This window comes from Paenibacillus ferrarius (assembly GCF_002027705.1).
Taxonomy (GTDB): domain Bacteria; phylum Bacillota; class Bacilli; order Paenibacillales; family NBRC-103111; genus Paenibacillus_E; species Paenibacillus_E ferrarius.
In genome coordinates this window covers 115,344-156,175 of sequence record NZ_MBTG01000018.1, presented here as the reverse complement: position 1 = coordinate 156,175, position 40,832 = coordinate 115,344, and the positions used below count along the sequence as shown (strand labels likewise).

General features: G+C 45.5%; 36 protein-coding genes (1 of these 36 only partly in view). 31 read left to right on the top strand and 5 right to left on the bottom strand.

Annotation, left to right across the window (positions count from 1 at the left end; all coding sequences use genetic code 11):
• On the top strand, nucleotides 1-199 hold a 199-nt coding region (locus BC351_RS42935; RefSeq protein ID WP_208629714.1), incomplete at its 5' end, for a hypothetical protein.
• Here BC351_RS42935 and BC351_RS20420 read toward each other — a convergent pair.
• Nucleotides 167-1,489 carry an IS4 family transposase gene (locus tag BC351_RS20420; RefSeq protein WP_079412048.1) on the bottom strand — a complete coding sequence of 441 codons (1,323 nt, stop codon included), beginning with the start codon at nucleotides 1,487-1,489 and terminating at the stop codon, nucleotides 167-169. The genes BC351_RS42935 and BC351_RS20420 overlap by 33 nt on opposite strands.
• A gap of 712 nt (nucleotides 1,490-2,201) precedes the next feature.
• On the opposite strand from BC351_RS20420, the gene BC351_RS43515 reads away from it, so the two are divergent.
• The 25 genes from BC351_RS43515 (at nucleotide 2,202) to BC351_RS20305 (ending at nucleotide 29,418) form a co-directional block, all read left to right on the top strand.
• Nucleotides 2,202-2,522 (top strand): hypothetical protein, encoded by a 321-nt coding sequence (locus BC351_RS43515; RefSeq protein WP_079414569.1) that lies wholly within the window; start codon nucleotides 2,202-2,204, stop codon nucleotides 2,520-2,522.
• A gap of 136 nt (nucleotides 2,523-2,658) precedes the next feature.
• Nucleotides 2,659-4,461, top strand: a complete 1,803-nt coding sequence (locus BC351_RS20410) for a sensor histidine kinase (RefSeq protein WP_158082164.1) — start codon at nucleotides 2,659-2,661, stop codon at nucleotides 4,459-4,461.
• A 100-nt stretch (nucleotides 4,462-4,561) separates the two neighbouring features.
• A complete protein-coding gene (locus BC351_RS20405; RefSeq protein WP_079414567.1) occupies nucleotides 4,562-5,881 on the top strand; it encodes an ABC transporter substrate-binding protein in 1,320 nt (439 codons plus the stop codon).
• A gap of 74 nt (nucleotides 5,882-5,955) precedes the next feature.
• On the top strand, nucleotides 5,956-6,834 hold the full coding sequence (locus tag BC351_RS20400; protein WP_079414566.1) for a carbohydrate ABC transporter permease: 879 nt from the start codon (nucleotides 5,956-5,958) through the stop codon (nucleotides 6,832-6,834).
• Nucleotides 6,835-6,837: 3 nt separating this feature from the next.
• On the top strand, nucleotides 6,838-7,686 hold the full coding sequence (locus BC351_RS20395; RefSeq protein ID WP_244209107.1) for a carbohydrate ABC transporter permease: 849 nt from the start codon (nucleotides 6,838-6,840) through the stop codon (nucleotides 7,684-7,686).
• Between the two features lie 37 nt (nucleotides 7,687-7,723).
• Nucleotides 7,724-9,409 (top strand): response regulator transcription factor, encoded by a 1,686-nt coding sequence (locus BC351_RS20390; protein ID WP_079414565.1) that lies wholly within the window; start codon nucleotides 7,724-7,726, stop codon nucleotides 9,407-9,409.
• A 721-nt stretch (nucleotides 9,410-10,130) separates the two neighbouring features.
• Nucleotides 10,131-10,853, top strand: coding sequence for a YheC/YheD family protein (locus BC351_RS20385; protein ID WP_079414564.1), 723 nt, complete (start codon nucleotides 10,131-10,133; stop codon nucleotides 10,851-10,853).
• 141 nt (nucleotides 10,854-10,994) lie between these two features.
• The gene (locus BC351_RS20380) at nucleotides 10,995-12,158 is read left to right on the top strand and encodes a YhgE/Pip domain-containing protein (RefSeq protein WP_079414563.1); all 1,164 of its coding nucleotides are present in this window, start codon (nucleotides 10,995-10,997) and stop codon (nucleotides 12,156-12,158) included.
• A 24-nt stretch (nucleotides 12,159-12,182) separates the two neighbouring features.
• A complete protein-coding gene (locus tag BC351_RS20375; protein WP_079414562.1) occupies nucleotides 12,183-12,794 on the top strand; it encodes a TetR family transcriptional regulator in 612 nt (203 codons plus the stop codon).
• Entirely contained in the window at nucleotides 12,787-13,746 is a 960-nt protein-coding gene (locus tag BC351_RS20370) for a PfkB family carbohydrate kinase (RefSeq protein WP_079414561.1), read from the top strand. The genes BC351_RS20375 and BC351_RS20370 overlap by 8 nt, the downstream gene beginning before the upstream one ends.
• 1,348 nt (nucleotides 13,747-15,094) lie before the next feature.
• Nucleotides 15,095-15,802 carry a CpaB family protein gene (locus BC351_RS20365; RefSeq protein WP_079414560.1) on the top strand — a complete coding sequence of 236 codons (708 nt, stop codon included), beginning with the start codon at nucleotides 15,095-15,097 and terminating at the stop codon, nucleotides 15,800-15,802.
• A 14-nt stretch (nucleotides 15,803-15,816) separates the two neighbouring features.
• Entirely contained in the window at nucleotides 15,817-17,052 is a 1,236-nt protein-coding gene (locus tag BC351_RS20360) for a CpaE/TadZ family protein (protein ID WP_079414559.1), read from the top strand.
• Nucleotides 17,053-17,078: 26 nt separating this feature from the next.
• Nucleotides 17,079-18,527, top strand: a complete 1,449-nt coding sequence (locus tag BC351_RS20355; protein WP_244209106.1) for an ATPase, T2SS/T4P/T4SS family — start codon at nucleotides 17,079-17,081, stop codon at nucleotides 18,525-18,527.
• Nucleotides 18,528-18,531: 4 nt separating this feature from the next.
• On the top strand, nucleotides 18,532-19,464 hold the full coding sequence (locus BC351_RS20350) for a hypothetical protein (protein WP_079414558.1): 933 nt from the start codon (nucleotides 18,532-18,534) through the stop codon (nucleotides 19,462-19,464).
• Between the two features lie 12 nt (nucleotides 19,465-19,476).
• Nucleotides 19,477-20,376 (top strand): hypothetical protein, encoded by a 900-nt coding sequence (locus BC351_RS20345; protein WP_079414557.1) that lies wholly within the window; start codon nucleotides 19,477-19,479, stop codon nucleotides 20,374-20,376.
• A gap of 11 nt (nucleotides 20,377-20,387) precedes the next feature.
• Nucleotides 20,388-20,537, top strand: coding sequence for a hypothetical protein (locus BC351_RS42760; RefSeq protein WP_167388032.1), 150 nt, complete (start codon nucleotides 20,388-20,390; stop codon nucleotides 20,535-20,537).
• A gap of 16 nt (nucleotides 20,538-20,553) precedes the next feature.
• The gene (locus BC351_RS42325) at nucleotides 20,554-20,700 is read left to right on the top strand and encodes a hypothetical protein (RefSeq protein ID WP_158082163.1); all 147 of its coding nucleotides are present in this window, start codon (nucleotides 20,554-20,556) and stop codon (nucleotides 20,698-20,700) included.
• On the top strand, nucleotides 20,697-21,122 hold the full coding sequence (locus tag BC351_RS20340; protein ID WP_079414556.1) for a hypothetical protein: 426 nt from the start codon (nucleotides 20,697-20,699) through the stop codon (nucleotides 21,120-21,122). The genes BC351_RS42325 and BC351_RS20340 overlap by 4 nt, the downstream gene beginning before the upstream one ends.
• A 16-nt stretch (nucleotides 21,123-21,138) precedes the next feature.
• Nucleotides 21,139-21,621, top strand: a complete 483-nt coding sequence (locus BC351_RS20335) for a hypothetical protein (protein ID WP_079414555.1) — start codon at nucleotides 21,139-21,141, stop codon at nucleotides 21,619-21,621.
• 52 nt (nucleotides 21,622-21,673) lie between these two features.
• Nucleotides 21,674-22,858 (top strand): M24 family metallopeptidase, encoded by a 1,185-nt coding sequence (locus tag BC351_RS20330; protein WP_079414554.1) that lies wholly within the window; start codon nucleotides 21,674-21,676, stop codon nucleotides 22,856-22,858.
• Nucleotides 22,859-22,965: 107 nt separating this feature from the next.
• Complete coding sequence (locus BC351_RS20325; RefSeq protein WP_079414553.1) at nucleotides 22,966-24,741, top strand: cache domain-containing sensor histidine kinase; 1,776 nt, start codon at nucleotides 22,966-22,968, stop codon at nucleotides 24,739-24,741.
• A complete protein-coding gene (locus tag BC351_RS20320; protein ID WP_079414552.1) occupies nucleotides 24,719-26,179 on the top strand; it encodes a response regulator in 1,461 nt (486 codons plus the stop codon). Before BC351_RS20325 ends, BC351_RS20320 begins: the two co-directional genes overlap by 23 nt.
• Before the next feature lie 108 nt (nucleotides 26,180-26,287).
• The gene (locus tag BC351_RS20315) at nucleotides 26,288-27,622 is read left to right on the top strand and encodes an ABC transporter substrate-binding protein (RefSeq protein ID WP_341866010.1); all 1,335 of its coding nucleotides are present in this window, start codon (nucleotides 26,288-26,290) and stop codon (nucleotides 27,620-27,622) included.
• 72 nt (nucleotides 27,623-27,694) lie between these two features.
• Nucleotides 27,695-28,570, top strand: coding sequence for a carbohydrate ABC transporter permease (locus tag BC351_RS20310; protein ID WP_079414550.1), 876 nt, complete (start codon nucleotides 27,695-27,697; stop codon nucleotides 28,568-28,570).
• A gap of 23 nt (nucleotides 28,571-28,593) precedes the next feature.
• Nucleotides 28,594-29,418 (top strand): carbohydrate ABC transporter permease, encoded by an 825-nt coding sequence (locus BC351_RS20305; protein ID WP_079414549.1) that lies wholly within the window; start codon nucleotides 28,594-28,596, stop codon nucleotides 29,416-29,418.
• 64 nt (nucleotides 29,419-29,482) lie between these two features.
• Here the strand turns inward: BC351_RS20305 and clpP are convergent, their stop codons facing one another.
• Genes clpP through BC351_RS20290 form a run of 3 tightly spaced genes read right to left on the bottom strand, consistent with a single transcriptional unit; the run spans nucleotide 29,483 to nucleotide 30,992 of the window.
• Nucleotides 29,483-30,064: an ATP-dependent Clp endopeptidase proteolytic subunit ClpP gene (gene clpP / locus BC351_RS20300; protein WP_079414548.1), complete on the bottom strand. Its 582-nt coding sequence runs from the start codon at nucleotides 30,062-30,064 to the stop codon at nucleotides 29,483-29,485.
• A gap of 33 nt (nucleotides 30,065-30,097) precedes the next feature.
• Nucleotides 30,098-30,397, bottom strand: coding sequence for a hypothetical protein (locus BC351_RS20295; protein ID WP_079414547.1), 300 nt, complete (start codon nucleotides 30,395-30,397; stop codon nucleotides 30,098-30,100).
• A gap of 13 nt (nucleotides 30,398-30,410) precedes the next feature.
• Nucleotides 30,411-30,992 carry an ArsR/SmtB family transcription factor gene (locus tag BC351_RS20290; protein WP_079414546.1) on the bottom strand — a complete coding sequence of 194 codons (582 nt, stop codon included), beginning with the start codon at nucleotides 30,990-30,992 and terminating at the stop codon, nucleotides 30,411-30,413.
• 553 nt (nucleotides 30,993-31,545) lie between these two features.
• Between BC351_RS20290 and BC351_RS20280 the strand changes: the two genes are divergently transcribed.
• Nucleotides 31,546-32,052, top strand: coding sequence for an RHS repeat domain-containing protein (locus BC351_RS20280; RefSeq protein ID WP_079414544.1), 507 nt, complete (start codon nucleotides 31,546-31,548; stop codon nucleotides 32,050-32,052).
• A 149-nt stretch (nucleotides 32,053-32,201) separates the two neighbouring features.
• Here BC351_RS20280 and BC351_RS44130 read toward each other — a convergent pair whose 3' ends face one another.
• The gene (locus BC351_RS44130) at nucleotides 32,202-32,372 is read right to left on the bottom strand and encodes an ATP-binding protein (protein ID WP_341866011.1); all 171 of its coding nucleotides are present in this window, start codon (nucleotides 32,370-32,372) and stop codon (nucleotides 32,202-32,204) included.
• Between the two features lie 332 nt (nucleotides 32,373-32,704).
• Between BC351_RS44130 and BC351_RS20275 the strand changes: the two genes are divergently transcribed.
• The 4 genes from BC351_RS20275 to BC351_RS20260 form a co-directional block, all read left to right on the top strand.
• Complete coding sequence (locus tag BC351_RS20275) at nucleotides 32,705-37,093, top strand: AAA family ATPase (protein WP_158082162.1); 4,389 nt, start codon at nucleotides 32,705-32,707, stop codon at nucleotides 37,091-37,093.
• A gap of 215 nt (nucleotides 37,094-37,308) precedes the next feature.
• Nucleotides 37,309-38,574 carry a TULIP family P47-like protein gene (locus tag BC351_RS20270; RefSeq protein WP_079414542.1) on the top strand — a complete coding sequence of 422 codons (1,266 nt, stop codon included), beginning with the start codon at nucleotides 37,309-37,311 and terminating at the stop codon, nucleotides 38,572-38,574.
• Between the two features lie 34 nt (nucleotides 38,575-38,608).
• Nucleotides 38,609-40,162, top strand: coding sequence for a TULIP family P47-like protein (locus tag BC351_RS20265; RefSeq protein WP_079414541.1), 1,554 nt, complete (start codon nucleotides 38,609-38,611; stop codon nucleotides 40,160-40,162).
• A gap of 38 nt (nucleotides 40,163-40,200) precedes the next feature.
• A protein-coding gene (locus BC351_RS20260; RefSeq protein WP_079414540.1) for a TULIP family P47-like protein crosses the window boundary here: on the top strand, nucleotides 40,201-40,832 show its 5' portion. Its footprint extends 541 nt past the window's final position; the window shows 632 of its 1,173 coding nt (coding positions 1-632); it begins with the start codon at nucleotides 40,201-40,203; its stop codon lies beyond the right edge, outside the window.

The window sequence follows — 40,832 nt, the reverse complement described above, 5'->3', positions numbered from 1 at the left end:
CAATGTCATTAAGATAAGTTCAAAGACAAAATACGGAATAAAGATGAATCCGAAAACGGCATGGGAAAAATCCCTGTGCCGTTTGTTTTTTATGCAAACAAGGAAAAAAGCGCACAGCAAACAAACGGATGGAATATCCGCTAAAAAAATGGTCTTGTTAAACGATTTATGCTACTCTGTAGACGAAGCTAACAGCTGATTTATAGCGGATTTTGCGCGTATTCTGCTGTCCTGGGCGGATGGGTCGAATCGGCAAAATGTTTTTGTGAATCAACGCTTCAACATCGGGCGGGGGTTCATCATCTTTTGAACGCAGGAAATATCTACAAACGTGAACGGCAACCGTGAAGTTGACTTGGTAGTGGTGCCGTTTATCCATTTGGGAAATGACGACGTGTGAGGTCATCATTTCAGCGAAATTGTACATGATCATTCTTGCGAAAATCTCTTGGATGATGGACTCTTGTTTCTTTGCGTGAAAACTCGTCAATCCGACGGTGTATTTCAACGCTCTGAAAGAGGTTTCAATGCCCCATCGCATGTTATAAATGGACTCCAGTTCATCGGGTGGGAAATCTGCGGCAGAAAGATTCGTGATGACAGTTTCATAGGCGCCACTTGGCAGGACGAAACGAACAACCCGAAAGGAAATCGGGTAATACAAGTTTTCATGCAAATCCAAAAAATCAAATGTTGACTTGGAAGGGATGAACTTGTAAATCTCGGGATGAGCCTTGACCTCTTTGGTTTGTTTTTTTGTGAGTGTCAGATGAACTTCAATATCAAACGAACCGCTAGAGGGCAAACGCAAGCCCGAAAGAATACCATTGGAATCCAAATCCTTTACCCGTATGACGTAGTTCCATCCTTTGCGCTCAATATGCGCGAAATTGTTGTAACTTTCATAGCCTCGATCGGAAATAACAATGATTTTACCTTTGATGGGGGAACGATCAACCATAGCTGCAAGTGCTCTTCCCTCGCTACTCAATCTTCGCGGCTGAACAATGGCATCCACGTAAAGTCTGTTGCAGAGGTCATAGGCTGCGTTCAAATGCAAAAGGTTGTAGCCTTTCGTGTTCGGTTGACTTTGAAAATAGGTGTCCGTGTTGGCAGGGTCCGTTGCGATATGTAAATCCGAACCGTCAATCGCAAGTAATCGATACCCGTGGTAGTCTTTGATATCCGTATGCGATTGAGTAAATTCGTGAAACAGGAATTCCACAGCAGACGGCAGGATTTTATTCCTCTGCTGAACAAAAGCAGAAGTGGTTGCGGTGTTTACATCATAGCCCTGCGACTCCAAGAGTTCCTTATAGATGCTGTTACCGCCCATCGAGATCAGGAGTTGCATAACCGTTTCAAAGGGCAGCTTTTTCTTTCGGGTAAAATCTCTTTCGGGGTTTTTGACATATGGTGCGGGTAGCGCTGACATTTCTCGTATGAGAGATGTCAGCGTTTCTTTTAGCGAATTCGCGTACTCATTCATTGGCGTAACCTCCTCGTTTTTCAAGGGGCTTCGCCACACACTTTCAACTGCTTGTCAAGTTCTTTTTTTCTTTTTCATGCAAAAAAAGAGCGGGCTATCTTTTCAGATAACCTGCTCTTTTTTTGATTTTAACCCTGCGCCTTAACTTAATGACATTGCCCTGTGAGGGGGCGGTCTTTTTTTGTGTGTTGGGTGGGGTGGTCAAACCGAATCCGACTGACATTGAACAGAAGGAGGGAACTATTTTAAGGGAGGGAACTATGTTCCCTTATTCTTCATCCAAACAACCTTTTGGCTAATCAGACGGAACTACGGTACGCTAATTTGTCTATCTTGGTGGAATTTTACCCAAGAGAGGTGGAATAAGGGATCCTACTTCCCTTTCAGCTTCAAATATCCGATTCTGAGTCAAATAGAGGATCACAGTTCCTTTTCGTAAGGATGTTTGCACGCAGAAGCGAATCCACGTTGGAAGTCTCCGCCTTCAACCTGTTTTCCCGACTGACTGAAGAGTGTAAGCTCGTTCGCCCATGGCATCTAACCATTTTTGGATGAACTGGGTGTTTACCGTGTTCAAGGTAGGTGCTCCCCCATAGACTGATGTTGTAAGCTATTCACCCAACAAAAACAATAAATGACTGAAAGCAAAGCAAATGAAAACAGATGCTCGGTCCAAAAAAATCTTCCGAAAACCCCCAGGAGGTGCTCTTTCATGGAATATGTGAAATCCCCAACATATCCAATGCAACCAATGCCAATGCCAATGCCGATGCCGATGCCGGCTCCAGCGCCAATGCCAATACAGGTGGCTCCAGCGCCTGCGCCTATTATGCACAAACCGTACCACCACAATGATATCCATCTGCATGCGTCCTACCAACAAACACAGTTTGTTTTCCCAAAACCTGTTGTGCAGCCTGTAGCTGTAGCTAAAGTTTGTTCCCACCACCACCACCACAACAACTCGGTAGGCAGCATTCTTGTTCTCTTCATTCTACTCGTCATTATCACACGCGGCTTTATTAAATGTTAGTTCGTTAACTATTCGCTAAAGTAATCCGCTTCGGGTTGTATGACCGGGGTGGGTTACTTTTTTGTTTACTATTTCTACATATTTGCTAGAGTAGTCGTATACCTACCGTGTTATCGGACAAGTGAGGATGGGGCGAATGAAGCTTTGGAATAGATTGAGAAGTCCATGGAAAATATCGACTGTGCTGTATGTACTGCTTTTTGTTATGGTTGTGATGCCTGTTGCTTCATTAAGTGTGCTCATCCTTCAAATCTATAAGCAGGATTTGCTTCAACAGACGACGGATCAGACGCTTCAAACGCTGCGCGCGCTTACCTATTCAGCTGAGCAGGAGATTGGCAGGGCCGTTTACATCTCTGCGGCTATTGGGGTGGATCCTGAAGTGCTTCGCAGCGCGAGCATGCTGAAACAGGCGACTGCTGCGGATCGTCAAACTTATATAACCAGCCTCAACAAAACCCTCGCACGCTATAGCTCTTCCATTCCCAGCTATTTATTGTCGATTCATTTCTTTTTTAAAGATAGCGGCATGTACTCGTATAATCGTAATTTGATACCTGATGAGCAGTCTATGCGCCATTCGATTTGGTATCACAAAACGCTTGAAAAACAAGATGAAGTGCAAATTCAAGGTTTGCAAAAAAATGTGCTCTACGATACGACTGACAAATATGTGATCTCGACCGCATTTTCACCCAGCTTCATGCAAGGACTGCAAGACGTGGAAATGATCTATTTCACTTTCAGCCGGGACAGGCTCGAAAATATTTTGCGCCAATATCCGTACAGTCCGTCTTCCTTCATGATTTTATCCGATCAAACGGAAATCGTGGCTACCAGCTTCGGCTTATCATCGGAAGATGCGGCGAAGATGGCAGCCCTGTCCAACATTAGTGCTTCCAAAGAAGGGCAATTCATCACGACGATTGATGGGCAGAAAATGCTGATCACGTTCACTTCAGCCGAAATGGTGGATTGGAAAATATGCCAAATTGTTCCTTATAAAGAATTGACGAAAAATTATAACAACATTTATAAATTTGTGATGATCGCCACCTTTCTGGGGACAATTCTATTTCTGATTATTTCGTTCTATCTGGTGCGCAGCTTAACCAAACCGCTGCTTCAGCTCGTGAGGAAGATGTCCCGTGTGATGGAAGGAAACCTGAATGCCAAGATCGAAGCCTCGGGCAGCGCGGAGACGGTAATTCTGGGACATACGTTCAACTATATGCTGGATCAAATTCAACTGCTTATTATTGAGCGGGAAAAGGAAGAGCGGGAGAAGCGCAAAGCGGAATTCACGGCCTTGCAGTCCCAGATTAATCCGCATTTTCTGATGAATACACTGAATGCCATTAAGTTAATGGCATTAATTAATAAAGTAGACAATATCCGTAATATGACGGTGGCTTTGATGCGTCTGTTAACGTCTTCTTTCAATCGTGGCGGCAATCTGACGCAGGTAAGCGAGGAAATCGAGAATCTTAAAAGCTATTTTTATATCATGGAAATTCGTTATGGCAAGAAGTTTGAGGTCATTTGGGAGATTGAGGAGCAGGTTTCGACTGCCTATATGTTAAAGCTGCTGCTGCAGCCGATTCTGGAGAATTGCATCATTCATGGTCTAAGCGGAACTGAAACGAACAGCAGAATTCACATCATCGGACGTGCATCGGAGAGAAATGTATCTATTGTGATCGCAGATAACGGTTCCGGTGTGTCGGAGGAGCAAATCCTGCAATTCAATGCGAGCAAAACAGGTCAAGAGCATACGTTCACAGGCATGGGAATTGCGAATGTCCATCACCGCATTAATCTGCACTATGGACAGGAGTATGGGGTTACGATTGAGCCCAATCTGCCGACGGGGACTAAAGTGACGCTGTTGATTCCGTTAATTCGCCAAGATGAGGAAAACATAAAAGATCATGTTTAGTACGTAAATCATCATTTGTTTGCGTTTTCATTGTACGTATAATGAGAGCAGGTTGTTGGCCAACCCACAAAAACGGACACTTTTACGGAGGGGTTTTGAGATGAACAGAAAGAAATGGGCAAGCTCGTTATTGGTTCTTTCGATGATGTCGGTCACGGCATTAACGGGATGTGGAAAGACAGCAGAAACAACATCCGCCACGATTCAACCAGGTGCATCAGCAGCGGCTTCCACGGCCGCGACATCCACGCCCGCAAAGCCGGTGAAGCTGAAATTGGCGATATGGGAAGCTCAGACGGATATTGAATTCTGGACGGAGAAAGTGAAGGAATATACGAAGCAAGTACCCAATGTGACGGTTGAGATTGAGAAAGTACCGGATAACAATGGTCAATATTTGAAAGTGCGATTGGCTGCCAATGACTTGCCGGATGTCTTCTTCGTGAAGCCTGCGCAAATGCAGGTGTATAAGCAGGCGCTATTGCCGCTTGACGACTTGGATGCTACGAAAAACAATACGTTTCCGGCCAAAATCGATGGCCAAGTTTTAGGTGATCCGCTCGTTTCATTCTCGGAATACGTGTATTATCACCCAAGTATTTTCAAGGAGCTTTCGTTAGAGGTGCCGAAGACGCTGCCGGAATTCGAAGCGCTTTTGGATAAAATCAAGGCAAGCGGCAAATACATTCCGCTCTCCATCGGTTTGAAAGACGGCTGGACGTCTTATCCATATATGGAGTATGGTCCGCACATGCTTTCTGGCGATGAGAATTATTTGGCCAATATCGCCAAAAAAGATGCGCCATTCGCGGAGGGAACCTCCTTTGATCAAGCGGCTAAGTTTCTTCAACGCATTTCTACGAAAAAATGGGCAGGGCCCGACGCTTTATCGATTTCTTTTGACCAGTCCACACAAGCCTTCGAAGCTAAAAAAGCGGCAATCATCGCGCTTGGGCAATGGTACTACCCGGACTATAAGAAAAAAGTAGGAAATGATGATGATCTTGCGGCCTTCCCGCTGCCATGGAGAAATTCGGCGAACGATCCATTAATGTCGATGACCATGTCTGATATGAACATAGGCATCAGCAAGCAATCGAAAAACACAGATGCAGCCAAAGCTTTCGTCAACTGGATGTTCAGCAAGGATGTCTACCAAACGTATATCAACAAGGTACAGCAGACCTCTACGGTGAACGGCGTAACGTCCGAACTGCCATTTTTCGTCAAATCGAATCAGGAGAACCCTTTCAAACCATTCACTTATATGGGAACAGACGCAACATATGCGAAGGTAAAAGGGTTTGCGCAGTATGATCCGAATCTGGTGGCGCAAGATATTTTCTCAGGCAAGTCTTTGGACAGTGTCGAGAAAGAACTGAATGATAAATGGAAAAAAGCGATTGATTCAAGCAAATAACTATAAAGACATAGAGGGAAAAGGTGCGGTGTGTTATCGTACTTTTTCCCGGCAAGTTAGGAGTGAGACGAACCATGACATACAAAAGGCAGCAGAACATCGTTATTTTCACTTTTTTATTGATTCCTGTATCTTTGCTGCTACTGCTTCTGATCTATCCCACCTTTCAGTTGTTTCGCTACAGCATGACGAACTGGGATGGGTACAGTCCCACGATGAGCTATGTCGGGTTGAGTAATTTCAAAAAGATCATTTTTGATTTCCCGGATGCCTGGAAAGCGCTGATGAACAACGGACTATATTTTATTATCCATTTGTGCGTTATGCCTCTTGAGCTTATTGCGGCTGTATTGCTGAATCGAACGCTGAAAGGAAGCTCTTTTTACCGCTTTACCATATTGATGCCCTATATTGTCAACGGGATTGCCGTAGCTTTTATGTTCAGTTATATTTATAGCCCGATGAACGGACCGTTGAATGAACTGTTGAAAGCAGTTGGACTGGAGTCGTGGATCACCTCTTGGATGGGCAATCGTTCGATTGTGAATTATTCGCTTGTTGTTGTCTCCTTGTGGCGGTTCTCCGGTGTTCATGTAGTGCTGATGCTCGCTGGATTGCAATCGATTTCTAGTGAACTGTATGAAGCTGCCAAGATTGATGGCGCGAACTTCTGGCAGCAGCAGTGGTATGTGACATTACCTGGGGTACGCCGTGTTATTGAAATATGTCTATTCCTGAATGTGATTGGAGCCCTGCTTCAATATGATATCCCACTTGTCATCACAGGCGGCGGTCCGGGAACAGCCAGCAGCACGTTTGGCTTATTCGCCATCATGACCGCATTCAAGCACAATAATTATGGATTAGCGTCCGCATTAGCCGTTATGCTGCTGCTCATCATTGTCGTTCTATCGACGGTGCAGAACTGGTTAATCAGAGAAAAGGGGGAATAGCAGGTGTCTCGAATATCCTCGGCTCTGCGTCCTTATGTCAGTAATGTCGTGTATTACTTGGTATTTACTTTGATGGCTGTGATCGTTTTTGTGCCGATACTATTGGTGCTCTTGGGTTCGTTCAAAACAAGCAACGAGTTCGCCTCATCTTCCTCGTTTGCTTTACCGCAAACGTTTCTTAATTTCAAAAATTACATCCGAGCCTTCCAAGAAGGGAACATTCTTACTGGTCTTAAGAATTCGGTAGGATTAGTAGTGATCAGCATGATTGGCAACGCTCTTCTGGGAACGATGACGGCGTTTGTTCTAAATCGGTTTCAGTTCAGATTGAAGAAAACGATCCTGCTCCTCTTCGTAGTCTCGATGATGATTCCTACGTATACGACAGAAATTGCACGATTCCAGCTCGTACACGCGGTCGGAGCTTATAATACATTAGCAGCTCCATTATTGATTTACCTAGGCACGGATATTATGCAAATATATATTTATATGCAGTTTTTAGAGAAAATCTCGGTTCAGCTGGATGAAAGCGCGATGCTGGACGGTGCTTCGTACCCTCGCATTTTCAGGTCGATTATTTTCCCGCTGCTGCTCCCTGCAACCGCGACGCTGGCGATTCTGAAAAGCGTGACGATCATGAACGATATCTTCGTCCAGCAGCTGTATATGCCGGATCGGAAATTGGCGACATTGGCTACATCTTTAACTACCTTCGTAGGTGAACACACCTCTGACTTAGGCGCCTTATGCGCAGCGATCATGATGGTATTTCTGCCAAGCGCTCTGTTTTATATTGTGTTTCAACGGCTTATTTTCAGAGGCATTATGGACGGGGCAATTAAAGGATAGCTTCGGTATATCTTCAGTGTAATGAGGGAGGCAGTTTATGTACAAAATGATGATTGTTGACGATGAGCCCCTCGTTAGACTGGCTCTGCACCAGATGATTCCCTGGCAGGAGTTGAATATCCAGATCGTCTGCGAGGCGGGGGACGGACTTGAGGCACTGAGCATTCTTCAGCAGCGCGATGATATTGATCTGCTCTTCATGGATATTAAAATGCCCAAAATGAGCGGCATTGAGCTGCTGCGCACGTTCCAGACGCAGACTGCTGGTACAATGCCTATCACGATCATATTGAGTGCCTTTAATGAATATGAATACGTGCGTGAAGCCTTTGTGCTTGGTGCTTTTGATTTCATCATCAAGACGGACATGGACGATGAGCACATCCAGCCGATAGTCATGAAAGCCTTGTGCGAATTGAAAAAGCGCGGAATTCAAGGCGCTGAGGCCAGCGAGAAAGTGAGCGATAAGCGCGAGAATAAAGAGCAAGCGCTTCGCCAGTTTCTAACGATGGATGCGAATAAAGAAGAAGCTGAGTATGCTCGCTTGGCTGAACAATTGCGAAGCTGGCTTGGAGAGACCAACCAGATTGCAGCTGTGCTGTCCCTCTCAAGCGAGCTGAACTCCCCAGGAAGGGGAGGCCACAAAAACGGGACGAAAACAGAAAACTTTATCATACAAACGATGGAAACCGTATTCAATTCCATGTTTATTCTTCATGAGGTTCTGTGCCAAGATGCACAGAACTATATTCTTTTGTGCTCCCTGCCGCAATATCGCAGCACAATGGCGATTCGCGAACAGCTGCAGGCTGCATTTTCGTTGATCAAAATTCGCTTGGAACAATTTTTCAATGTTCGAATTGCTGTCGGCATCAGCGACGTAGCAAGCGGCGTCCACAGTTGGCATCGTCTGTACCAGCAGGCTTATGTACTTGAAGCGATCAGCTACTATGAGGGCTCGGATCAATTATTATTTCCAGAGCTGCTGTCTACAGAAGCTTATAAAAAAGACGGTAAATCTAACTTCATCCCAGAGATTAGAAAGTCAGCTAAATCGATCAGTTCCGAAGTTATCCGGTTGTTGGAACATGAAGATCCCTTGCGATGGAGGGAGAAATATAACGAACTTGTTAGATGTCTTTGGGAGACCAAAGGCCAGGATCCACAGGATACGAAGGTTATTTTATCCGACTTTTTATGGGAGCTCGGTGCTCCTTTATATCAAAAGGGAATCCGGTGGGAGGATTTGCATTATTTTGACGGTGAGCATATTGCTTTCAGTGATCCTTTTGAATGGATTAAAAGCTCGCCAACTTTATCCGCCGCCATAACAGGGCTAAGTGAAATTTGCCAGTGTATATTTGAACTGCTGCACCAACGTCATTTGCAATCGTATGCGCACTCCGTAACCCCTGTTATGAAAGCGAAGACGTTCATTGACAGCCATTTTCAGGAAGATCTGCATCTAACTTTAATCAGTAAAATGGTAGGTGTGAGCGAAGGGTATTTGAGCAAACAATTTGTGAAGGAAACGGGGAGCAGCTTCATCCAATACATGACAAACCTGCGGATCGAGGAGTCTAAGCGTTTGATGAAAACAGGTTTGAGAATCTCCGATATTTCCGAGAAAATTGGGTATGTAAATCCCGAGCATTTTAGCCGAATGTTCAAAAAAGTCACCGGACTGAGTCCGAAGGCATACCGAGACGGCGGAAAAGTCTAGCGACACAAATATTCCTACATAAATTCTCATTAAAAAGCCCTTAGAATGGGGCTTTTCTTTTTTTAAGTAGGAATTTTCATGTCGCAGGTGTGCGATACAAAAGTTCCTATATTATGGATCCACCCCTCATCGCCCAATAGCAAGCGGCTCGACAATTTACATAGCATTTTTGAAATTCGAGGAACAAATCGGGACAATACAACTTTGGGACTTGGTACACTCACTTAGTGAGTACTGTTTTATATCCCATTGGTTCGGCCTAGCCTTGCTTCCGTCATAAAAATGGACGAGTCGCCTCCGTGGTTTGACTCTATCAACACCCTCAGGCGTGTAATAGTATGTAATTATAAAAATGAAAGAGAGGTGAGATATCCATGGGAATAAGATCCGATATTGTTATTCTTTTCTTCAATAATGTTGCAGCAGAGATAACCAATTTTCAAATTATAGGTAGCGCAGAACCATGCACGCCGTTAATTCAAGTAGGGTTAAGGGTCTCTAACGCCAGAATTTGTCTGTTGAGAAATGGCTTTGTAATAGAGGAGAGAACGCCGAACTTGTTGCGTTTCGTACGTATATCGTAATTTTATCCGGCCCATCGTCAAGGAAACACGCGGAAATATTATAATGATATGGAGCTGGATAATTTATTAGGAGGTTATCGCATGGGAGTTAGATGTGGTGACTGCATCTGGATGAGAAATGAGGGCATGTGACTCCAATGTCGATCAAACGAGACAAATGGATGCAGTATCGTATCCTGAACGATACGTCCTCGCTCGCCGCTTGTTTGCCTGAAACTCGGCTACTGAACCCGAACGGGTTAGCAAAGCTGCTGCTTCAACATCAAAGCCTTGTTCTAAAGCCGCGCGATGGGAGATTCGGACGGGACATCCTGTTCATTACTCGTAACAGAGAGAACTCCTATCGTATTCAAAACGAGAGTAAAAAGGTCACCATGAAAGACACCGAGCAACTGCTCAAATGGATCGGTAAAAAGACCAGAGGACGTGGATATATTGTCCAACGACACCTACAGCTTGCTCAAATTCAACACAAGCCGTTCGACATTCGGATCATGGTGCAGCGAAGAAAAGGCACTTCATCCACTTGGAAAGTGACAGGCTCTTACGCGAAAGTAGCGGCGCGGGGATATCTTATCACGAATGTCCCTAGTCACATCATTCCAGTTCCTGAGGCGCTGAAACTGGCCCGCATCGGGGAACGTAGCTTGATCGTCAAAATCCAACAGATCGCTCTATTGGCTGCCGAACGGATTGGGGAGCGTTACCCTACGCTTAGGCAAGTCGGGTTTGATATAGGCATCGATAAGAACCGAAGAATTTGGATTATCGAAGGCAACTATTGGCCGGATTTGCTCCCTTTCCGGTCCTTGAAAGATTCCTCGACGTATCGCAGAATACTATGGTATCAGAAACATTAGCAGCGGACCAGTTTCGGGTTCGCTGCTTTTTGAACTTTTGTGTCGTTAGAATGGAAAGTAACGTATTGACAGGAAGGCAATGCCATCCTATAATTTAAACAAACGTTTAAAACGATCGTTTAATTTAGAGGAGTGGTTAGGATGAAACAGGCATTAAGCGAGTTTTTCAAACAAGGAACAACCAAGGTAGGTATCGTCACGGCTATTACATTCCAGCTGTTATTCAGTATCATCTGGATGACCGGTTACGCTGGCGTTTCAGATAACACAGGCAATTTAAAGATTGCTATCGTGAACGAGGATCAGGCGATGGGCAGTAAAATCGTTCAGAACCTTCAAGCGAATCTGCCTTTCCATACGGAAGTTATCGCTTCCAATGAACAAGCGCAAAAAATGTTGGACGATCGTGAAGTACAAATGGTGATGAAAATCGCAGGTGATTTCACGAAACAACTTCAAACAGCGGGACAAACGGCGCCAATTGTCTATACGATTAATGAGTCGAATCCGTCGATGACGAAGTCCATCATGCAAGCTGTCGCGGGGAATATTACATCTACGGTTAATAAAGAAGCTGTCGCTGCCGGAGCAAGTGCCGTTCTTACCCAGATGAACCCGAAGCTGCCGGCTGATCAAGCGGGACAAATCGGTCAAGGGCTGGCAACCAAAGTGACTTCCGATATTCAAAGCACGAATAAAGTAAAGGATATGCCAAATCAAATGCTTCCGATGATGCTTGTTCTTGCTTCCCTTGTAGGGATGATGATCATGGGGATGAACTTCAGTGTATCGACTAAAATACTTGGATCAAGGGTTTCCAAAGGCGGCCTTCTGGGCGCGCGTATATTGGTGACTATCGCCGCAGCGGTTGTTGTCGGTCTTATTAGTGCCATTATGGTTGTTTCATTAGGCGGACATGTAGAGAAGGGTTTTATGGCGCTATGGGGGTTCGAATCTCTGTTCCTATTAACCTTTGCATTCGTTGCACAAATGTTTTTGACTTTGTTTGGGAACGCAGGTATGCTATTTAACATCGCGATGTTATCCTTGCAATTAGTATCTTCAGGGGCGATTGTTCCGCGTGAACTTCTATCTAATTTCTATCATACAATCAGCAATGCTTTTCCTGCTACTTATGCCGTTAATGGCGTCATGAACATTTTGTTTGGCGGTCCAAGTGCAACCAAAGAAGTTGGTTTCCTTTTCCTCATCGCAGGAATTGCACTTGTGTTGGATATGGCTATTGTCTTTGTGAAAAAGACGAAAGCCGCGCCTGTCGGGCAACAGCTTCAAAAAACTGCGTAACCTAATAAGGAGGGCGCTGCCGCAGTGGTTGGTCAAGAGTTAGATATGAAAATGAAAATTCTACTGGCAGCGAAAAAGCTGTTCGCCAAGAATGGTTATGACGCAACCAGTGTCCGTCAAATATGTGAGGAGGCCGGGGCCAATGTGGCTCTGGTTTCCTATTATTTCGGGGGAAAAGAGAGCGTTTTCCATGAGATTTTCAAACAATTTTTCCCCAATGACAAATTGAATGCTTTATTTGATATTGAAGATCCTTTGATCGGTCTTAAGACGATCATTTCAGAAGTTATTTTAATCCGAAATCAGGACCCTCAATTGATTACGATGATGCAGATGGAGATTATTACGATTACCTCGCGGGTAGATCATATGAGGGAAATTGTGTATCCCATTTGGAAAAAACTTAGAGATTTTCTGGATAAGGGTCGAAATGATGGGATTTTCAAATTTGAATCTCTCGATAGCACGCTGATGTTTGTGTTGGGATCGATCTTTTTCTACAAACAGCGGGAGTTTTTTGAACTGATGTTTACGGATGAGCGGCCTGATATGGATACGCTCATTCGACAAACTTCAGCCTATGTGCTCAGCGGATTGGGTTATCAAAGCAAAGGAGTTGGAAGTGAGAATGGATAAACGTTATATCGTCTGCTTAGGGGAATTATTGATTGATTTTGTACCGGAAGTGAATGGACAAGCATTGGCGGATGTGACCGGGTTCCAGCGGGCGGCGGGTGGAGCGCCGGCTAATGTGGCTGCGGCGGTCGCCAAGCTCGGCGGCGACGCCAGGTTTATCGGCAAAATCGGCCGCGATCCGTTCGGCGATTTCCTCGTGCGCACGCTTAACGAAGTCGGCGTGCACACCGCTGTTGTGCAGACCGACGAGGCGAAGACCGGTCTGGCGTTTGTTTCGCTGCGCGCGGACGGTGAGCGCGATTTCTTGTTTTTCCGCGACCCGGCGGCGGACATGCTGCTGCGCGCAGACGAAGTCCAGACGCAGTGGCTGGAAGATGCCGCGGTCTATCACTTCGGCTCGGTATCGCTGATCGCCGAGCCTTGCCGTACCGCTACGCTCGACGCGGCTCGCCGAGCGAAAGCGCTTGGCGCATTGGTGTCGTATGACCCCAATGTGCGCCTTGCGCTGTGGCCGAGCGCTGACGCAGCGCGGGCTGAGATCCTTGCGCAGCTTCCGCTTGCGGATGTGGTCAAGGTCAGCGAGGAGGAGATTGAATTCCTCCTCGGCGTGGACGCGACCACAGGTGCGCAGCAGCTGCTGCAGCAGGGACCTAAAGTGGTGATCATCACTTTAGGTGCTGAGGGCTGCCGTGTCGTGACCGCACGGCAGGATGTTGTTATCCCCGGCACGCCTGTGGCAGCCGTGGATACGACCGGCGCCGGCGACAGCTTCGTCGGCGGCATGCTCTTTCAGTTGGCGTCGCTGGGCGTGACGCCAACGAGCATCGTCGCCGCGCTGGCGGAGCCGGGCGCGGCGGAGCGCGTATTCGCCTTCGCCAACCGCGTAGGCGCTATTACGACAACCCGCCGGGGAGCGATTCCTGCGCTCCCTACGCTTGCTGAAGTGCAATAATTAGTTTGGCCTATAGGGGAGGGCCTGCTTCTGTCAGGCATTTATTCTGTTGTATTTTTGAAGAAAAATGAAAAACCTGCAATTATACATCCTTTTTGCTTCAGAAATAGCCTTCATCACTAAATACCTGCGATTATGCATGTTTTTGAGGCTTTTTTTGATTAGAGGCTGAAAAGGGCTGGAAATACCTGCACAATTGCAGGTATTTTTTGTTTTATTGGTATTTGGTCGAAAAAACCTGCACTTTTGCAGGCTTTCATGTTAGCGAATAGTTTGATGATTATTAGGTGCGAGAGGTCTGACTAGTGATATAGGTTCCGCCATGAGTTCGTTGCAGCAGATAGACTATGACATGCATAAAGAAGCGGATAACAAATTAATTTTAAGGTACTTGCGTGCTAATTACTTTGACCATTAATTCTGTGCTATCTACAAATAGTTGGAGTCGGCGCGTAGCTATATGAAGCTATGTTGGAGAAGCGAAATTACTTTAGGGTACCTGAGCTAAGGGGATAGTGGCTAGAGAAGGTTGGGTTAAAAAGCAGCTAGCACCTGAATTGCTGAGGCTGGAACAAAAATAGTCAATATGAACGGTAGTATCTGCTGGTGGTTTGATGCGGAGGTTGGTTATATGAAGCTATGTTGGAGAAGCGAAATTACTTAAGGGTACCTGAGCTAAGGGGATAGTGGCTAGAGAAGGTTGAGTTAAAAAGCAGCTAGCATCCGAATTGCTGAGGCTGGAACAAAAATAGTCAATGTGAACGGAAGTATCTGCTGGTGGTTTGATGCGGAGGTTAGTTGTATGAAGCTATGTTGGAGAAGCGAAATTACTTAAGGGTACCTGGTAGAGGAGGTTGGGTTAAAAAGTAGCTAGCACCAGAATTGCTGAGGCTGGAACAAAAATAGTCAATATGAACGGTAGTATCTGCTGGTGGTTTGATGCGGAGGTTGGTTATATGAAGCTATGTTGGAGAAGCGAAATTACTTAAGGTTATCTGAGCTAAGGGGATAGTGGCCACCCGAGGATTGAATTTTTGCCCCCAAAATCACTGCTCGTGAAGGAAGCATTCCTTATCTATCGTTGTCTGAACTAAGCTAGCGTCGCCAAGTCAAGGAATAACCGGTTGGGATACCCTGTTCAGTTGTGCAAAGCTTTGCTGCTGATAAAATGCAATCTGTCCATTCGTTAATGGGCGAAAATTAAGTTGTTGATATATGGAAGTTTATGTGATATTTTAAATATGCGAAGAACGCAGATTTCGGATCTAATTCCGAAGTTTGCGTTCTTTTTTTGTTTATTTTCATAACAAGAAAGGGAACAGGTGGATTTTGAAAAGGGGGTGAGGAGTTGAATCGCAGGAGAAGCCTGCTTATTAGCTTGGTTGCTGCGCTGATGGCCGGTTTGCTTGTGTATGGCGTGTATGTCATGCAGTTAAAGCAGATCGAGCTTCAGCAGACGGTACGGGTTGTTGTGGCAAAGGATTTTATTCGTGCAGGAGTGCTTATCCGTGAGGAGATGGTGGATTTTAAGCTCGTGCAAAAGGGAAGCTATACAGGGAACATGCTGACGAAGCTGGAGGAGGTTGTTGGACAGGAGACGTTGATTCCGCTAGGAAGGGAGGAGCCTATTTTGAGGTGGAAGATGAATCAGTATCATTTGCTTCCCAGTGAGCGGCAGGCTACTTTTCAAATTCCGAAGGAGTATTTGCTGTCAGTTTCCAATGGAATTCGTGCAGGGGACCGGGTGCGTATTTATTTGTCCGGTGCGGATGGAAGTTCGCGAAGACTTTTTGAGGAACAGGAGATTACGGTTGCTTCTGTGAAATCTTCAGCCAATGTCGAGGTAGATAACCCGAAGAATTCCAATCTATTGTCTAAAGTGGAGGGAGATAAAGAAAAGATGTATGCTTCCCGATTGGAAGCGAACGGAGCGATTGATCAGATAAACTTGAATTTGGCTGAACAGGAGTGGCTTCAAATTGATCAGCTATGCAGCGCGAAGAAAGCGAAGCTGGTGATTGCTTTTAGTTCCACTTCCATTTTGGCAGGAGATTGAAAGGAGGCGTTAGGTTGAATATCGGACTAGTGTCGACGGATCAACGATTAATTGATGAAATTATTAATGTGGTTTATAGAAAACCACTGAACTGGGTAATTGCCTCAACAGCCGTTGAATTTACCTGCAAATTAAAGGAACAACCTTTTTCTCATATGATTATCTCAGATCGGGTATTGGATTATGGCGATTTGGAAGAGTTTATGGAAGAGCTGCTGAAGCAACAGGCGGGGGTAAACATTATTGTTTTGCTGTCCAACTACCATGATGCTTCGATCAATGAAAAGTATGTGAAAATGTGCAAACTGATGAAGCTGGATTTCATTCAACCAGGCAGGAGCACTGCGGTGATTGCAGATGATATACGGTCTTGGGTGGACGGTTCGGGAGGAGATCAGGAGAGTCGCCAGTCTTCGGGAAAGGTACTGACATTCATAGGCTCTACACCTAACATTGGAACGACTTTGGCATCTTTTGGAGTAGCGTACTCGTTGGCTTTGGAAACATCAAAGAAAGTGGGATACATCTGTCTAAATTTAAAAAGCTCAAAACTTCACCGCTATTTAGGCAGAGAAGAACATGGGTTTACGCTAGATGGGTTGAGAGCGGAGTTGAAAGCACAGAGCCTTACAGCGGATCGGCTAATTCAGGTTTGTGATAAACCAAAGGGGGCTCAAGGGCTGTATGTTTTATATGGGAATATGCTTCGTGAACAAGCAGAGTTCTTTGCGCCCGCAGAGATTGTGCATTTGTTACGTGTCGCTCGAAGTGCCTTTGACGTTTGTGTTATTGAGGTCAGCGCGTATTGGGATAATGCGGCAACGGTTTGCGGGTTGTTGGAAGCTGATAGCAAGATTGTGGTCACAACGGCGGATATCGCACATTTCCAAGAGGATTTCTCGAAATGGATTCGGCAGGTTGGTTCTGTTTTTGGGCTTCAGTCGGACAGCTTTGAGCTCTTAGCTGTACAAACCGACCACTACGCAAAGCATAGTGAATTCACAATAAAAGATATCCGCAAGGAAACACAGCTGCATCTTATTGGGCAAGTTTCCAGACATACGGATGCGCTGTCCCGCTGCAATCAGGGCAAGCTGCTGGAGATGTTTGCACTAGGCCATCCTATGCACGAGGAAGTTAAAGCTGTTGCATGCAAGTTCATTGATTACTACAAACTGCCTAGGAAAGTGAGTATACGACCGGCAACTTGGCTGCAAAAAATGGTGGCAGGTCGACGTGCAGCAACTTAATTCGAACAGCAGGAGAGGTGAGGGGAGTGAGTGAGGAAAGGTTTTCGATTATTACTTACATGCATGAATGCAAAACGGAAAATACCGCAATGAGGCCGTATACTCCAAATGAGGTTTTCAATGTTGAGGCAAGAGGAGATGAGGATAGTTCAGCGCAGTATACGCACGAGGATGCAGTTTTTAATCAAACGGTTGAAGATATACGCAGTGAGCTCGTCATCTTGAGGGGCAGGACAGAAGCGGAAAAACAGATGTATAACGAGACTTTGAATCGAGCTATTCTTGGTTACGAGGAAGATCGAGGGAAGCTGCTTGCGATTATTCATGATCTGGTTTCCAAAAGAAGGCTTTCGGGCATTCCCCCTCGGACAACTGGCTATACCACCTTGCCGGAAGCTATTTTTGCGGAGATTATTGGGCTTAACGTACTTGAGCTTGTGTTGAAACAGAAGGAGGGACTTGAAGAGATACAGGTTGTGGGAAGACAAATTTTTGAAGTGCGTGGTGGAATGGCGAAACCATCTGCCTATATTCTGCCTTCCATACGTGAGCTGGAGCGCATTCAACAGAATTTGGTGCTATTTAATAATGATACGATGAACCCCAGAAAGCGGTGGGCTGAGGTTGTTTTACGTGATGGATCGCGGGTTACGATGACCGGTTTTGGGTTCACGGCGGAGCCTACATTAACGATTCGCTTCTACACGGTGAAAAGATTTAGTTTGGCTTCACTGGCTGCCGCAGAATTGGAAACGATGGACGGCAAGATGGGAAAATTGTTGCTAAGTTTGATTCGATCTTATTTTAATATGGTTGTGATAGGTCCGACGAACTCTGGCAAGACGAATTTGATAAAGGCGATCATAGCAGAGATGGATGACAATGAGAGGATTATTACGATTGAGTCACGGTTTGAGCTGAATTTGAAGCGCGATTTTCCGAACAAAAATATCGTCGAATACGAAATTGACGAGGAGGATCCGAGGCATTCGGGTCAGCAAGCATTTAAGCTGGCTTTAAGGCAATCGCCAAAGCGGATATGTCATGCCGAAATTCGAGATGAGGATGCCAATTTGTATGTGAGAGCTTGTACACGCGGCCATGAGGGAAGTATTACTTCTGTTCATGTGAGCCAGCTTGAAGATGTTCCAGATGCTATTACAGATATGTGTATGCTGGATGGCAGAGGGATGAATCCACTGAGGTTAACAAAGCGAATTACAGAATATGTGACGCAAATCGGGTTGGAGATGGCAGTCGTCCAGGGAAAGCGAAAAATTGTGCGAATCGTCGAATATCGGTACGAAAATATGGAGGTGCATGTCACCAATCTAGCAGCTTATGACAAGTCGACAGATGGTTGGACATTTCCCGGGAAATTGTCGGTTCATGCATCGCGAAAAATCGTTAAGGCTGACCGAGAGGGGCATGCTTTGTTGACGAAGCTCGGTTTTATTGAGAAAGAAGGCGGCTAATGAGATGATTTTCGCTAAATATGTCTGTTTGGCTTTGCTGTTTGTGCTGGTATTTATTTGTATTCAATCGCTTTTACACGTATTGGCCCGACAGCGTAAAGCTAGATTTAGACTGCAATATGTCAAAACTTCCGCGTACGGTGCTAGATTCAGCGAATATTTGGGGAAGAGGAGTGTGTTAGTTAAGCATGTAAAGGAAATGATGGAATCCGTCGAATCGAGAATGAGTATGAAAGCGATGCTTACGATCACGCTGATTTTATTGTTAATCGGATTATTGGCAGGGAGCTTATTTTTTCAATCACTCAAAGGGGTTGTTATTCTGACTTCGATTAGTATTTCATTGCCTTATATGCTGCTTCGGCTGAAGTTGGTCAGCATGAGGCTGCGAACCAGATTGGAATTTCTTCCTGCTGTTGAAGTGTTCTATCAGTACTACATGGTGGATCCACACAAAAATATGAAAATATCGTTGAAGTATTGTTTAGAGGAGAACCGCATTTTGTACCCGATTAAGCCTGTATTCGAGCAATTATATCGTAATTTAATGACACAGCGGGATACTGACGAGAGCTTACGTATCTTCTCACTCACTTTAGGTCATGCATGGGCTGATTATTTTGTCGGTATTATGCGTGTTGCTTTAACGGAAGGCATCTTTGTTGGCGATAGCTTAAAGGAGCTTGTTGTTGATATGCGAAAAGCTCAACGGTCGGATCAGTTGGAAAGAAACCGGCTTTTGGAAATTCGGATTGCAAACTTTACGCCGATTTTGTTTCTTGTTTTGTTTCTATTTATTAATTTTAAAATTAATCCGGATAATGCGTACATGTACTATATGGTGGATCCTGGCGGACGAAATATGATTTTGGACGCACTTTTGCTTATTTTCGTTTCGTTTTTAATGGGGATCTATTTATCCATGCGAAGAATGTGAGGAGCTGGTTCTGTGATTTTTGATAGTAATCAAATGACTGTCATTCAGGTTGTTTCCAATGTTTTGCTTTTCCTGTTCTTCATGACCGTTATTTATCATGCCTTGAAATTGCTGCCTGTTCGGACAAAACGATGGAGATCGCTGAGGGTTAAGAAGATGCTTCAAGAGACTGAGCTTCCTTCCTGGCTGATCTCATTGATGGGCATGCAAACAAAAGCCGTAGAGGAAAAACGTCAGCTGCTTCTCGGATGCGGTATTTGGTTGAATGCTGCTTTGTATGAAGGGGGAAGAAGGATGCTGCTGGGAGCAGCTGTGCTTCTTGGGGCTGTTGGATATTTGGCTCTGCAGTATCCTGTTTTTACGTTTCATCTGCAGCCGATGTACATTCTGGTGGGGGCTGCGTGTGTAGGTATTTTTTTGTTTTTCGATACCAACGTACTGGCTCAATTGAAAGAAAAACGGGCGCATCGGATTGTTCGTGAGATTTATATAATCAGTCATCACTTGCTCTATTACAATGATTCGCAGCTTAATTTGCATGCCAAGCTTACTTTATGTGCGCCACAAACAAGGTCGATACGAACACATTTTCAGATGCTGCTCAATGAGTGGTATCAAGGGTCGGAAGCGGCGATTAAGCAGTTTAGAGCCAGACTTGGAACAGATGAAGCTCATAGCTTCGCGGAGACGTTGAACGCTTTGAGACTGAACGAGCATGAGAGCTATTACGAGTTATTAAAGCAAAGAATCCAAGATTATAAAGAGAAAATGGAATTGGTTAGAGATAGTAGAAAAGAGACGGTGTCTTATCTTCTGTTTGTGTTGGCAGGACTTCCGATTCTGAACACGTTTCGGGTGTTTATGTATCCTTGGATTGCCGAAGGCCAGCGGCTATTCGATACGATTAATTAAGGGGGCAAGGGATGAGAAATATTTTGATTACTGTGATGATGCTGATTGTGGTGGCTTTTCTGTTTACAACGATTATTAATGATGGTTCGACAGGAATGAGACGGAATATATCCACGCATGGTACACAGGCTAACTCAGACATTACAGCGTTAAGGCCTTAATGATGGGGGATTGGCTGTGAGATCGATCCTCGTTACGGCGATGCTGATTATGGTGGTGATTATAATTTATAAAGATGTGGCAGGGGGCAGCACGGGTACAAGACAGCAGGTTCATAATAGTGGAGCAAGAATCAATGAGAGCATTGAGCAGATTAATCCATGAAGCAGATCTTGGTTTTTATTTTACTTGCGACTTTACTATGCTGGTTTATGTTCGCTCCCGTATACAAGCATATAATTATTGTCAGACAGGCTGTTTTACAGAAAGAGGTCGATTATTTGCTGGAAATTGGCGCGAACGGCAGGCACGGATATATTAATAGCGCGATGATTCAGCAATCCCGAGATCGAATGGAGGAAAGAGGTTTCATTTCTGGAGATCTTATATACACGGTAGATACGACTACAGGAACTGGCGGTACGGATGAAAGTACACCTGTCTGGAGAGGAACGGGCTTGCGGCTGCATATGACATATCCTTATCACCGGCTTTTTGTTATTGATCAGCTTGTTGGCATTACGGTTCCTGCCGCTTCTAATCGTATGGGGGCGTCGGGTATGAAAATGAGTGAATACGTGCCTTGAAGGTTGAGGGGATGGTTTGTATAAACTGCTTTTAGTCGTTTTGATGAGTGTGGTCTATATGTCATTGTTTGCGCTGCAAACGGATGAGGAGTTGGCGATGCACACTTTGTTTCAGGGCAAGCATGCTTTGAATCGAGCTGTTCATGCCGCAGCGCAGCAAAGTGATCAGGAGAAGCTGGCCGGTGGTATTCATGCGATTGATGCGTCGCAGGCCAGAGCGGTGGCAATGCAGTATTTGCAGGCAAATTTAAGGTTGGATACGGCTAATTCTCCAATGCCAAACACCTTTTTGCGCAGTGCTGTAGTGGTGGAATTATTTAAAGTTGTTAATGACAATGAAGTATTTCCTTATACCTATGCAGATCAGGCACGTGGATACTCTGTTACGCTTGATCGGCCAGGTGTCATTATGTTTATCCGATTGGAGTTTCCTCGAACGTATTCTGTTTTGCAGCCGATTACGTGGACGATTAAGTCTTCTGCAGAGATGGTCTTTTGACTGTATAATAGGATGATAAGTTATCCATTTAAGGCTGTAGGGAGAGGTACGAATGACGATTTTCAAGCAACGGCAGATGTGGCTTCAGCAGGAAATGATCCAGCGGGGATGGTCCGGCTTTTTGGTGACTCACCATGTTGATATTTATTATTACTGCGGCTCGATGCAGACGGGGTATTTGTTTATTCCTGCGGAGGGCGAGGTGCTCTACCTCGTGCGGCGCAGTGTGGTCCGCGCGGAAGAGGAAGCGTCAGCGGACGTGGAAGCGCTGGGGTCTTGGAAGACGCTGGGCGAGCGTCTTCGCGCGCGCTGCGCGGATGGATCTGCAGCAGGTGCGGCGCTGCGGATCGCGACCGAGCTGGACGTGCTACCCGTACAGTTGTACTTGCGGCTCCAGACCGCGCTGCCCGGCGCGGTCTGGGAGGACGGCTCGCTGCTCGTGCGCGAGCAGCGAATGATCAAATCGCCGGACGAAGTCGCGGCGATTCGGGAGGCCGCCCGCGTCGTCGACGCGGCGCTGGAAACGGTCATCCCTCACATCCGTGAGGGGATGGCGGAGTTCGAGCTGATGGCGCTCATCGAGCATCAGCTTCGGCTGCGCGGGCACCAAGGGCTGATGCGCATGCGCGCGTACAATTCCGAGTTAATCACCGGAATGGTCGCGGCAGGCGCGGCGGCAGCGGTGCCCACCTATTTTGACGGGCCGGCCGGTGGCACGGGGCTTCACCCGTCCAGCCCGCAAAGCTCGGGCCGCGCGCCGATTCGGCGCGGCGAACCGATCCTCGTCGATCTTGGCTGTATGATCGACGGCTATCTGATCGATCAGACGCGAACGCTCGTGATCGGCGATTTGGACCCTGAGCTGCAGCGAGCCTATGACGTGGCGGAGGAGGTACTCCGTGCCACGGAAGCCAGGCTGCAGCCTGGCAGAATTGCCGAGCATCTGTATTTGCTCGCCCTGGATCACGTGCAGGAAGCGGGGCTCAGCGCCCACTTCATGGGGTACGGCGCCGACCAAGTGAAATTCCTTGGTCACGGCATTGGGCTCGAAATCGACGAACTTCCGGTTCTCGCCAAGGGTTTCAAATACCCGCTGGCGCCTGGGATGGTCATCGCGATCGAGCCCAAGTTCACCTTTCCCGGACGCGGTGTCGTGGGCATTGAGGATACGTATTTAATAACCGATAATGGCTTTGAAAAACTGACGATGTCCAGGGATGGCCTGATTCGGGTGTAAGTAAATTTCCAAATAAAGAGACTGGCGGATTTCTAGCCGGTCTCTTTGTTTTTGAACAACTTGCAAGTATACTAGACGCATATGAGACCAATAAGGGGATATGGACATTGAGACATTTCATACCGCAAACGTTAAAATACAAGCTGTTCCTAGCCTTCTTGCTTGTTATTCTGCTGCCTATCATCGTGTTGAACATGACGCATGTTCAGAAGTTCGAGACCTTGATGAAGGAGCAGGTCAGCAGTCAAAATCTCGAACAAATGACAACGATTACATCGTCCCTTGGCAATTTATTGAGTGTTGCCGAGAAAACATTCACCCTCATTGAGCAGGACTCCTTCATTACGGCTATTTTGAAACACCCGGAAGCGGGTCTAACTTATTCCTTCGTCCAACAAAAATTGAAAGTTGAAGAGAAATTTAATGCCATTAATAATAGTGTGTTTATTGCCAATTCCTATGTGTATTATACGGTTCTGGATACAAAAGAGCTTGTATATACGTCCTACTGGCCTAATCGTATTCTAAATTATTCGGGTCTTGCAGCTATGCCTAGAATACAGGATGCCTTTCAGGGAAAATCACTTTCGAAATGGCAGTTGGAGGAAGGCGGAGCAAGCTCCGAGTTTGGTATTCAGCCTTCGCTTTTGACGATGTATAAAGTTTTGCGGGATGAGAATAATCGCATCTATGCGGTTGTAAGAATAGGGGTGGATTATCAGAGTTGGCTGCGAAGCGCGATTCCAAGCCCGGCTAATGAGGAATTATACGCTTTGGCTTCTTCGGAAGGAGAGATTTACGCACGCAGCACGACTTCGAATGCTCTTGAGCTGCCAAGTCCCATGAATACGCAAGGCTGGGAGCCGATTGGTTCCAAGGTCGAGAACGACCATATCATCAGCTATTCGAAGATTCCGGACTTGAATTGGTATCTGATCAAGCGTATTCCCACCAAATATTTATTCCACAAAGTGAATCAGCTGCAGCAATCCTACATGTTGACGACGTTGATTATTGCTGCGCTTTTTATCGTGATGACCTTCTTGATCTCAACGACCATCACAAGACCGCTGCAGCTTTTGCAGAAGAAAATGTCCGATGTCGTAAAGCGGAATCTGAAGATTCAATTGCCCGAGCAAAGCTATAAAGGAGAAATTTTGACCTTTGTTCAAGCTTTTAATAACATGGTCCGAGATGTAGAAAGCTTGCTGAACCGCTTGAAAGAGGAAGAGCGGAACAAGGAAGCAATGCGTTTTCAAATGCTGCTTTCGCAGATGAATCCGCACTTTTTGTTAAATACATTAAACACGGTGAAATGGCTTGCGATCGAAATGGGGAATAAGCAAATTCCTGAAGTCTGTGAATCGCTTGGCAAGCTGCTGGAAGCTGGGATGCGCCTGGATGTGGATTTAATTCATCTGGAGTATGAGATTGAGCTTGCTCAGAGATATGTGAGCATTCAGAAGCTGCGTTATGACCGCGAATTCGAGGTCGTGATCACGTTGGATCCAGAGCTGCGTTATGCGCTTGTGCCCAAATTGAGCTTGCAGCCATTGATTGAAAATAGTATTTATCATGGTTTTGCTAAGATAGACCGTGCAGGCCGCATCGAAATCAGAGTCCACCAAGAGGGCAATGAGCTGGTTATTGAGGTGGAGGATAATGGTGCAGGTTTGGAAAAAACGAATTCATCCGCTTCACCTGGGAATGGTATTGCCTTGAAGAATCTCGAGGAAAGGTTAGCGCTCTTATTCCGCAAGCAAGGATCGATATCTGTAGAATCGGTTCCGACAGGGACGCTCGTCCGGATTCGCACGCTGTGCTTGTTGTCTCCACCATATTTGAAAGGGGAAAGCTTACATGTGGACGGTTCTCTTGGTTGAAGATGAAGCCTTCGTGAGACGCAGCATCCGAAAAGGGATGCCATGGGAGGCAAATGGATTTAAGGTCGTGGAGGAATGTGGAAACGGCCAAGAGGCGTTGGCATTTATTCGCAAAAATCAACCCGATTTGGTCATTTGCGATATTATGATGCCAGTCATGAATGGTGTAGAGCTTCTTGCTCAGCTGCGCCGGGAGAATTTGGGCACTTGCTTCATCATGCTCACGGTTATGAACGAGTTTGCTTACATCCAGCAAGCGATGGAGCTTGGGGCATCGGGCTATGTGCTTAAGCTCTATTTGACGCCGGAGAAAATGACGGAAGCGCTGACGAAGGTACGAGGCGAGCTTGAACGGAATGCCCGGCTTGTTTCTCAAGAAATAGACGATTATTGCGAAGCGCTCTATAACGAACCAAAGCAGGGGCAATCGTTGGCGACTCCTGTGTTTAGTCGTGATGCATTTCAACCTAATCTGCTAATTCTTATAGCTCATGGGAAACATTCCTTTGATAAGCACGATGTATGTCAGCTGCCTATTTTTGAATCGGAGATGCAGGCAAGAGTGCATGTATTTACGAAAAATGGGGTGAGCACGGTTTTTTGCTCGTTTGCAGAGCTAACCAAGCTTAACATCCCGAACCATGAACAACGAACCGATGATTGGATCATGGTCATCTCCGATTGGTTGACGAACGAGGATATTCGTGAAGTTTGGACAGGCATCGTTTCTCGTCTAACAGAGCTATGGTATGCCGGCAGAACGGGAATTTTCTTTCCAAAGCCAAAAGCGCTGAAAGATCTTGCCACTACGAATTTGCCATGGCCGCTTGAGAAGAGTTTAATTCAAGCTTTTGAACAGATGAATCAAGGCATGCTCGACAATGCCAGACAAGCAATCTGGACATGGATGAGAGAGGCTAATCTGTCTTTGCTTCGTGTGAAAGAAATAGCTGAGCGCTTGGAGCGGTTGTTTGCAGAGCTGGCGCTATCCCAAGCAAACTCAGCGAGCGGGTATGCAGAGACGATTTCCCATCAAGAGGCAGGCAGCCTTTTTAAACAAAGCATTGACGGGTATCTTGCTCATTGGAAAGCCGCGAACTATGAGGTGACGGACCATGCGGAAATTAATAAAGTGATTGCGTATATGAACCAGCACTTTGAGGAAGAAATGCCGCTCACGCTTCTCGCCGGAATCGCCACGATGGATGATAAATATTTAAGTGTTCTGTTCAAAAAGAAAACGGGGAAAACGATCACGGAATATATGCTGGGCATTCGTATTGAGAAGGCTTGCAGCCTGCTGCTGCAAACGGATCAAGCGATTGCGCTTATCGGCGCGAAGGTGGGTTTCCCGAATGAGAATTATTTCGCGCGCATTTTTCGCAGAGAAGTGGGGATGCCGCCGAGTGTGTACAGACATCAGCATACGAAAAGTTGAAATCAAACTTTTGTGCTACAAGAACAAGAATTTGTTCCTTCGAACGATAAAAGGCTGGTGATATAGTGAATTTGTAACCAGCAAGCATAAGAGATAAGGGAGGTTCAAATGATGAATATAAAGAAAACAACGGTTAGTCTTCTGTCCGCAGCGCTTGTGTTGGGGGTAACGGCAGGGTGCGGTTCATCCGGCGAAAAGGCAGCAACAACCGGCAACCCAAGTGCAAGCAGCGCTCCAGAGGCCAAGAAAGCTGTAACTCTGACGATGTGGGGCGGCGTGCCAGGCGAGTCGGGTCCACAAGCGGCTGTTGATAATTGGAATGCAAAGAACCCTGATATTCAGGTTAAATATGAGCGATTCGTTAATGATGATGCGGGGAATTTGAAGCTGGATACCGCTCTAACGACGAATCAAGGCATTGATTTGTATGTCAACTATACCCTAGCAGGCTTGACCAAGCGTATTGATGCGGGAACTGCTCTGGATTTGAGCGAATTCAAGGATTACAACATTGACGATAAAATGGGTACTGACGCCAAAGATTGGAAGGTCAAGGATAAATACTACGGACTGCCTACCAAGAAGAATGTTTCGTTCGTCTGGCTCAACAAAAATGCGCTGGATGAAGCGGGACTCGCGGTTCCTTCACTGGATTGGACAATGGATGATTTGCAGCAATATGCGGCCAAACTTAAAAAAGGCACACGCTGGGGCTTCACAGAGCATATCTCCGCGTACCCTAATTTCTTCGATGGCGCCAATGCAGGAGCAGGCTTTACGAAAGCGGACGGTACATCCAACCTCGACGATCCGACGGTTCGCAAGGCGTATGAATCCATGTACAACATGATGTATACCGATAAATCCATGCCGTTGCTAGGCGAACAAATTACGAGCAAAATGCCGACAGATGCGATTTTCCTCAAAGGGGAAACTGCGATGCTGGGAGCAGGAGAGTTCATTTTCCGCAGCTCCAACAATATGAAGGACTTCCCGCGTGATTTCAAAATTGCCTTTGCTACCATTCCTAAAGTGACGAAGGATCAGGCGAATTATAAATATCCAGGCGGACTTGGCGACGTGATCTCCATCAACCCAAATTCCAAAAACAAAGAGCAAGCTTGGAAGTTTCTGAAATGGTATGCGGATGGCGGAATGATGCCGCTTGCATCCGGAGGGCGTATTCCTTCTTCGAAGGATGCGAATGTAGAAGAAGCGATCAAATTGCTTCTGGGTGACAACGAAAAAACCTATGATGTAGATTCGCTCAAAAAGGTTGTATTCGGTAAATTCCCTACCTATACAGCAACGATGGCTCAGCAGGTTATTGATGCTAGAAGAGAAGAATACGAGAAGTATTTCTTGAAGGCACAATCCTTGGATGACACCCTAAAAAACACGGTCAAACGCCATAACGATTACTTATCCAAAAATAAGAAATAAGCAAGGAAAACGGGGGGATGCATCAAGAAAAAGGCACCTCCCTTTTTTGTTCAAAAAGGAGTGGTTAATTGCATGAACTGGGCAAAAAAACAACAGAGATTAGGGTACTTGTTCATTTTACCTAACATGCTGGGCGTCATCTTATTCTTCGTTATTCCTGCACTCTTCTCGCTGGGGATCATGTTTACGAATTACAAATACACATCGCCGGATATCTCGTGGATCGGTTTTGAGAATTTCAATCGACTGTTTCACGATCCCGTCTTTTATGTGTCATTGAAGAAAACGGCTTTATTTCTCGCAGCAGTTCCTGTCTCTATAGGATTGGCTTTTCTTGTAGCGCTTGTATTGGATCGCAGCGTATATCTCAAAAGCTTGCTTCGCGCTATGTTTTTCATGCCCTATATCACAAGCGGTGTAGCGGTAGCCTTCGTATGGATGCTGTTGTTTCAACCTTCACAAGGACCTATTAACGGCTTTCTTCGTTCTATTGGGATCGAACACCCACCAGGTTGGATGTCGACTACGACGTCTTCGATGTATGCGATTGATGTCATTTGGATCTGGTTTCTGCTTGGTTATAATATGATTATTTATTTGGCAGCCATTCAAGAAATACCGCAGGAACAACTGGAAGCAGCCAAGATTGATGGCGCCAGCACCTGGACGACGATTCGGAAAATCATTTTCCCGCTAGTGAGCCCCTCCACGTTCTTATTAATGATTACCGGTTTAATTACGTCGATGAAGACGTTCGGCATGATTGAAGCCGTTACACAAGGCGGACCTGGCGGCAGTACAACGATTCTATCCCTTTTCATCTATCACAATGCGTTTCGCTACTATGAAATGGGGTATGCGTCAGCCATCTCATGGGTCTTATTCGCTATCATCTTTCTGATTACGATGATTCAATGGGTTGGTCAGAAGCGATGGGTTCATTATTAAGTAAAAAACCGGAGTGATACAATATGGAGATAAAATCCACGAAAATAGGCAGCACCGTGGTGATGTTCGTCCTCGGGCTTTTCATGATTATGCCGTTCCTATGGATGATCAGCACATCGTTTAAATCACCGAGTGAAGTATTCCAATATCCGATACAATGGATACCATCGAAGATTACACTAGAGCATCATCTCAAAGTATGGACAGGCAAGGAAAGCTTTGTTATCTACTATATAAATTCGTTGAAAATTGCTTTGATCTGCATGGTGGGTGCGACCTTCCTATCCTCTTTGGCCGCTTATGGCTTTTCACGGATTGAGTTTAAGGGAAGAAACCTGCTCTTCATGTTCTACCTATCTATGATGATGGTGCCGCCGCAGGTGCTGTTTGTTCCCAAATTTATTTTATTTGATAAAATCGGCATTTATAATACGCATTGGGCATTAATTCTGCCGGGGTTGTTCACGATTTTCGGCGTATTCCTGATGCGGCAATTTTTCCTCTCGATTCCACAGGAGATTACAGAATCCGCTTTTGTGGACGGGGCTGGGCATTTCCGTATTTTCTTTCAGCTTATGCTGCCTTTGGCGAAGCCCGCGCTTGCTACACTGGCGATTATTGATTTCTCGTGGAATTGGAATGACTATGAGAATGCGCTTGTTTTCCTGCTGGATCGAAATCTGTATACCGTACCGCTGGGCATGCAGAATTTCATTTTAGAATTCAATATTGACTATAACGGGATGATGGCGGCAACATCCGCAGGGATTGTCCCTATGCTGCTCGTGTTCCTCATTGGTCAAAAGTATATCATTCAAGGCATCACAGGTTCTGCGGTAAAAGGCTGATCCGACACACAAAAACTCACCTCCCTGTTTCAGGGGGTGAGTTTTTTGCTGCTTATATTTTCTCTTATATTTTCTCGATAACCTTATCGATCAGACCGTAAACACGTGCTTCTTCCGCTTCTAAGAAGTAATCGCGGTCGGTATCCAGCTCGATTTTCTCAATGGGCTGTTTGGTCGTCGACGAAAGAATTCCATTGAGAACACTGCGTGTTTTGAGAATATGCTGGGTACGGATTTGAATATCGCTGGCTTGCCCTTGCGTACCTCCCCAAGGTTGGTGAATCATAACTTCAGCGTTCGGCAAAGCAAATCGTTTGCCTGGAGCACCAGCTGTTAAGAGAATCGCACCCATGGATGCCGCCATACCTACACAAATGGTAGATACGTCAGGCTTAATGAAATTCATCGTATCATAAATCGCCAGACCCGCTGAGGTTGATCCGCCTGGCGAGTTGATGTAGAGCGAGATATCCTTCTCAGGATCCTCAGCAGAAAGGAACAACAGCTGTGCAACAATCGCATTGGCCACTTGGTCGTTAACTTCTGTACCTAAGAAGACAATTCTGTCTTTCAGGAGTCTGGAATAAATATCGTAAGAGCGCTCACCGCGCGCAGTTTGTTCAACAACCATAGGTATGAAACTCATCGGAATCATCCTTTCTTTTTTGAGCTAAAATCGTTAAGCGGCTTTGTTCTGAATCGAATAAGGGTGTCTGGCATGCTTCTGGCCAAAACCGGAGGAGACCATGATGAGTCGAACCGGCTCTTCGCCTTGAGCAGATTGAAATTCACGCACAGTGACCGTAGCTTCGGAGTCCAAGACGGAGGAACCCTGACGACGATAAGTGTCGATTGAAATCACATTGCTGCCTGAGGACTCAGGCTTGCGCTCAAGAGGCTGCTCTTGCTCCCAAGCAATAACAGGTGCTGCCGGAACTGCATCAAGCTGCGGCTTACTCGTTGGTTGTTCATGACTCATGGCAAATGCCTCCTCATTTTTTGGGTTTGGGATAGACGGCTAACAAGACTTGGTAGGTTTCATCAGCCTTGCCGCCCGAATAGCGGTCTACCAATTGCTGCACCATCGCTGCATATTCCTCAATAAACGATTGCCGCTGCTGTTCATCGCATAAATGGACTTGAAGCTGCAGCGTTGCGCTGGGAATGACTTCACCAACGTCCGATTGCTCCATCAGCAGCATCGCCTCTCTCCGAATTCGCTCGGAGGCAGTCACCAGATGAGCAAGTGAGCTCTGATCCTTCAGCTTTTGCAAGGTTTCAGGCTTCATGCTCAGTGATTCCGCCAGGACGAAGGTCTTGGCAATGGCTCTGTACAGCACCTCGACCAGATTGCGCACCTGACGGGTACCGACCCGTTGAACCAATCCCGCTTTTTCCAGCGCTTTAAGATGATAATTAATGCGCTGGGCGGTCTCGCCAAGCGTTCGGGCAACTTCAGCGGCGGAGCCCGGTTCAAGAAGCTGGGCAATGATTTCTCCGCGAAGCGGGTTCAGCAGCACAGTAGCTTGCTCAGGGGACTCGATGTAGTAGCTGTCTTGGATCTCTTGTGGCATGGAGAGTAAGGCCTCCAGTACAAAGAATATGTTACGTAAAAATATTTTATTACGTTGAGTGTGGAATGTCAATGGGCGGGGTCTTTTTGACGGTTTTGAAGTGACAAATATACAGGACATATGTCCTTAGTTAACAGCTGCGTTCACTCCATGGGGTGAACGCATATTTTATTTTAGGGGGAAGAAAGATGACTAGAGGTAGTGTCATTTATTAGGGAATTAGGATGGAAGACAAGTAGAATACATCACACACTGTCCAAAGAAGAGTGTCGCTATCTAATGGTATTAAGATCCTCTAACTATGGCTCCTCTGTTTCACAGCCTGTGAAAGTGAATCGCACGTATGATGAGTACGGAAATGTACTGACGGCAACAAATCCATTTGGTATCACGACGACCTATGGCTATGATCCAAACACGCACTTGCAGACCGCCATCACGCAACCTATTGACGCTGGTATGAGCAACTATACAGAACTGGTGCGTAACTCACAAGGTAGCGTAATTCAGCAAACGGTAAAAGAATACAACAACAGGTACACTCAAGCAGCAAGTGAACTACGGATACGATCAGTATGGGAATGCGAGTACGATTACGGTCAAAGACGACAACCGCAACATCATCATTTCTCAAGAGTTTGGTGCGCAGTATAATGCAGGTTTTGTGACCAAGCAATCGATCAACGTCACCGATGCCGATGGCAATGTGTCGACAATAACTAAACAAGCAGAAAATAACAAACTAACAGGTGCGCTTACCAAGCTTATCGATGGCAAAGGGAACGCAACAACCTACGAGTATGATGCGCTTGGACGCGTAACGAAGGAAACGCTGCCGGATCAGAATGCAACCACCATTGCTTATGAAGATGTAAATAACAAAGTAACATCAACCAATGTGACAGGAATCAAGACGATACGAGAATTTAACCCTCTCGGTCAAAAGGTAAAAGAAACGACGGGTCTGAACTTTTCAACGTATGGTTACGACGCATCATATATTCCTTTCGCGGTCTCCACACATGTGAAGTGCTGTGTGTCGGTAGTGAGAAAGCATTGATTTAACGCCACATTTACCTATTGTCAAACCTCTCAGAGCTAAAGCAGCAACCAAGATTGGACTTTTTCTATGCTGAAATATTTGAGAACATTCCCATTCCAAGTTATAAATCTTAAAGTTCACTTTAAGACAAGAAGTATTTTTGGTGTTCAGGTGCGCATGGAAAAAGAGCCCTTACTTTGATACGGAATGCTTGACATTTCAACGGTGCCCTGATGCGTTTCAGCAATCTCCTTCACAATGGAGAGACCCATGAAGAGTCCTTGGCCTGTTCTTCCGCCGCAGCGATAAAAGCGATCGAAAATGTATGTAATCTCGATCCTCGGGATAAGTGTTACCTAGCATTTTGGCGCGGAGAAGCGATGTTCAAAATGATTCGCGTAAAGTTGCTCTAGTGAAATTTCAAGCATCGCCCGGGGTCATTCATTTTATCGATTAAGTACCGCCCGAACGAGGGAAAGCTCTTCTCATCAGATTGGACAAGAAGAGCAGGGAGCACGTCAACCCTATCGGATAAGCACTGCTCAAAGTCATGTTCCGCGTCTGGTCCGTACACGACCCCATCACGATCTACATTATTAATAATTAATGGTAGAATGATAAAGAGTCAATAATAGTATTTATATAAATATGAATGGGTCACGAAGGAGGATTGGACAACATTCCACCAATGGAAGGAATCGAATTACGGAAGTTGATGAATGGGACTACAATCGATATTTCTTCTTTTCTGCAAATCGCACTAATACTGACGGATGTGGTCTATACCTACCACAAACGGGATACGATTATCGGGAATTTGAACCCGGCAGGCGTTCGAATTCAATTAGAGAGAAAGCTTGCCGAGCTTACCGATATTCGTATAACCGATTACGCTTACCTATCTCCAGAACAAACGGGTAGGATCAATCGTACTCCTGAGAAGTGCAGCGACCTGTATGCGTTAGGGATGGTTTTATACGAAATGCTTGCAGGGAGCCTGCCATTTCGAGCACTGAGCAAGGAACAATGGGTGCATGCCCATCTTGCCATGATGCCGATTCCTCTGAGCGAAATACGTCCGGAAATTACGGGCCCTCTCGAAGGTATGATTATGAAACTTTTGTCGAAGATGCCCGAGGAACGCTATCAGAGCGCTCACGGTTTGATAGTCGATATACAGCGATGTATCTCTTCTATAGAAGAGACAGGTGGAATTGTTCCCTTCGAGATTGCCCGTGCAGACGATGACAGCCGCTTTCAGCTCCCGAACAGCCTCTTCGGACGCGAGGCGGAAGAGGTTCAGCTCTCCAAAGCTGTAGAACAGGCTCGTGCCGATTCATGCGCATTTGTCATTGTGTCTGGAGGGGCAGGTAGCGGTAAGACCGCGCTCGTTCAACAGCTTCAAGGTTCGGTTATACGGGCAGGTGGCCGGTTCATTGCGGGCAAATGCGATCTGATGAATCGGGATATTCCGTTCTCAGCGATACTGGAAGCGCTTCGAAGATTGATTCGGCAAGTGTGGAGCGAATCTCCAGAATCCATCGCAAAACTTAAAGTACGGTTAACGGAGGCATTAGGCCGTAGAGCGGGTGTTATTACACAACTTTTACCGGAAGCGGAGAAGCTCCTTGGTAAACTTCCTTCGGTAGAAATGCTGGGTCCTGCAGAAGCGGCCATTCGTTTTCGTCTGCTGTTTCCTATTTTCATACAAATGTTTGCCGACAGCGGGCATCCCCTTGTACTCTTTCTGGACGATCTGCAATGGGCGGATTCTGCTACGATGGATACCCTTCGTACAGTTGCACAAGACCCCACTTTACATGGTTTATTATTGATAGGTGCATTCCGGGAAGAGGCAGCGCCGCATCAGATAGCGATCGAAGATCCTCTAGAAACGGCAACCGCATGGATAGAAAATTCATTCCCCCGGCATACAACTTCAACTTTGCTTAACGTGCAGCATATTGCGCTCGATCCTCTGACCTATATCGACGTTAGACAATTCGTATCACATATCGTTAAGGAAAATTCGGCTCGTATTCGGTTGTTAGCGGAGTCGTTATACCACCGCACAGGTGGGAATCCGCTCTATTTACACCGTCTTCTGGACGGTTTGTACCGTGAAAAAAAACTGTATTATGACGAGGAGAAATCCAATTGGGCCTGGGATGAAGCAGTAGTTAAGCAAATACCGGAAGACCCCGACATTTTGCATTTGATCGGTAATCGTATCCGCATGCTGCCATCCCATACCATTGATCTGCTAGCCGTAGCGGCGGCTATCGGGCATCGATTCCGACTGTCGACTGTCGCTGCGGCAAGCGGGCATACGATGACTCATGCGAAAGGGCTTTTGCGTGTAGTCACGGAAGAGGGATTAATCTCACAAGAGAATGATTTCAGTGAAGCGGATACAGACGAGGTTTTCTACACCTTTCTGCATGACCGAGTGCAGCAGGCCGCTTATCAGACGATTCACGAAACACAGCAAGCAGATCTACATCTAAAGATCGGACGTTCGATGGGCAGCCTTGCATCGGAGAGCCCTGACGATTGGATATTTGATCGGGTATATCACTTGAATCTGGGTAGCGAACGAATGACAAGCCAAGCAGAGAAGAGGGAGCTAGCTGCTTATAATCTCCAAGCCGCTTTGAAGTCGAAGGCTTCCACGGCTTTTGCCACCGCCAAGAATTTCCTGGAAAAAGGCATGCGTCTTGTCGAGAATGATGAGCAGGGGCAGAATTCTCTAGCGTATCGTTTAATGCTGGAACTGCCCGTGTGCGAATATATGTGCGGAAGCGTCGACCGCGCGGAAGAGTTGCTGGATCAGCTACTGCTCCGCACCGTAGGCATGGTCGAGCGCTCCCGTATTTACCTGATTCAAATCTCCATGTATGCCTATCTCAAAAAAGATCGAACGGCCGTTGCTATTGGATTCAAGGCGCTTGAGGAAATCGGATTTCCTCTGCCGGCGAAACCCTCCAATGCCCTGATCAAGGAAGAAATGCACCTGTTACAGATCGCATTGACTAGCATGTTTAACGAACCGGAGCCTGTGCCAAGCGATGATCCCCATCACATTGCAATGTCCAATCTGGTCATGGCGATATCGACATCGGTATTTTCATTAAGTAATAAACGATCCTTCGTGTTATTTTCCAGATTCATTCGATTCAGCCTGAAGGTTGGAAAAGGAAGTAGCGAGGCTTTTGCGTATATCCTCGCGTTTTACGGTGTCATCATTCTTGGAAATAAGAGCGTTGCAGCCCCAATAAGTCGTCAGTGCATGGATGCTGCGTTCCGAATAGCGTCATCTTTCGAAAGTACGGATTTGTTATGCAAGCTGAGCTACTTCAGGGGAATCGCTAGACTACTACACCAACCGGAAGAAAGTATCGCGCATTTCGAGCAATCGATGCGTTATGGAATGGAATCCGCGAATTTGGTCTTTGTTAGCCTAGTGGCGTTTACATGTGCGGTCACCCATACTGGAGATTTACATACATTGTCTGCACGGATAACGAAATATGAAGATCTGTCAAGGCAGCTTCTAGATGAGGTCGCGAAGAACGCTTTTCGTATCTCGCGGTGGTATATCGCCCAATTGCAGGGTGGTGACGGCGAGGGCGAGGAAGTCGTATTGCCAGTGCAGAATGATCGATTCAAAGGGACTATGAATAACGAAGTTTCTCATATCCATACCTGTAAAATAGAAATCGCTTATTTGTTCGGACGGTACAAGGAAGCCCTGGAGTGGATAGAACAAGGGGAGTTCAATACCGCCAGACAGAATTGGTTGCAAGCTCGCAAGCAACATGTTTATCATGCGCTTACGCTTGCCACTAGATATACCGAAGCGCCGACCGAGGAACGCCCAGGCATTCGGGGCAAGCTGAAGAAGTTATTGCGGGTCATGAAGCAATGGTCCGGATACTATGGACAGAACACTTCGGTCTGCCTGCTCATCTCGGCCGAGTTGTACAGGATTGACGGGAATTCGGTCGCTGCCGCCAAAGGGTACGATGATGCGATCCGCGAAGCGCGAAGCCAAAAAGACAGGTTGATGGAAGCGATTGCTTGTGAACGAGCTTCCGTATTCTATAGGGAAGCGGGAAGTCGGAACGGAGCGGACGTGTTGATGGCGGATGCCTGCATTGCTTATTCGGCTTGGGGGGCTTCAAGAAAAGCACTGAGGTTGCGAGAGGATTACCCGGATCTACGGTTCTCAGGCGCCCAATCGCAATCGCAAGAAGACGGAATAGTGGCTAAAAGATTAGATGGATTTGAAAAGGAGCGCGAGAGGGCACCGACAATCGGCGATGAGAATGTGTTCATTAGACAAATTTCGGAATGGTCGAGTACGGAAAATAGCGAGGATGTGATGCATCATTTCCTGGAATCGGCGATTCGTTATTCAGGTGCGGAGAAGGGATACGTGTTAACCAGTCACGAAGAGGGCATTACGATAGAGGAGCAGGCGGGCGTTTATAAGAATGTTCGAAATGAGGTTTCATTCATAGAGACTATCGTACGTTATGTCGCCCGGACTGGGGAACCGGTTGTGTTGGGAAATGCTTCGCGAAGCCTATTTACGACGGATTCCTATGCTCATCACAGTCTCCCGCTATCCATCCTTTGTATGCCGGTTCTTTTTCCGGAGCAGTCGCGGTCGTCCGTTCTGTATTTGGAGAATAACCTCCTCCCTGGCGTGTTCTCTACGAAGACACTAGAGGTGCTAGATCTCATGATCGCCCGAATGGTGTATGTAAGGTCATTGAACCATTGGCGTCGACAGATGAGAGATTCACACGATATCGTTAGTCCTCCCATATTGTCTGTCCAAGATTCGCTGCTGCTTGTCGAAACGCTGACGACCCGCGAAATGGAGATGCTGTACGCATTGGCTGATGGCTTGTCTAACAAGGAAATCGCTTATCGGTTTGGGTTAACGGAAGGTACGGTCAAGAGTTACGTCTTCAACTTATACGGTAAGCTTGGGGCGAAACGACGAGCTCAGGCGATTGCGCGCGCAAGGGAAAGAGGATTATTAGAGTAGATAAATGGAATGAATAAAAGATAAGCCAACAATTGGAGCAGATAGATACTCTATTATTGGCTTATTTTTTTTGCGCGGAACTAACTTTCGTTAGTACCCTTGAGTTTCACGTAGGAGATATACTTAATCTTGAAAAGTACACATGGCTAGAAGGAAGTATTCATGAGAATGTATGAAGCGATGTCCCATTATTAACTGATCTTAAAGGAGGGTTTATGGAGACATACGGTTGGGATACAGTCTACAGTATTAATATTAACCGTGTTAATTCAGTTCTTGCTGAAAACATGAACACACTTCCACAACTAATTGACTATTCTACCGAAATTGAAGGCATGCATTCACACATTCAATGTAATTTAGCACCTTGGGAAATCGTCAAAGGAGGCTCAGGAAAGCTTCTTCACTTAAAAATCCCCATCGTAAACGGTATGCTGCAAATCAACTCAAATTCTAAAGAAATATCAAATGTCGATGTTATTGTTCAGGTTTCCTTGCAGTTTCTTCCTTCCAATATCGACCCGTCGAAGCACGAACTGATGTTTAATATTTCTGAGCTTGGCGCTATCGGAAGCAAGAAAGAAGGTGCAGTCTCCCCAGTCACAGTTATAGATAGGGCCGGTTGCCTGAGTGAAACAGCAAAAAATATTGTACTATGGTTAGTTGCAAAATATTTGGTAGAACGCGCATCAATAATCAGCTATGTTTTTGCACAAATAAATTATGTCAAGCCTGGTACAGATACCTGGTTATCACCTAAACAATGTACCTATGCATATGTTGAGAGCCAAGAAGGAAATGGCTATCTTTCCATCCTTTCTGTAACTACGGACAGAGATATGAGCGGGCTTCCTCTTCTTGTTGATCCTAGTATGATGTCGGAGAATGCAAATGCCGCATATTTGATATCAAAAGATATGATATTGCAAAATATCATTATGCCGATGTTGCCATCCATGTACCCTGGCTCAAGACCTGATGGTTTTTACATGAATTCCAATCACTGTATTGTAAATAGTGGCAGCTTGGGAACACCTCCTGTAACCGCAGGATTAATTACCTATTACCCGCGGATAACCCATTTAAATATGACTGTAGAGGGAGGAGATTTAAAAACAAGCGTAGATGGTTTTTGTGATTTGTATGCAAATATAACGATGAATTTCTCCATAAAAATTAAAAATAATAGCGAATTTAATCCTGCTACAAGCAGTATAGCTTTCTACGAGGACCCGGACCCCAGAAATGACTACAGTCAAGATATTCCATGGTATTTGTTGTGGCTAAATTTAATTGTAGGAATAATTGTACGTATTGTTGTTAAAATCATTGCCGACAGTATTGCTCAAACACTGCAGAGTGGCAGCCAAAGCTTTGCTACTTCGCCGCCTCCTTTTATTGACTGGACGGGAGTAAATAATGCGATGCAGGTCACGGATGCAGGTCTTGATAACTGCTACTATCTTAAAGGAAATATTTAATAACTATAAGACCAATAACGAAAGAAGGTAGATTATGGTTAACACAACTGTGTTAAGTTCCAGAAGTATGCCAATCAGCTTTACGCTGCCGCATTTGAACGAAAAACTGAGAATTGAGCAGGGCATTAATGACGTATCAATGCTGTTAAGCAGTGACAAAAGCGTAAGTACTGTGGTTGCAGACACACTTGGTTGGGACACCGTATATGCAATTCGAGTACCTGATATTAATAATGCTATTGTGGCAAAGAAGGCTTCGCCGAAGACATTTACGCAAACCACGACAGACCCTGATTATGGAATTGAAGTTTCAATTGACGGGGAATTCGGCGACTGGGCTATCAGTAGAGGCGGTGATGGGCAAAACTTACATATGAAAATACCTATTACCAAAGGTACCTACACTACACCAAATAAAACATATTCATTAAACAATTGTAACGCAGTTATTAATATAAAGCTTGCCTATTTCCCGAATCAGATACCTCAATCAGTATCAGAAGTAGGCTCAAAGCATGATCTCAAGCTTAAAACAGATCACACAGACGAAGAACCAATCGTTTTCCTAGTATCTTTTCTATTCCCTCATGGTGCTGATAAGCCTGCAAGTGATGCATTACTGCAAGGAGCATTCAGGGATTGGTTTAATGCTAACATTAAGAAGTTTGAGCATATTTTTTCAACTGTAAATATTAACCTGCATACTGAAGATATTAAATGGTTAAAGCCAACCTATACCAGCTATGCATATAGTGATAATCCGGATCCTGACGAAAGCTTCTTCGCTGTACTTTGTATGACAGACGGACGCTCGGGAAAAGGTCTTACACATGCCTTATCCCCCTCAGCTATCGCACCCGACAGCAGAGCGAGCTTCCTGATAAGTAGAAGCCTGTTTTTAGAAAAATCTATGCTTCCTGGAGTTCCTACAGTATTTGTTGATTCATCAGTTGATAACTTCCAATTGATCAATGGAAAGACTGAAGTTAGTAATAAAGACGGTGTAATACTAAAAATAAAACCAATAAAATATGGGGCCATATATTATACTCCTTATGCAGAAAGCTTTAATATATCAGTAAATGAGCACGAGATTATTACAAAGATCAAAGCTCGCATTGTATTTTCACCAGGTATAGAAGCAGTAGTAAGTACGACAACTTATCAAACCATTGAATTGGTTAATAAGCCGGATGGGACTCAGACTATAGGCTTTAAGGCATCGAGGCCTACAGAAAGTATGCATACAATAGAAACAGCTACTTGGGTAATCGTAACCACAGCAATAGTTGGTTTAATTGCAACTGTATACGCTTCTCTTGTTGGATATGTAGTGGGTGATCTTACTATAAAACTTATAGTTTGTACGATAGCTATTTTCGTAGGCGTATTGATAACATTGCTGCTCAGTGTCGTCCTGCAAACTATTGCAAAGGGGGTCGCTGAAAGTATGCCTTCCATAAATCCTGTGATCCAAGCAGCAACTGGCCCTATCGTTTGGCCTACTGCCAAAACAGAGTTCAAATTGACTTCCGCGCAGCTCAATGGTGCTCTTCAATTTGGCGGAGATCCTGGCTTCGCGCTGTAAGCTTGCCACATCGTATATAAAAGAAAGAAGGATGAAAGATGTCAAACGAGAACGAGTTGTTATTGCATCCTATCAATATGCCGGTAACCTTTCATATGCCGCATATAAATGAAATGCTAATATCAAAATATAAAGTATCAAATACAGTCAAAACAGCAAATGATGATACTCCTATGAGTGTGATCCCTGCAAACACAGCAGGCTGGGATATGGTTCATCTTACACGCATTTCTGAATTGAATAAAAGAATTCAAGAAAACCGCACTTCACCAGCCCATTTCAAGTGCAGCTTTGACGATGATGATACTGCACTTTCCGCAACAATTAATGGAAGCTTTGGTACATGGCAAATTGAAAGGGGCGGCTATGGCAGTTTTGTGAATATGACAATACCTATCGCCCAAGGCGAGATTATTATTAATGGTAAATCAATAGCTATTGATAGCTTATCGGTTCGCGCACAAGTAGATTTGGAAAAATTATCACAAGAAAATGCTTCACAGGATATAAAAGTTATTTCTATTCAGTCACCGGAAAATTGTGGTGTAAATGAAACTGTAAGAAGTATACTGTTCCACACCATTGAAATCTGGCTAAAAAATAATAATTCTGAGTTTTCCAATATTCTGGCTATAAAAAATACAGGACTTTTGTCTTCTGAAGAATGGCT

Excerpts from the sequence above, each read along its gene's own strand:
- BC351_RS20350 (WP_079414558.1), top strand. The coding sequence starts at position 18,532 with ATGATTTTCGCTAAATATGTCTGTTTGGCTTTGCTGTTTGTGCTGGTA.
- BC351_RS20420 (WP_079412048.1), bottom strand. The coding sequence starts at position 1,489 with ATGAATGAGTACGCGAATTCGCTAAAAGAAACGCTGACATCTCTCATA.
- BC351_RS20290 (WP_079414546.1), bottom strand. The coding sequence starts at position 30,992 with ATGCCACAAGAGATCCAAGACAGCTACTACATCGAGTCCCCTGAGCAA.
- BC351_RS20385 (WP_079414564.1), top strand. The coding sequence starts at position 10,131 with ATGTCGATCAAACGAGACAAATGGATGCAGTATCGTATCCTGAACGAT.
- BC351_RS43515 (WP_079414569.1), top strand. The coding sequence starts at position 2,202 with ATGGAATATGTGAAATCCCCAACATATCCAATGCAACCAATGCCAATG.
- BC351_RS20315 (WP_341866010.1), top strand. The coding sequence starts at position 26,288 with ATGATGAATATAAAGAAAACAACGGTTAGTCTTCTGTCCGCAGCGCTT.
- BC351_RS20400 (WP_079414566.1), top strand. The coding sequence starts at position 5,956 with ATGACATACAAAAGGCAGCAGAACATCGTTATTTTCACTTTTTTATTG.
- BC351_RS20310 (WP_079414550.1), top strand. The coding sequence starts at position 27,695 with ATGAACTGGGCAAAAAAACAACAGAGATTAGGGTACTTGTTCATTTTA.
- BC351_RS20410 (WP_158082164.1), top strand. The coding sequence starts at position 2,659 with ATGAAGCTTTGGAATAGATTGAGAAGTCCATGGAAAATATCGACTGTG.
- BC351_RS20295 (WP_079414547.1), bottom strand. The coding sequence starts at position 30,397 with ATGAGTCATGAACAACCAACGAGTAAGCCGCAGCTTGATGCAGTTCCG.
- BC351_RS20320 (WP_079414552.1), top strand. The coding sequence starts at position 24,719 with ATGTGGACGGTTCTCTTGGTTGAAGATGAAGCCTTCGTGAGACGCAGC.
- BC351_RS20270 (WP_079414542.1), top strand. The coding sequence starts at position 37,309 with ATGGAGACATACGGTTGGGATACAGTCTACAGTATTAATATTAACCGT.
- BC351_RS42760 (WP_167388032.1), top strand. The coding sequence starts at position 20,388 with ATGAGAAATATTTTGATTACTGTGATGATGCTGATTGTGGTGGCTTTT.
- BC351_RS20405 (WP_079414567.1), top strand. The coding sequence starts at position 4,562 with ATGAACAGAAAGAAATGGGCAAGCTCGTTATTGGTTCTTTCGATGATG.
- BC351_RS20330 (WP_079414554.1), top strand. The coding sequence starts at position 21,674 with ATGACGATTTTCAAGCAACGGCAGATGTGGCTTCAGCAGGAAATGATC.
- BC351_RS20305 (WP_079414549.1), top strand. The coding sequence starts at position 28,594 with ATGGAGATAAAATCCACGAAAATAGGCAGCACCGTGGTGATGTTCGTC.
- BC351_RS20370 (WP_079414561.1), top strand. The coding sequence starts at position 12,787 with ATGGATAAACGTTATATCGTCTGCTTAGGGGAATTATTGATTGATTTT.
- BC351_RS20380 (WP_079414563.1), top strand. The coding sequence starts at position 10,995 with ATGAAACAGGCATTAAGCGAGTTTTTCAAACAAGGAACAACCAAGGTA.
- BC351_RS20390 (WP_079414565.1), top strand. The coding sequence starts at position 7,724 with ATGTACAAAATGATGATTGTTGACGATGAGCCCCTCGTTAGACTGGCT.
- BC351_RS20265 (WP_079414541.1), top strand. The coding sequence starts at position 38,609 with ATGGTTAACACAACTGTGTTAAGTTCCAGAAGTATGCCAATCAGCTTT.
- BC351_RS20340 (WP_079414556.1), top strand. The coding sequence starts at position 20,697 with ATGAAGCAGATCTTGGTTTTTATTTTACTTGCGACTTTACTATGCTGG.
- clpP (WP_079414548.1), bottom strand. The coding sequence starts at position 30,064 with ATGAGTTTCATACCTATGGTTGTTGAACAAACTGCGCGCGGTGAGCGC.